Annotated in this window: 45 protein-coding genes and 1 pseudogene (1 of these 46 running past the window's edge); 21 read left to right on the forward strand and 25 right to left on the reverse strand. The window is 73.9% G+C overall.

Features of this window, described 5'->3' with window-relative positions:
- The 4 genes from J7I94_RS02270 to J7I94_RS02285 all read right to left on the reverse strand — a co-directional run.
- A partial coding sequence (locus tag J7I94_RS02270) for a nitrate- and nitrite sensing domain-containing protein (protein WP_215164747.1) occupies positions 1-2,002 on the reverse strand: 2,002 nt, incomplete at its 3' end.
- Between the two features lie 110 nt (positions 2,003-2,112).
- Complete coding sequence (locus tag J7I94_RS02275; protein ID WP_215164748.1) at positions 2,113-3,120, reverse strand: substrate-binding domain-containing protein; 1,008 nt, start codon at positions 3,118-3,120, stop codon at positions 2,113-2,115.
- A 427-nt stretch (positions 3,121-3,547) separates the two neighbouring features.
- Positions 3,548-4,000, reverse strand: a complete 453-nt coding sequence (locus J7I94_RS02280) for a DUF6114 domain-containing protein (RefSeq protein WP_215164749.1) — start codon at positions 3,998-4,000, stop codon at positions 3,548-3,550.
- Complete coding sequence (locus tag J7I94_RS02285) at positions 4,000-4,656, reverse strand: DUF6230 family protein (RefSeq protein WP_215164750.1); 657 nt, start codon at positions 4,654-4,656, stop codon at positions 4,000-4,002. Before J7I94_RS02285 ends, J7I94_RS02280 begins: the two co-directional genes overlap by 1 nt.
- An 830-nt stretch (positions 4,657-5,486) precedes the next feature.
- On the opposite strand from J7I94_RS02285, the gene J7I94_RS02290 reads away from it, so the two are divergent.
- From J7I94_RS02290 to J7I94_RS02325, 8 genes are all read left to right on the forward strand, one after another.
- Entirely contained in the window at positions 5,487-6,161 is a 675-nt protein-coding gene (locus tag J7I94_RS02290) for a Tat pathway signal sequence domain protein (RefSeq protein ID WP_215164751.1), read from the forward strand.
- Positions 6,162-6,352: 191 nt separating this feature from the next.
- Entirely contained in the window at positions 6,353-7,000 is a 648-nt protein-coding gene (locus tag J7I94_RS02295; RefSeq protein WP_215164752.1) for a ScbR family autoregulator-binding transcription factor, read from the forward strand.
- 22 nt (positions 7,001-7,022) lie between these two features.
- Positions 7,023-8,321: a damage-control phosphatase ARMT1 family protein gene (locus J7I94_RS02300; protein WP_215164753.1), complete on the forward strand. Its 1,299-nt coding sequence runs from the start codon at positions 7,023-7,025 to the stop codon at positions 8,319-8,321.
- Positions 8,322-8,399: 78 nt separating this feature from the next.
- Positions 8,400-10,562, forward strand: coding sequence for a germacradienol/geosmin synthase Cyc2 (cyc2, locus tag J7I94_RS02305; RefSeq protein ID WP_215164754.1), 2,163 nt, complete (start codon positions 8,400-8,402; stop codon positions 10,560-10,562).
- A gap of 123 nt (positions 10,563-10,685) precedes the next feature.
- The gene (gene phsA / locus J7I94_RS02310) at positions 10,686-12,551 is read left to right on the forward strand and encodes an O-aminophenol oxidase PhsA (RefSeq protein WP_215164755.1); all 1,866 of its coding nucleotides are present in this window, start codon (positions 10,686-10,688) and stop codon (positions 12,549-12,551) included.
- Positions 12,552-12,661: 110 nt separating this feature from the next.
- Entirely contained in the window at positions 12,662-13,273 is a 612-nt protein-coding gene (locus J7I94_RS02315; RefSeq protein WP_215164756.1) for a PDZ domain-containing protein, read from the forward strand.
- Positions 13,274-13,547: 274 nt separating this feature from the next.
- A complete protein-coding gene (locus J7I94_RS02320; RefSeq protein ID WP_215164757.1) occupies positions 13,548-14,675 on the forward strand; it encodes an aminopeptidase P family protein in 1,128 nt (375 codons plus the stop codon).
- 82 nt (positions 14,676-14,757) lie between these two features.
- On the forward strand, positions 14,758-15,726 hold the full coding sequence (locus J7I94_RS02325) for an aminoglycoside phosphotransferase family protein (protein ID WP_215164758.1): 969 nt from the start codon (positions 14,758-14,760) through the stop codon (positions 15,724-15,726).
- A gap of 136 nt (positions 15,727-15,862) precedes the next feature.
- Here J7I94_RS02325 and treZ read toward each other — a convergent pair whose 3' ends face one another.
- The gene (treZ, locus tag J7I94_RS02330) at positions 15,863-17,608 is read right to left on the reverse strand and encodes a malto-oligosyltrehalose trehalohydrolase (protein WP_215164759.1); all 1,746 of its coding nucleotides are present in this window, start codon (positions 17,606-17,608) and stop codon (positions 15,863-15,865) included.
- 211 nt (positions 17,609-17,819) lie between these two features.
- On the opposite strand from treZ, the gene J7I94_RS02335 reads away from it, so the two are divergent.
- Positions 17,820-18,371: a DUF1707 and FHA domain-containing protein gene (locus J7I94_RS02335; RefSeq protein WP_215164760.1), complete on the forward strand. Its 552-nt coding sequence runs from the start codon at positions 17,820-17,822 to the stop codon at positions 18,369-18,371.
- Positions 18,372-18,596: 225 nt separating this feature from the next.
- Complete coding sequence (locus J7I94_RS02340; protein ID WP_215164795.1) at positions 18,597-19,973, forward strand: M14 family zinc carboxypeptidase; 1,377 nt, start codon at positions 18,597-18,599, stop codon at positions 19,971-19,973.
- Positions 19,974-20,215: 242 nt separating this feature from the next.
- Here J7I94_RS02340 and treY read toward each other — a convergent pair whose 3' ends face one another.
- Together treY and glgX are read right to left on the reverse strand one after the other, a co-directional pair.
- The gene (gene treY, locus J7I94_RS02345; protein ID WP_215164761.1) at positions 20,216-22,630 is read right to left on the reverse strand and encodes a malto-oligosyltrehalose synthase; all 2,415 of its coding nucleotides are present in this window, start codon (positions 22,628-22,630) and stop codon (positions 20,216-20,218) included.
- Positions 22,631-22,696: 66 nt separating this feature from the next.
- Positions 22,697-24,805 (reverse strand): glycogen debranching protein GlgX, encoded by a 2,109-nt coding sequence (gene glgX / locus J7I94_RS02350; RefSeq protein WP_215164762.1) that lies wholly within the window; start codon positions 24,803-24,805, stop codon positions 22,697-22,699.
- Positions 24,806-25,110: 305 nt separating this feature from the next.
- Here glgX and J7I94_RS02355 point away from each other — a divergent pair, with 305 nt between their 5' ends.
- Positions 25,111-26,370: an SAV2148 family HEPN domain-containing protein gene (locus J7I94_RS02355; RefSeq protein ID WP_215164763.1), complete on the forward strand. Its 1,260-nt coding sequence runs from the start codon at positions 25,111-25,113 to the stop codon at positions 26,368-26,370.
- A gap of 101 nt (positions 26,371-26,471) precedes the next feature.
- Positions 26,472-27,194, forward strand: coding sequence for a 3'-5' exonuclease (locus J7I94_RS02360; RefSeq protein WP_215164764.1), 723 nt, complete (start codon positions 26,472-26,474; stop codon positions 27,192-27,194).
- A 22-nt stretch (positions 27,195-27,216) separates the two neighbouring features.
- Here J7I94_RS02360 and J7I94_RS02365 read toward each other — a convergent pair whose 3' ends face one another.
- Positions 27,217-28,080, reverse strand: a complete 864-nt coding sequence (locus J7I94_RS02365; protein ID WP_215164765.1) for a phosphotransferase enzyme family protein — start codon at positions 28,078-28,080, stop codon at positions 27,217-27,219.
- A gap of 148 nt (positions 28,081-28,228) precedes the next feature.
- Between J7I94_RS02365 and J7I94_RS02370 the strand changes: the two genes are divergently transcribed.
- The 8 genes and pseudogenes from J7I94_RS02370 to J7I94_RS02405 all read left to right on the forward strand — a co-directional run bounded on the left by J7I94_RS02370 (position 28,229) and on the right by J7I94_RS02405 (position 36,394).
- Complete coding sequence (locus J7I94_RS02370) at positions 28,229-29,155, forward strand: carbohydrate ABC transporter permease (RefSeq protein WP_374198349.1); 927 nt, start codon at positions 28,229-28,231, stop codon at positions 29,153-29,155.
- Positions 29,152-29,985 (forward strand): carbohydrate ABC transporter permease, encoded by an 834-nt coding sequence (locus J7I94_RS02375; RefSeq protein ID WP_215164766.1) that lies wholly within the window; start codon positions 29,152-29,154, stop codon positions 29,983-29,985. Before J7I94_RS02370 ends, J7I94_RS02375 begins: the two co-directional genes overlap by 4 nt.
- Positions 29,985-31,268 (forward strand): ABC transporter substrate-binding protein, encoded by a 1,284-nt coding sequence (locus tag J7I94_RS02380; RefSeq protein WP_215164767.1) that lies wholly within the window; start codon positions 29,985-29,987, stop codon positions 31,266-31,268. The genes J7I94_RS02375 and J7I94_RS02380 overlap by 1 nt, the downstream gene beginning before the upstream one ends.
- A 354-nt stretch (positions 31,269-31,622) precedes the next feature.
- A complete protein-coding gene (erm(O), locus tag J7I94_RS02385) occupies positions 31,623-32,402 on the forward strand; it encodes a 23S rRNA (adenine(2058)-N(6))-methyltransferase Erm(O) (RefSeq protein ID WP_215164768.1) in 780 nt (259 codons plus the stop codon).
- Positions 32,403-32,447: 45 nt separating this feature from the next.
- A pseudogene (mgt, locus tag J7I94_RS02390) lies at positions 32,448-33,715 on the forward strand (macrolide-inactivating glycosyltransferase).
- A 266-nt stretch (positions 33,716-33,981) separates the two neighbouring features.
- Positions 33,982-34,530, forward strand: a complete 549-nt coding sequence (locus J7I94_RS02395) for a DUF1697 domain-containing protein (protein WP_215164770.1) — start codon at positions 33,982-33,984, stop codon at positions 34,528-34,530.
- Between the two features lie 47 nt (positions 34,531-34,577).
- Entirely contained in the window at positions 34,578-36,074 is a 1,497-nt protein-coding gene (locus tag J7I94_RS02400) for a hypothetical protein (protein WP_308114478.1), read from the forward strand.
- Positions 36,071-36,394: a hypothetical protein gene (locus J7I94_RS02405; protein ID WP_215164771.1), complete on the forward strand. Its 324-nt coding sequence runs from the start codon at positions 36,071-36,073 to the stop codon at positions 36,392-36,394. Before J7I94_RS02400 ends, J7I94_RS02405 begins: the two co-directional genes overlap by 4 nt.
- Before the next feature lie 7 nt (positions 36,395-36,401).
- Here the strand turns inward: J7I94_RS02405 and J7I94_RS02410 are convergent, their stop codons facing one another.
- The 8 genes from J7I94_RS02410 to J7I94_RS02445 all read right to left on the reverse strand — a co-directional run bounded on the left by J7I94_RS02410 (position 36,402) and on the right by J7I94_RS02445 (position 48,349).
- Entirely contained in the window at positions 36,402-37,739 is a 1,338-nt protein-coding gene (locus J7I94_RS02410; RefSeq protein WP_215164772.1) for a serine/threonine-protein kinase, read from the reverse strand.
- Between the two features lie 3 nt (positions 37,740-37,742).
- Positions 37,743-38,621, reverse strand: a complete 879-nt coding sequence (locus tag J7I94_RS02415; RefSeq protein WP_215164773.1) for a protein phosphatase 2C domain-containing protein — start codon at positions 38,619-38,621, stop codon at positions 37,743-37,745.
- Positions 38,615-39,277 carry a tellurium resistance protein gene (locus tag J7I94_RS02420; protein WP_215164798.1) on the reverse strand — a complete coding sequence of 221 codons (663 nt, stop codon included), beginning with the start codon at positions 39,275-39,277 and terminating at the stop codon, positions 38,615-38,617. The genes J7I94_RS02415 and J7I94_RS02420 overlap by 7 nt, the downstream gene beginning before the upstream one ends.
- A 192-nt stretch (positions 39,278-39,469) precedes the next feature.
- Entirely contained in the window at positions 39,470-41,059 is a 1,590-nt protein-coding gene (locus J7I94_RS02425) for a hypothetical protein (protein WP_215164774.1), read from the reverse strand.
- Positions 41,060-41,108: 49 nt separating this feature from the next.
- The gene (locus tag J7I94_RS02430) at positions 41,109-43,901 is read right to left on the reverse strand and encodes a GTPase-associated protein 1-related protein (RefSeq protein WP_308114479.1); all 2,793 of its coding nucleotides are present in this window, start codon (positions 43,899-43,901) and stop codon (positions 41,109-41,111) included.
- On the reverse strand, positions 43,898-45,136 hold the full coding sequence (locus J7I94_RS02435; RefSeq protein WP_215164775.1) for a hypothetical protein: 1,239 nt from the start codon (positions 45,134-45,136) through the stop codon (positions 43,898-43,900). The genes J7I94_RS02430 and J7I94_RS02435 overlap by 4 nt, the downstream gene beginning before the upstream one ends.
- A gap of 3 nt (positions 45,137-45,139) precedes the next feature.
- Positions 45,140-47,416 (reverse strand): hypothetical protein, encoded by a 2,277-nt coding sequence (locus J7I94_RS02440; RefSeq protein ID WP_215164776.1) that lies wholly within the window; start codon positions 47,414-47,416, stop codon positions 45,140-45,142.
- Positions 47,417-47,656: 240 nt separating this feature from the next.
- A complete protein-coding gene (locus J7I94_RS02445) occupies positions 47,657-48,349 on the reverse strand; it encodes a TetR/AcrR family transcriptional regulator (protein ID WP_215164799.1) in 693 nt (230 codons plus the stop codon).
- A 52-nt stretch (positions 48,350-48,401) separates the two neighbouring features.
- Here J7I94_RS02445 and J7I94_RS02450 point away from each other — a divergent pair, with 52 nt between their 5' ends.
- Positions 48,402-49,532 (forward strand): NAD(P)/FAD-dependent oxidoreductase, encoded by a 1,131-nt coding sequence (locus J7I94_RS02450; protein ID WP_215164777.1) that lies wholly within the window; start codon positions 48,402-48,404, stop codon positions 49,530-49,532.
- A gap of 34 nt (positions 49,533-49,566) precedes the next feature.
- On the opposite strand, the gene J7I94_RS02455 is transcribed toward J7I94_RS02450, so the two are convergent.
- The 9 genes from J7I94_RS02455 to J7I94_RS02495 all read right to left on the reverse strand — a co-directional run.
- On the reverse strand, positions 49,567-50,316 hold the full coding sequence (locus J7I94_RS02455; RefSeq protein ID WP_215164778.1) for a sirohydrochlorin chelatase: 750 nt from the start codon (positions 50,314-50,316) through the stop codon (positions 49,567-49,569).
- Between the two features lie 7 nt (positions 50,317-50,323).
- Positions 50,324-51,241 (reverse strand): ABC transporter permease, encoded by a 918-nt coding sequence (locus J7I94_RS02460; RefSeq protein WP_215164779.1) that lies wholly within the window; start codon positions 51,239-51,241, stop codon positions 50,324-50,326.
- Positions 51,228-52,016, reverse strand: coding sequence for an ABC transporter ATP-binding protein (locus tag J7I94_RS02465; protein WP_215164780.1), 789 nt, complete (start codon positions 52,014-52,016; stop codon positions 51,228-51,230). Before J7I94_RS02465 ends, J7I94_RS02460 begins: the two co-directional genes overlap by 14 nt.
- A gap of 45 nt (positions 52,017-52,061) precedes the next feature.
- Entirely contained in the window at positions 52,062-53,159 is a 1,098-nt protein-coding gene (locus J7I94_RS02470) for an aliphatic sulfonate ABC transporter substrate-binding protein (RefSeq protein WP_374198350.1), read from the reverse strand.
- A 2-nt stretch (positions 53,160-53,161) separates the two neighbouring features.
- On the reverse strand, positions 53,162-54,496 hold the full coding sequence (locus J7I94_RS02475) for a sulfate adenylyltransferase subunit 1 (RefSeq protein WP_215164781.1): 1,335 nt from the start codon (positions 54,494-54,496) through the stop codon (positions 53,162-53,164).
- A gap of 2 nt (positions 54,497-54,498) precedes the next feature.
- On the reverse strand, positions 54,499-55,401 hold the full coding sequence (gene cysD, locus J7I94_RS02480) for a sulfate adenylyltransferase subunit CysD (protein ID WP_215164782.1): 903 nt from the start codon (positions 55,399-55,401) through the stop codon (positions 54,499-54,501).
- Positions 55,398-55,949 carry an adenylyl-sulfate kinase gene (gene cysC, locus J7I94_RS02485; protein WP_215164783.1) on the reverse strand — a complete coding sequence of 184 codons (552 nt, stop codon included), beginning with the start codon at positions 55,947-55,949 and terminating at the stop codon, positions 55,398-55,400. Before cysC ends, cysD begins: the two co-directional genes overlap by 4 nt.
- 231 nt (positions 55,950-56,180) lie before the next feature.
- Entirely contained in the window at positions 56,181-56,993 is an 813-nt protein-coding gene (locus J7I94_RS02490) for a PaaX family transcriptional regulator C-terminal domain-containing protein (RefSeq protein ID WP_215164784.1), read from the reverse strand.
- A 15-nt stretch (positions 56,994-57,008) separates the two neighbouring features.
- A protein-coding gene (locus J7I94_RS02495; RefSeq protein WP_215164785.1) for an AMP-binding protein crosses the window boundary here: on the reverse strand, positions 57,009-57,671 show its final stretch. It continues 999 nt past the right edge of the window; only the last 663 of its 1,662 coding nucleotides appear in the window; the start codon falls outside the window, past its right edge; its stop codon occupies positions 57,009-57,011.

Genomic DNA, 57,671 nt, shown 5'->3' on the forward strand with positions numbered 1-57,671 from the left:
TGAGGCCGGCGGGGGTGGCGGACGGGGTGAGGCCGGCGGGGGTGGCGGGCAGTTCCCGCACCACTATCTCGTGCGGCACCAGCACGATCGCCGTCGTGCCGCCGTACGGCGACGGGCGCAGGGTGACCGTGATGCCGTGCCGGTGGGCGAGCCGGGCGACGACGAACATGCCGAGCCGCAGGTCGCCGGCGAGGGCCACCACGTCGAACTGCGGCTCCACCGACAGCTGCTCGTTGAACGAGGCGTAGTCCTCCTCGGACAGCCCCAGCCCCCGGTCCTCGATCTCGACGGCCAGACCCTTGGCCACCATCGACGCCCGCACCCCGACCGGAGCGGGCGCCGGCGAGTAGGCGGTGGCGTTGTCGATCAGCTCGGCCAGCAGATGGATCACGTCGGCGACCGCGGGCGGCGCCAGGTACACCTCCTCGTCGCTCCCCTCGGTGTACTCGGTGGACACCTCCACCCGCTGGTACTCGGCGACCTCGCCGACCGCGCCGCGCAGGATGTCGATCAGCGCGACCGGCTCCCGCCAGCTGCGCCGCGGCTGCTCACCGCTGATGATGACGAGGTTCTCCTCGTAGCGGCGCAACTGACTGGCCACGGAGTCCAGTTCGTACAGTCCCTTGAGGACCTCCGGGTCGGTGTGCCGGCGCTCCAGCGCGTCGAGCTTGCCGAGCTGCATGTTGACCAGGTTCTGGCTCTGCCGGGCGATGCCGAGGATCACCTTCTGGAAGCCGCGCCGGGTGTCGGCGAGTTCCACGGCGGTGTGCACGGCGGTGCGCTGCGCGGCGTTGAACGCCTGGGCGACCTGGCCGAGTTCGTCCCGTCCGTAGTCCAGCGGCGGGGTCGCCGACTCCACGTCGACCGTCTCACCGCGCTCCAGCCGGGCCACCACATCGGGCAGCCGCTCCTCGGCCAGGCTCAGGGTGGCCCGCCGCAGACCGGTGAGCCGCCGGGACAGCGAGCGGGTGATCCGCCAGGAGACCACCACGCACAGCAGCAGGGCGAGCAGCCCGCCCGCGCTCAGCCAGCCCGCCGTGAACAGCAGCCCGCGCGCCTCCTCGGCGCTGCGGTCGAGCAGTCCCGTCGTCTGCCCCTGGATCAGCGCCGCGTACCGCAGGGAGACCTCGTCGAAGGCGGCGGTCCACCGCTCGCGCGCGTCCGGCAGCCGGATCGTGTCCTCGCCGTCGGCGGAACGGGCCGCGAGGACCTGGTCCTCGACCGCCTCCACGGTCTTCCACGCGTCGCCGGCCAGGATGGCCTCGACCTGCGCCTTCGCCGAGCCGCGCAGCGAGGACGTGATCTGGTCCCGGACCAGCCAGCGACGGGTGTGCACCGCCTCGGAGAACGCCGCCCACTCCGCCTCGTCGAGCTGCCCGGAGGGCCAGGCCAGGGTGAGCAGGGCGTCCTCCTGGGAGGTCAGTTCCGCCGCGTGCTCCAGCGCGACCAGCGGGCCGGCCTGGGAGGTGAGGTCGCCGTCGTCGACCTGGGACAGCTCCTGGAAGGCGTGTATCTGCTCGTCGACGATCGAGGAGTACTGGTCGAGCGCCTGCTCGGGGGTGATGTCGGTGGGGTCGTCGACCTGGTCGCGGTAGTACTCCAGGCTGCCCAGCGAGCCGAGCACCGCGTACAGCCGCTCCGAGACACGGGCGGACGCCTGCCGGATGGTGTCGGTCTGCCCGACCAGCTCGGCCACCGCGGCGTCCGTCTCCTTGCGCCGCGCCTCCAGTTCCGCCCGGGAGCCGCCGGGTGTGGCCAGCCAGGCCGCCGAGACGCCGCGCTCGCGCTGGAGGGCGAGGGCGGCCTCGGTGCCCATCGCCCCGGTGGCCTGGCTCAGCCGGGTCTGCGACCGCAGCTCCAGTCCCTCGGAGAGCATCCGGTTCGTCGTCACGCCCCACATCACGGCCAGCGTGACGCTCGGGACGAGCGCCAGGAGGATGAGGGAGAGACGTATGGAGCCGAGGCGGCCGAGGCGGCGCGGGGCACCTGTCCGTGCAGACATCGTCGTCCTAGGCGATCGGGGAGAGCGGGCGGCGGGGAGCGGACGCGAGGGGCGAGGAGCGGACCACAGGGCGGCTCACGCGGTGGCTCACACGGTGGTTCACGGGCGGTTCACCGGGTGCCGTTCGCGGCGAAGCGCCCGACCGCGTCCGCGTTGGCCTTGGTGACGAACGCGGGCCCGGTGAGCACGGGCTCGGTGCCGCCGCCGCTGACGTTGCCGTTGGTGCGGTACAGCCAGAGCGCGTCCACCGCGAGATAGCCCTGGAGGTAGGGCTGCTGGTCGACCGCGAACTGCACGTCCCCGCGCTTGACGGCGGCGACCAGGTCCTTGTCGAGGTCGAAGGTGGAGACCTTGGCGCTGCTGCCCGCGTCGCGGACCGACTTGACGGCGGTCAGGGCGTACCGCGCGCCGTTCATGACGACCTCGTCGATGCGGGTGTCCTGCCGCAGCCGGGCGGCGACGGCGTCCCGCACCGCCTCCATGTCCGTGCCCTCGACGTAGAGCATCTCGGTCAGGCCGCCGAAGGTCTTCTTCACCCCGGCGCAGCGGGCCTCCAGCGCGACGTTGCCCCGTTCGTGGATGACGCACAGGGTGTGCTCGGCCTCGAGGGCGTCGAGCTTGTCGCCGACGGAGCGGCCGGCCACGCCCTCGTCCTGCCCGAAGTACGACAGCACGCCCGCGGAACGCCAGGCGTCCATTCCGGAGTTGAGCCCGACGACGGGTATGCCGGCCTTCCGCGCCTCGGTGACCGGGCCCTTCATCGCCCCCGGCTTGGCCAGGGTCACGGCGATGCCGTCGACCCGGTCGCCGATCGCGTCCCGGACCAGTTCGGCCTGGCCCGCCGTGTCGGCGTCGCCGGCGTACGTCAGGTCGATGCCGTCCTTGGCCGCCGCCGCCTCGGCGCCCTTGCGCACCAGGTCCCAGAAGGCGTCGCCCTCGTCGCCGTGGGTGATCAGGGCGATCCTCGTCCGGCCGATGCCCGTCCCGGCGCTGTGCGAGGCGGTCTCGTCGTCCGCACCGGTGCCGGAGCAGCCCGCCGCGAGCAGGCAGACCGCGGCCGTCAGGGCGGCGAGACGCGCCCGCGCGGACGGAGCGAACGGCGGGGGAGAAGTGTTCATGGGGGTGGGGCACCTCGCTGAGCGGCCGAGCAGGAGGAACAGGGCGAGGGGCCACCGTCGTGGGACGACCTGTGCGCCAACTGGGTGTGTCTCGCTGGCCGGAGCCAATCGCGTGTGACCACCGGTAGTCAAGTGACCAACGATGCGCTGGGGCTTGTCACTACCGCATCGTGACCATTCGGACGCCGACCGGTCGCCGTCTGCTTGCTGCCCGCTCGCCGCCCGCTCGCCGCCCGCTCGTCGGCCGACGGGGCCTGAAGGGGCCGCGTCAGCCGCAACGGTGTGGTCTGAGCGGGCCCCGTCGGCCGGAACGGCGCGGGATTCCGTCGGCGAGGAACGCCTCGGGATCCCGTCGCCGCGGACCGGCTCGGACGGGCTCGGACGGGCTCGGACCGCCGCGGACGGGCTCGGACCGCTGCGGACCGGCTCAGGCCGTCTCGCCCGCCCCCCGCTCGAAGGGGTGCGGGACGGCCTCGGACCGGACGGCCCGCTTCCGGCGGCGCCGGCGGCGCGGTTCCTGGTCGGGCAGCCAGCCGAAGGCGAGACAGCTCCCGACGACTCCGAGCAGCAGCCCGATGACGAACCCGCCGAGGTTCGAGGTGAGCCACGTGCCCAGGGAGACCAGGACGCCGATGATCGAGTAGAAGAGGCGCTGGGCCGGATTGACGAGGAGCAGCAGCCCGCACAGCAGCATCACCGTCGGGAGCAGGTAACCCGCCACGCCCTGCGGGCCGATGTGCAGCACCACCTTCAGCGACGCCTTCATGGTGAACCACACCTCCGCCCCGCCCAGCAGGAGCAGCAGCCCGCCCCAGAAGGGACGCCGGGACCGCCAGCGGCGGAAGGCGGCCCGTGCTCCCGTACGCCGGTCGTCCGTCATCAGCAGCCCGACTCGCTGAACCGCAGCTTCAGGCCGGGCAGCTTGAACACGGCTGCGGTGGTGGCGTAGTTGGTCTGGCGCAGTTTGTCGATGTGCACGGTGTCGGCCTGCTGGCTGAACACGCCGATCGGACCGCGTCCCTTGGGCCCGGCCTTGTCCAGGGTGCTGGCGTCGTTGCCGATCTCGATGTTGTTGAACGAGGCGTCGCCCGACAGGAACGTGGAGTCGGTGGTCAGGTCGCTCGCGGACACCCGGGTGCCGCTGTCGCCCGCCGTGATCAGCAGGTTGGTGCCGCCGAGGTCGACGCTCTGACACAGCTTGGTGAGCTTCGCGTCCCTGATCACGGAGGTGACGACCAGCACCTCACCGCCGGTGTCCCCGGCGTTCGGGCTGCCCTCGGCCATGTGGTCGAGGCCCCCGAACTGGGCGAAGCCGGTGCCGTCCAGCTCCGTGGCGGTGACGGTGAAGGGCATGCCGGAGATGGCGAACTGCACCCCCAGCGCGCCCTGGGCGGTGAGAACGGCCAGCGTGGCGGTGACCGCGGCGGCCGGCACCGCCATCACCGCGGCCCGGCGCAGCCGGACCCGGCCGCGTCTCGGGACCGGACTGTCGGGGGTCTGGTCGGCGGTCGGGGTGGCTTCCGAGGACGGGGCCATGTCTGCTCCAGAGGCATAGTCGATGCGGATCGGGCTGAGACGGCACGTTGTCCTGGCGCGGACAGCGCTGGTGCGAGATCCTCCGCCCAACTCCCGGCGGTCGTGCGGATTTTCGGGTTACGCACCAGTAACCGATCGGGAAGTTACCGGTGGTTACGTCCGGCGGTCAAGCACGTTGTGGGTAAAGAGTGGGGGTTGTGTGCCCGCCAGTGCCGCCGGCCCTCACCGGTTCCGGCCAAACCGCCGTTCCGGACGTCAACTCGTGCACGGTGTATTGACGTTGGCTACTCGTCGGTTCTAGAACTTCCCCTGTTTCCCGGATCCGTGGCGCCGGATCCGTTCCCGCGGCACCCGTCCGCGTTCCCGGGCAGCCCGGCTCATCGCGAGGCACCGCCCCACGCCCCGCCGTGCCGCCGCGGTTGCTCCCGCACGAGCGGCCCGCCCCGCCCCCCGTGGCGCGGCGCGGTCGCCCGCCTCTCGGTCCGTCGCGTACGGAGAAGGCGTCACGGACCGATGACGGCGGCGGGACGCTCCACGCGCGTCCCGCCGTCCCGCTCCACGCGCCCCGGCACGTGCTCGGCACCCGCTCCACCACGCGCACCGGCACACGCACCGGCGCGCTCTCCGGCACGTGCTCTCGCGGACGGTCCCGGCACGACGCACGACGCACCACCGCACGACGCGCCACCGCGCGATGCACCAGCGCCACCGCACCATGCGCCACCGCGCGATGCACCAACGCCACCGCACCATGCGCCACCGCACGACGCACCACCGCACCTCCCCACCCAGGTCACGACGTTCCCCCGATCCGGAGAAGAGGTACCCGCATGCGTACGCGCACCCTCCTGGCCCTCACCGCGGCCGTCGCCGCGCTGTCCGTTCCCACAGCCTTCACCGCCGTCGCCGCCGACACCACCGGCGCGGCCGCGGCCTCCGTGCTCACCACCGGTTCCGTCGGCGGTACGGCCGTCGCGGTGGGGGAGACCCTCACCGCCCCGCTGGCGAGCGGCACCAACGCCACCTTCTACTCCAGCGCCACCGGCACATCCGGCCTCTCCTGCACGTCCTCGCAGTTCGCCGCCACCGTCACCGGCAACCCGGCCGCCCCCGGCACGGCCACCGAGTCGGTCACCGCCCACACCTTCGCCGCCGCCAGCTGCACCACCAACGTCACCGGTGTGCTCGGCGTCAACCAGATCAGCCTCGGCAACCTGCCCTACACCGCCACCGTCGCCTCCGACGGCGCCCTCACCGTGACCCCGCCGAGCGGCTCCACCATCCGGGCCACGGTCGCCCTGCGCACCCTGCTGGGCACCATCAACTGCGTCTACGAGGCACCCTCCCTGTCCGGCACCGCGAGCAACGACGACAACGGCATCCACTTCAACGACCAGCACTTCACCAAGGTCTCCGGCTCGGCGCTCTGCTTCGCCAACGGCTACTTCACGGCCGACTACGCCCCGGTGACGACGTCCGGCGGCGGGACGGTCTTCGTCAACTGACCCGACCCGTCCGAGCACGGTCACGCGGCACGCGCGCGTGCGGGCCGGCCGGCGGCGCCGGGGTCCGTCCCCGGGGCACCGGCCGGCCCGCGACCTCGTCAAACGGGCTGATGACAGGGTGAGTTATTGTCTGCTGCGGGTCAGAACACACGGCATGGCCCGTTCGGTTCCAGCCCAGGAGTGTTCCACCGATGGCGAGGCAGTTACGCGCCGAGCAGACCCGCGCGACGATCATCGCGGCCGCCGCCGACCTGTTCGACCGCCAGGGCTACGAGTCGACCAGCCTGAGCGACATCGTGCAGCACGCGCGCGTGACCAAAGGCGCGCTGTACTTCCACTTCGCGGCCAAGGACGACCTCGCCCAGGCCATCATGGAGTTACAGTCCAGGACCTCGCGCCGGATGGCCCGGGAGATGGACGGCCGGGGCTACTCCTCCCTGGAAGCCCTGATGCGGCTGACCTTCGGCGTCACCCGGCTCTCCGTCGAGGGCCCGGTGCTGCGGGCCGGACTGCGGCTCGCCACCGCGGGCGTGCCGGTGCGCCCGCCCCTGCGGCACCCCTTCACCGAGTGGCTGGAGCTGGCCTCCACCCGGCTGGTCGGCGCGGTCGAGGAGTCCGACCTCCACCCGGACATCGATGTCGAGGCCGTAGCCCACAGCTTCGTCTGCTCCTTCGTCGGCACCCGCGTCGTGGGCCGCACCCTGGAACCCGTCGCACGCCAGCCCCGCCGGGTCGCCGAGATGTGGCGCCTGCTGATCCGGGCGCTGGTGCCGGTGACCCGCCGTCCCCATTACGCCCGCCTCGCGGTACGTCTGGAGCGGGAGCCGAGCCCCCTGTGACCGCCGCGCTACGGTGAGCCGCATGCCCGACACCCCTTCGCCTTCGCCGTCGCCTTCGCCGTCGCCGTCCGGCCCGCAGTCCGCCCCGCCCCCCGTGCTGCTCGCCGACGAACCCGGCTCCTTCCCGCACTCCGTGCTGGCCGAGCGGCACCCCGCGATCATCCGGCAGGTGCGGGAGAACCTCCCCTTCGGCCCCGACCGCCGCCGCGCGCTCGACGCCCTGCTGGACAACTGCCTGCGGGGCGGCATCGAACCCCCGGACACCGGCACCGACGCCGACGACCACGACCGGTGGGCGGCCTGGGGGCTGCGCGAGTACACCGGCCGTTCCTGGTTCCAGGTGCCGTGGCTGTGGTCCGAGAGCTACTTCTACCGCCGGCTCCTCGACGCGACCGGCTGGTTCGGCCCCGGTCCCTGGCGCGGCGTCGACCCCTTCCGCCCGGTCAAGCTGGCCGAACTCGGCGCCCCGGAGACGGACGAGGAACTCGCCGCGCTCGACGGCCTCACCGGGCTCCCGGCACAGCGGCGGGCGGACGCCCTGCTGCACGGCTCCCTCTGGGGCAACCGCGCCGACCTGGGCTTCCGCCTCTCCGCCCCGGCGACCGGGGCCGGCGCCGACGCCCCGCCCCTGGTCGCCGACGACAGCGCGCGCCTGTGGGCCCTGCTGCCGCCCTCCGCCTCCGGAGCGGGCGGTGCCTCCGCAGCGGGCGGCACGGGCACCTTGTGCCTGGTCGCCGACAACGCCGGCCGCGAACTCGTCCCCGACCTGCTCCTCATCGACCACCTCCTCACCCACGGCCATGTCACGCGCGCGGTGCTCCACGTGAAGCCGTACCCGTACTACGTCTCCGACGCCACGCCCGCCGACGTGCTGGCCGCGGTACGGCGGCTGACCGGCGCGCAGGGCGCCGCCGCCGGGTACGGACGCCGGCTGTGGGACGCGCTGACCGACGGCCGCCTCACCGTCCGCGCCCACCCCTTCTCCTGCGCCCCGCTGCCCTACTCCGACATGCCCGACGACCTGCGCGCCGAGTTCGCCGCCGCGACGCTCACCGTCTTCAAGGGCGACCTGAACTACCGGCGGCTGGTCGGCGACCGGCGGTGGCCGCCGACCACGCCGTTCGCCGACGTCACCGCGTACTTCCCCGGCCCGGTGGCCGCGCTGCGCACCCTGAAGTCCGACGTGATCAGCGGCCTGGCCCCCGCGACGGAGGCCGCGCTCGTCGCCGCGGAGGGGCAACGGTGGCGCACGAGCGGGACGCGTGCGCTGATCCAGGTGTCGACCGTCACTACTGGACAGGGACCGGCCGGAGTTCCGTGATCCGCCGTGATTCACGCGATGGTGTGATCATGTGTCACCCCGAGGATGCCCCCGAAAGGCCGTGGGTAGGGCCCGGCCATGACGCAGCAGCCCTTCGAACTCCCGCACTTCTACCTGCCGCATCCCGCACGGCTGAACCGCCACGTCGACGAGGCGCGCGCCCACTCGACGCGGTGGGCGCGCGACATGGGCATGCTGGAAGGCTCCGGAGTCTGGGACCAGGCCGACCTGGAAGCCCATGACTACGGCCTGCTCTGCGCCTACACGCACCCCGACTGCGACGGACCCGCCCTCTCCCTGATCACCGACTGGTACGTGTGGGTGTTCTTCTTCGACGACCACTTCCTGGAGAAGTACAAGCGCACCCAGGACCGCGTCGCCGGCAAGGCACACCTGGACCGGCTCCCGCTGTTCATGCCGCTCGACCTCGCCGCCGAGGTCCCCGAGCCGGAGAACCCGGTCGAGGCCGGCCTCGTCGACCTGTGGCGGCGCACGGTGCCGGCGATGTCGGCCGACTGGCGCCGCCGCTTCGCCGTCGCCACCGAGCACCTGCTGAACGAGTCGCTGTGGGAGCTGTCCAACATCAACGAGGGGCGGATCGCCAACCCCGTCGAGTACATCGAGATGCGCCGCAAGGTGGGCGGCGCCCCCTGGTCGGCCGGGCTGGTGGAGTACGCCACCGCCGAGGTGCCGCCCGCGGTCGCCGGGACCAGGCCGCTCCGGGTGCTGATGGAGACCTTCTCCGACGGCGTCCACCTGCGCAACGACCTCTTCTCCTACCAGCGCGAGGTCGAGGACGAGGGCGAGCTGAGCAACGGCGTCCTGGTCCTGGAGACCTTCTTCGGCTGCACCACCCAGGAGGCCGCCGACATCGTCAACGACGTCCTCACCTCCCGGCTGCACCAGTTCGAGCACACCGCGTTCACGGAAGTCCCGGCGGTGGCCCTGGAACAGGGCCTCACCCCGCCCGAGGTCGCCGCCGTCGCCGCCTACGCCAAGGGACTCCAGGACTGGCAGTCCGGTGGCCACGAGTGGCACATGCGCTCCAGCCGCTACATGAACGAGAACGCCCGGGCCACCACCGCGCCCTGGGAGTCCCCGAGCGGCCCCGGCACCTCAGCCGCCGACGTCGCCGCCCTGCTCGCCTCCGCCGGGGCCGAGCGCATGCGGCCCCACACGCACGTGCCGTTCCAGCGGGTCGGCCCGTCCCGCATCCCCGACATCTACATGCCCTTCCCGCTCACGCTCAGCCCCGCCCTGGACGGCTCCCGGCGCCACCTGTCCGAGTGGACGCTGCGGATGGGCATGCTCAGCGAGGGCGTCTGGGACGAGGACAAGCTGCTGAGCTGCGACCTGCCCCTGTGCGCCGCGGGCCTCGACCCGGACGCCACCCAGGACCAGCTGGACCTGGCCTCCGGCTGGCTGGCGTTCGGCACCTACGGCGACGACTACTACCCGCTGGTCTACGGGCACCGCCGCGACCTGGCCGCCGCCCGGCTGACCACGGCCCGTCTGTCGGCGTGCATGCCGCTGGACGGCGAACCGGTCCCGCCGCCCGCCAACGCCATGGAGCGCTCGCTGATCGACCTGTGGGCCCGCACCACGGCCGGCATGACCCCGCAGCAGCGGCGCCCCCTCAGGGAGGCCATCGACAAGATGACCGCAGCCTGGGTGTGGGAGCTGACCAACCAGATCCACCACCGCGTCCCCGACCCGGTGGACTACCTGGAGATGCGGCGCGACACCTTCGGCTCCGACCTCACGCTCGGCCTGTGCCGGGCCGGCCACGGGCCCGCCGTACCGCCGGAGGTCTACCGCAGCGGCCCGGTCCGCTCCCTGGAGAACGCGGCGATGGACTACGCCTGCCTGCTCAACGACATCTTCTCGTACCAGAAGGAGATCGAGTACGAGGGCGAGCTGCACAACGCCATCCTGGTCGTGCAGAACTTCTTCGGCATCGACTACCCGACCGCGCTCCACGTCGTCCACGACCTGATGACCCAGCGCATGCGCCAGTTCGAGCACGTGGTCGCGCACGAACTGCCCATCGTCTACGACGACTTCCAGCTCTCCGAAGAAGCGCGCGAGATCATGCGCGGCTATGTGACCGACCTGCAGAACTGGATGGCGGGCATCCTCAACTGGCACCAGCAGGTCCCCCGTTACAAGGCCGAGTACCTGGCCGGACGGAGCCACCTCTTCCTCCCGGACCGGGCACCGGCGGTGCCCGTGCTCCACTGATCCACATCTTTTTGTGCAGAACGGGTCTTTCCGGGAACTCCGGGACCGCGTCGGGCGTCTTTCTCAGTGAGGTACACGGGCAACACGAGGTGAACAGAGAGCAGAACACGGGGGTGTTCGACCTTGTCCGAAATCACCGCAACCACGGCAATCGGCGAAAACGCCGAGAGGACCACCGAACTGGCGCCGTACGCGGCGCCGCTGACCGTCCCGCCCGTCCTGCGCCCGGCGTCCGGTGACGTCCTGCGCGAGACCGAGATCGCCCTGCGCCCGGCCTGGGTGCGCCTGCACCCGCAACTGCCGCCGACCCTGATGTGGGGGTACGACGGACAGGTGCCGGGGCCGACCATCGAGGTGCGGCGCGGACAGCGCGTCCGCATCGCGTGGACCAACCGCATTCCGAAGGAGAGCGAGTACCCGGTCACCTCCGTCGAGGTGCCGGTACGCGCCCCGGGCAGGCCGCCCGCCACCACCGAGCCCGGCCGCGAGGGCGTGGAGCCCGACAAGGACGTCGCGGCCCTCCCGGCCTGGTCGGTGACCCATCTGCACGGCGCCCAGACCGGCGGCGGCAACGACGGCTGGGCGGACAACGCCGTGGGCTTCGGCGACGCCCAGCTCTCCGAATACCCGAACGACCACCAGGCGGTGCAGTGGTGGTACCACGACCACGCCATGAACATCACGCGGTGGAACGTGATGACGGGCCTGTACGGCACCTACCTCGTCCGTGACGACGAGGAGGACGCCCTCCGCCTTCCCCGCGGCGAGCGGGAGATCCCGTTGCTGCTGGCCGACCGGAACCTGGACACCGACGAGGACGGCCGTCTCAACGGACGGCTGCTGCACAAGACGGTGATCGTCCAGCAGAGCAACCCGGAGACGGGCAAGCCGGTCTCCATCCCCTTCACCGGCCCGTACACCACGGTCAACGGCCGCATCTGGCCGTACGCCGAGGTGGACGACGGCTGGTACCGGTTCCGGCTGGTCAACGCGTCCAACGCCCGCATCTACGACCTCGTCCTGATCGACGAGGACGACCGTCCGGTGCCGGGCATCGTCCACCAGATCGGCAGCGACGGCGGCTTGCTGCCGCGTCCCGTCCCGGTCTTCGGCGAGGAACTGCCGACGCTGATCGCGGCCCCGGCCGAGCGGTTCGACCTGCTCGTCGACTTCCGCGCGCTGGCCGGCCGCAGGCTCCGCCTGGTCAACAAGGGGCCGAACCAGCCGGCCGGCGTACCCGACCCGGAGGGCGACGTGCGGTACCCGGCGGTCATGGAGTTCCGCGTCGGGAAGGGCGCCGAGCCCGACACCTTCGAGGTACCCGAGGTGCTCTCCGGTTCCTTCCGGCGGCTCACCCACGACATCGGCCACGGCCACCGGCTGGTCGTGCTCACCCCGCCCGGCACCAAGGGATCCGGCGGCCACCCGGAGATGTGGGAGATGACGGAGGTGAAGGACCCGGGCGGCATCCAGGTCCCCACCGAGGGCGTCATCCAGATCATCGGCCCGGACGACACCACGCCCCGCACCTACCGGCGCACGGCCCGGACGTTCAACGACGCCCTCGGCTACACCATCGCCGAGGGCAGCCACGAACAGTGGAGTTTCCTCAACCTGGCGCCGATCGTCCACCCCATGCACATCCACCTGGCCGACTTCCAGCTTCTGGGCCGCGACGCCTACGACGTCTCCGGCTTCGACCCGGCCATCGGCGGCACCCGGACCCCGATCCGGTACGACGCGGGCACGACGATCGTGCCCGCGCCCAACGAACTGGGCCACAAGGACACCTACCGGGTGCCCGGCGACCAGATGCTGCGGATCATGGGCAGGTTCGACGGCGCCTACGGCCGGTTCATGTACCACTGCCATCTGCTGGAGCACGAGGACATGGGCATGATGCGGCCCTTCGTCGTGATGCCGTCCGAGGCGCTGAAGTTCGACCACGGCGGCGCCCACGGCGGTCATGGAGAGGGGGCCACGGGCTGACCCCGGCCCCGGACGACGGGGCCTACCGCTTCTGACCGCCGGTCAGTCTCACTCGTTCGTGGCTCGTCGCCCGACGGGGGCCCGGGTAGGGCTCCTGTCGGAGGCGATCGATGGAACAGACAGTGTTGCGTCCCAAGCCGATGCCGGGCCGGGACCCCGGAGCCGGTGCCGAGCAGGCCCCTGCCCGGCCCCCGCAGCCGACGCGCCGGCGTCGGCGTCGGCTGGTCACCGTGGTGTGCGGTGCGCTGACCGGGGCGGTGCTGGTGCTGGCCGGGGCGGGGATCGGGGCGATGGGCACCACGGTGGCGGGCATGAGCAAGTTCGCCGAGCTGCGGCAGCGGGGCGGGAGCCCGGACGCGGCGACCCTCCAGGGCGGCCCGTCCTCGGTCCACCCCCGGTCCGCCGCGCCATCCACCTCGGCGTCCGCCACCTCGCCGTCCGCCGCCCCGCCGACCGCCGGTGCGACGCTCGGCGTGGCCGCGGTGGACGCCGACGGGCCCGGCGCCCTGGTCGTCGACGTCCAGGAACCCGGCCCGGGACACGCGGCCGGCCTGGTCCGCGGCGACCTCCTGCTGGTCTTCGGCACGACCCGGGTCGACTCCGCCGCCGACCTCGCCCGCGCCGTCGCCCACGCCCGGCCCGGAGTACAGGTGAAGCTGACGGTGCGTCGGGTGAGCGGCGGCTATCAGCAGCTGACCGTGGTGCCGGGCGTCGTGACCTGACCGCCGGGCCGGTTGCCCGGCAGGGGACGGCCGGGCCGATGAGGACCGTTGCGGGTCCGCAAGGGCAGTGTGTGGGAGGGCGGTCCGTGGATCCCGTGGTGGTCTCGCCGCCGGGTCGGCTGTCCGGGCAGGGGGAGAGGCGCTGGGAGTTGTTGCCGGCCCGCAGCGGCAGCGTGCGGGAGGAACGGTCCGCGGACCCCGTAACCGGCTCGCGTCGCCCTTCCGCTCCGGGCAGGATGCTGCCGTGGCCCCTTCACCCGCTCAGGGAGGTCGGATGACCGGCAGTACGCCCGTTCCGTTCACCGCCGGCGACTACCGGGTGCGCCTGGAGCGCGCCGCGCGGGCAGCGGCCGACGCCGGTCTGGCGGGGCTGCTGGTGGCGCCGGGACCGGACCTCGTCTGGCTCACCGGCTACACGCCCACCGCGATCACCGAGCGGCTCACGCTGCTGGTGCTCGCCCCCGGGCAGGACCCCGTCCTCGTCGTCCCGACGCTGGAGGCCGCCGACGCGCGGAAGGCACCCGGCGCGCCCGCCCTGACGCTGCGCGACTGGACCGACGGCACGGACCCCTACGCCGTCACCGCCGCCCTCCTGGACGGTTCGGGACGGTTCGGCGTCAGCGACAACGCCTGGGCGATGCACCTCCTGGGGCTCCAGCGCACCCTGCCCGGCACCTCCTACGCCGCCCTCACCGAGGCGCTGCCGATGCTGCGCGCCGTCAAGGACGCGGCGGAACTGGAGCTGCTCGCCGCCGCCGGCGCGGCGGCCGACGCCACGTTCGAGGAGATCCGGAACGTCCCCTTCAGAGGCCGCCGGGAGGCGGACGTGGCCGCGGACCTCGACAGGCTGCTCCGCGAGCACGGGCACACGGTGGTGGACTTCACCATCGTCGCCTCCGGGCCGAACGGCGCCGACCCGCACCACGAGGCCGGCGAGCGGATCATCGAGGACGGCGACATGGTCGTCCTCGACTTCGGCGGCCTGCTGGGCGGCTACGGCTCAGACACCTCCCGCACGGTCCACGTCGGCCCGCCCACGGACGAGGAACGCCGGGTCCACGACACCGTGCGCGAGGCGCAGGAGGCGGGGTTCCGCGCGGTGCGGCCCGGGGTCGCCTGCCAGGAGGTCGACCGGGCCGCCCGCGCGGTGATCGAGAAGGCCGGTTACGGCGCGTACTTCATCCACCGCACCGGGCACGGTATCGGCGTCACCACGCACGAACCGCCGTACATGATCGAAGGCGAACGGCAGCACCTCGTGCCCGGGATGTGCTTCTCCGTCGAACCGGGCATCTATCTCCCCGGCCGTTTCGGGGTACGCATCGAGGACATCGTGACGGTGACGGAGGAGGGCGGCCGGCGCCTGAACGACACCGAGCGGGGGCTGATCATCGTGGACTGACCGGCCCCACTGGCCCCACCGGCCCCACCGGCCCCACCGTCCCCACCGTCCCCGCACGTCTCCGGAAGACAACGGCGCGACCATGACCCAGGCACCCACTCCCACCGCGGAGACCGTCCGACCACTGGCCCGTTCCCTGCTCGGTGAGGGCCGGGCCGGGCCGGCGGACGGGCCCGACGTCCGGCCGGTCGACGCGAGCACCGGCGCGGGAACCGCCTGGTGGGTCGGCACCCGCCATGTGCTGCGGCTCGCGCCCGACCGCGAGGCCGCCGTCCGCCGGCGCCGTGAGCTGCGGCTGCGGGACCTGGTCCGGCCGCACGTCCCCGTGGCCGTACCGGTGAGCGTGGCGCGGGGTGACTGGGCGCCGGGACTGCCCTGCACGCTGGACACCAGGGTGCCCGGCGGCACGGCCGACGAGCACGAGGTGTCCGCGGTCGGTGAGACCGACCTGGCGGGGCTGCTCGGCGGGCTGCGCGAGGTGCCCGTCCGCCAGGCGGAGAGCCTCGGCGTGCCGCGCACCTCCCCGCGCTCGCTGGAGGCGCTGCGCCGGGCGGCCGAGCGGGCCGCCGCCCGCCTGGCCGAGGCCGGCGAGTTCGACGCCGCCCGCCTGGCCCAGCTCACCCCGGCGGCCACCGCGCAGCTCGCCGCCCAGTCCGGTGCCGCGGTCCTGGTCCACCGCCGGCTCACCGCCGATCACCTCGTGGTCGGCGCCGACGGCCGGGTGCGCGGTGTGCTGGGCTGGACCGGCGTGGCCGTCGGCGACCCCGCCGAGGACATCGCCTCGCTCGCGCTCGCCGTGGGTTCCCCCGCCGCCGTCCGCGCCGCCACCCTGGCCGGCTACGGCGCCCGTCCCTGCCTGCGCGGCCTGTGGCTGGCCCGCTGCGACGGCGTCCTGCACTGCGCCGAGGCCCTCACCGGCCCCGCCGCCGAGCCACCGCTGCTCCTCACCGACCGCCTGCACCGCGCCTGGGAGCCGATCCTCCTGGAACGCGTCACGGAACTCCGCGAGGACACCACCGACGGCCCGGACGCGGACGCCACCGGGCTCTGAGTCTTTCCGGACGCGGACGCCACCGCGCCCTGACGCCCCGGACACGGACGCCACCAGCCCCTGAGGCCCCGGACACCGGCCGCACGCGGCACCACGCGCAACCACCCACCACCCACCCCGAGAGCCGGTCGCCCCCCTACTCCTGCACCAGCACCACCGCCGACTCCCCGGGCACCCGGAGCACCCCGTCCGCCCCGGGCGCCTCGACCGGCTCCCACGCGGCCAGCACTCGCGCCGGACGGCCGCCCAGCGGGATCGCCGCCTCCTCGGCGCCGAGGTTGACGGCGACCCGGATGTCCCCGCGCCGGAACGCGAGCCAGCGCGCGTCACCGTCGTAGGCGACCTTCGTGCCGGTGAGGGCGGGGTCGGTGAGGTCGGGGCGTTCACGGCGCAGGGCGATGAGCCGGCGGTACCAGTCCAGTACGCGCGCGTGGGGCTCACGTTCCGGCTCCGACCAGTCGAGGCAGGAGCGGTCGTGGGTGGCCGGGTCCTGCGGATCCGGAACGTCCTCCTCCTTCCAGCCGTGCGCGGCGAACTCCCGGCGCCTGCCCCGCCGTACCGCCTCCGCCAGTTCAGGATCGGTGTGGTCGGTGAAGTACTGCCAGGGCGTCCCCGCAGCCCACTCCTCGCCCATGAACAGCATCGGGGTGAACGGCCCGGTCAGCGTCAGCGTCGCCGCGCAGGCCAGCAGCCCGGGGGAGACGAGGGCGGCGAGGCGGTCGCCCTGGGCGCGGTTGCCGACCTGGTCGTGGGTCTGGGCGTAGGCCAGCAGCCGGTGCGCGGCGATCCGGGAGCGGTCCAGCCGGCGCCCGTGGTGCCGGCCCCGGAAGCTGGAGTACGTGCCGTCGTGGAAGTAGCCGCCGGTCAGCGTCTTGGTGACGGCGGCGAGGGGGGCGCGCGCGAAGTCGGCGTAGTACCCCTGCGACTCGCCGGTCAGCGCCGTGTGCAGGGCGTGGTGGAAGTCGTCGTTCCACTGGGCGTGCACACCCAGACCGCCCGCCGCGCGCGGGGTGACGATCCGCGGGTCGTTGAGGTCGGTCTCGGCGATCAGGAACAGCGGCCGGCCGGTCTCCTCGGCCAGCGCGTCCACAGCCGTCGACAACTCCTCCAGGAAGTGGCACGCGCGCGTGTCGACCAGCGCGTGCACCGCGTCCAGGCGCAGCCCGTCGATCCGGTAGTCGCGCAGCCACGCCAGCGCGCTCCGCACGAAATAGTCCCGGACCTCGTCCGAGCCGGGCGCGTCCAGGTTCACGGCGACGCCCCAAGGAGTGTGGTGGCGGTCGGTGAAGTACGGGCCGAAGGCGGGGAGGTGGTTGCCGGAGGGACCCAGGTGGTTGTGGACCACGTCCAGGACGACGCCGAGACCCAGCCCGTGGGCCCGGTCGACAAACCGTTTCAGCGCCTCGGGTCCGCCGTACGGCTCGTGCACCGCCCACGGCGCGACACCGTCGTACCCCCAGCCGCGCCGCCCCGGGAAGGGGCACAGCGGCATCAGCTCCACGTGGGTGACCCCGAGCCGCACCAAGTGGTCCAGCCGCTCGGCGGCGGCGTCGAGCGTGCCCTCGCGCGTGTACGTGCCCACGTGCAGCTCGTACAGGACGGCACCGGGCAGCGCGCGCCCGGGCCAGTCGGCACGCCACGCGTACCGCGCGTGGTCGACGACCGCGCTCAGCCCGTCCGGGCCGTCCGGCTGGCGCCGGGAGCGCGGGTCGGGGAGCACGGGTCCGTCGTCCAGCGCGAAGCCGTACCGCGAGCCGTCCCGTGCCCGCGCCTCCCCCCGCCACCACCCCGCGCGCTCCGGGTCGCGCTCCATCGCTCGCGCGACCCCGTCGCAGTGGAGCGTCACACGGTCGGCCTCAGGTGCCCACACCTCGAACTGCACGGACGGTTCCCCTTCGTCTGCTCACAGTGACGTAGCCCGTCCATGGTCCTGCAAAGACGGCCGATCCGCCGTCGAACAGGCCGTTTCCACCGCAACCGCCGCCCGCTGTCGCCCCCCTGCGGTCCGTCGTCGTCCGTCGGAACCGGTCGCGCGCGGACGGCGCACCGCCATTTCCTGGACACCCCGTGCGCGCTGACCGACAATCAGCTTCGTGACGTCGTCCTTCGAGTTCCCCACGCACCCCGCGCGGTTGTCCGACGCGGAGCGCGACAAGGCACTGCGGTTGCTCCGCGACGGGGTCGCGATGGGGCGGCTGTCGCACGACACGTTCGTCCACCGCATGGAGCTCGCGCTCGCCGCCCGCCGCTCCGAGGAACTGGCCGCGCTCACCGCCGACCTGCACACGGAGGGCCGGGTGGCGCGCCTGGTGTTCGGCTCGGTGGAGGCGGTCTCCGGCTTCGGCGTACGGCTGCGCCGGGCCTGGCGGGCGGAGCGGCTGCCCAAGCTGCTGCTGCCCCACCCGGTCACCGGTCATCCGCTGCGCATAGGCCGCGACCCGGGCAGCGGGCTGCGCCTGAACCACGAGACGGTCTCCCGGGTGCACGCCGAACTGAGCCGCCAGGGCGGCATGTGGGTGCTGCGCGACCTCGGTTCGACCAACGGCACGACCGTGAACGGGCGGCGGGTCGTCGGCGCCGCCGTTGTCCGCGAGGGCGACCAGGTCGAGTTCGGCAGGATGGTGTTCCGCCTTTCCGTGAACTGAGCCGGAGCGCGCCCCCCGGCCTGCGTTACACGCCGTGCGCCACATGCCGTACGTCACGCCGTACGCGTACGTCACGCCGTACGCCGTACGACATGCCGTACATCACGCCGTGCGGCGGGCGCGCACGGCGCCGTTCCCCGCGCCCGAGGCGGTGTTGACGTACCCCGCGACTCGTGACTGACTGTGCGTACGCCGCACACGCCCGTGAACCGGCGGCACCCCATCGTGGAGGTGTGTGCCCTGCCGCCCCTCCCGCGCTACCCGACCGTCGACGAGCTGCGCGTCGGGGCCGCGGCGCTCGCCGCCCGGCACCCCGACCGGGCCCGGCTGCGCCGCGTCGGCACCTCCCGCGCGGGGCAGCCGCTGTGGCTGCTGTCCCTCGGTCACGGCGACCGCCAGGCCCTCGTCGTCGCCGGACCGCACGCCAACGAGCCCATCGGCGGCGCCACCGTCCTGCGCCTGGCCACCCGGATACTCGGCGACGCCCGGCTCACCGAGGGCGCCGACGCCACCTGGAACCTGCTGCTCTGCCTCGACCCCGACGGTCTGCGCCGCAACGAGGGCTGGCTGTCCGGGCCGTACACCCTCGGCCGCTACGTGCGGCACTTCTTCCGGCCGTCCTTCATGGAACAGCCCGAGTGGCTGCCCGACGGCGCGGACCGCGCCGCGCTCCCCGAGACCCGCGCCCTGCTCGCCCTCCAGGACGAACTGCGGCCCTTCCTCCAGTGCTCCCTGCACGGCGCCGACGTCGGCGGCGGCTTCGCCGAGCTGACCCACGACCTGCCCGGCCTCGCCCGCCGCCTGGCCCACGCCGCGGTCCGCCTCGGCATACCCCGCGAACTGGGCTCCTACGACGCCCTGTACTGGCCGGTGCTGGGCCCGGCCGTCTACCGGATACCGCCGCCGCGCCGGGGCAGTCTGACCGCGGCGATCACCGAGGCCGCCGTCGACTCGACCTGGACGCACCCGCGGCGGTACGGCACCGTCACGGCCGTCGTCGAGGCACCCATGTGGGCGGTGGACGCCGTGGCCGACGGCTCGCCGCCCGCCGACCGGGACGCGGTGCTGCGCGCCGTCAGCGGCACCCTGCGCCGCGACACCCGGCTCCTGCACCGCCTGGTCGCCCGGCTCCGCCCGCACCTGCCCGCCACCGCGGACACCGCCCGCCTGCTGGCGCCGGTCGACGACTACCTCCTGGTCTGTCCCCGGCTCGCCGACGCCTGGGACCCCCAGGCGGACGACGGTTCGGGACGTGAGCTGCCGCCGCTGAGCACCGCGCACCTGGCCGCCCTGCGCATCGCCGGCCGGCGGCTCGCCCTGCGCACGGCCGGGCTGCTGCACCAGGCGGTGACGGTGTCCGGGCGTGACCCGGCCGATGTGCTGCCGGAGCTGGAACGGCTCGTCGACCGGTGGAGCGACGACTACCGGGACTGCTGCGCGGCGCGCTGGGTGCCGGTCGCGCGGCAGGCGGAATTCCAGTCCCGGGTGGTGCTCGCCGCGTTCGACCTGGCGGGACGGCACCCGTCCCCCGCCTCCCGTCCGGACCGTCCGGACGAGCCGGGCAGGGGGTCGCAGGCCGCCCTGCCGATGCACCGGGAATGACACGGATCACGACAGGATCCGCAGCGACGCCCCGCCCCCACGGAACCGGACGCGGCACGTGGCGGGGACGGCCGGTGCGGTACGCGGAAACCTTCCCGACGCCTGCGTGACGATCTCCCGGACTGTCCCCCTCTGCATGTAGGCGGACGCGTGGGCGTGAGCCGGTCACCGCGCCCGGGTCACCGGTCACCGCGCCCGGGTCACCGGTCACCGCGCCCGGGCCACCGGTCACCGCGCCCGGGTCAGTCGCCGGCCGCCCCCACCCGCTCCAGCAGCGCCACCGGCAGCCGCTCGAAAAGGTCCGCCACGCGCGCGTGCCCGCTGAACTCCCGCCCGGCGGTCAGCACGTCCGCCCACCGGCCGGGCGGCAGCGGCAGGCTCGTGTCCCGCCAGCCGCCCGCCTCGGCCAGCCGCAGGGACAGCCGGGTCACCGCGGTCAGCACCTCGCCGGAGCGGACGAACGCGGTGCAGTGGGCCGCCGCCGGCCCCTCGGCGGTGAGCGGCTCGTACGTCGCCGTGCCGCCGAAGGCACCGGGCCGCCGGACCCGCAGCGCCAGCGCGGCCCGGGTCACCGCCTCCTTCGCACCGGAGTCCCCGGAGTCCCCGGAGTCCCCGGAGTCCCCGGAGTCCCCGGAGTCCCCGGAGCCCCCGCCCGGAAAGGCGACCGGGCGGCGGTTGTCCGGGTCCACCAGGGCCCGGTACTCGCGCTCGGTGCCCTGGTAGAGGTCCGGCACGCCGGGCATGGTCAGGTGCACCAGGGCGGTGCCGAGGACGTTGGCCAGGACGTGCGGTTCCAGCGCGTCGCGGAAGGCGGCGACCCGTTCGCCGGGCGCCCCGCACGGCCCGGCCGTGACGAACCGCGCCACCGCCTCCTCGTACGGCGGCTCCTGCTCGGTCCAGCTGGTGTACATGCCCGCCTCGCGCACGTGCTTCAGCAGCGCCTCCCGGACCCGCTCCCCGTCCGCCGGGCCGCCCAGCCCGAACACCGTCTGCCAGGCCGCCCACGCGAGCTGCCCGTCCGGCACCTCCTCGACGCCGCGCGCGGCCTGCGCCAGCACCTCCGCCCACCGCCCGGGACACTCGGTCAGCACGGCCAGTGCCGCCCGTACGTCGGCGCTGCGCTTGGTGTCGTGGGTGGAGACCACCGTGCCGGTCAGCGGCCAGTCGCGCTGCACGCGCGCGCAGTACGCGTGGAACTCCCCGGGCGGCACCGCCGGCTGCCCGGGGTCACCGCCGACCTCGTTCGCCGACAGCAGCGGCACGTAGCGGTAGAACGCCGTGTCCTCCACCGACTTGGCCCGCAGCGCCGAGGCGGTCTGCGCGAACCGCGTCCGCAGCTCCACCGCGTCCGGTCCGTCGCCCGCCCGGCCGAGCAGCAGGTCCCGTACGACGTCGACCGCGCCGGCCTCCTCGGGCACCGCGAACGCCGCCCGGGCCTCGGCCGCCGCCTCCTCGGTGACGACCCGCGCCGGGGCGGTCGAAGTGTAGGGGCGGTAGACCTCCATGCGGACCAGCAGTTCCTGGAGGGCCAGCCGCAGCGCCCAGGGCGCGCGGTCGCGCAGCGCGGGGTCGGGCGACGCCTCGCACAACCGGTGCGCCACGCGCGTGAGCCGGTTCATCTCGGTGGCCAGTTCGTGCGTGAGCACCTTGTACGCCGCCCGCCGCACGGTCGCCGCCCACTCACCGCCCCGGTCGGTCTGCGGGGCCGCGAACCTCCGGTACTCGGCGACGAGTTCCCCGTGCCCCGCCGGGTCGGTGAACAGCCCGTCCACGTGCCGCAGGGCGTCGTACCCGGTCGTCCCCGCCACCGGCCAGGCGTCCGGCAGGGGTTCCCCGTCGGCCAGGATCTTCTCCACGACCGTCCACCGGCCGCCGGTCGCCTCGTGCAGCCGCTCCAGGTAGGCGTCGGGGTCGGCGAGCCCGTCGGGGTGGTCGACGCGCAGCCCGTCCACCACGCCCTCGTGCAGCAGCCGCAGCACCGTGGCGTGCGTGGCCTCGAAGACCTCCGGGTCCTCCACGCGTACGCCGATCAGCTCGGAGATGCTGAAGAAGCGCCGGTAGTTCAGCTCGGTCCGGGCCAGCCGCCACCACACCGGGCGGTACCACTGGGCGTCCAGCAGTTGCGGCAGCGGCAGGCGGGCGGTGCCCTCCCGCAGCGGGAAGGCGTGGTCGTGGTAGCGCAGCACGTCACCGTCGACCCGCAACTGGTCCAGGACCTCGCCGACCGGGCCGCCCAGCACCGGGACCAGCACCTGTCCCCCCTGCGCCTCCCAGTCGATGTCGAACCACCGCGCGTACGGCGAACTCGGCCCCTGGCGCAGCACCTCCCACAGGGCGCGGTTGTGCCGAGGGGACATCGCCATGTGGTTCGGCACGACGTCCGCCACCAGGCCCAGACCGTGCTCCCGCGCGGTACGCGAAAGCTCCCGCAGTCCCTGTTCGCCGCCGAGTTCCTCGCGCACGCGCGCGTGGTCGACCACGTCGTAGCCGTGCGCCGACCCCGGTACGGCCTCCAGGACCGGGGACAGGTGCAGATGGGATACGCCGAGCGAGGCCAGGTACGGCACGGCCGCCGCCGCGGCCCCGAACGGGAACGAGGGCTGGAGCTGGAGCCGGTACGTGGCCGTGGGGGCCCGGTCGGGTCGCTCAGGTGTCATGCAGAGCTACGTACCCGCCCCGCCGCCTTTCGTGTCACCGGCCCCCCACACAGGCGTACGCGTCCCTCACACGGGCCTCCTCAGCACCGCCAGGCTCCGGTCCACCAGGGAGAGCCGGTCCCCGGCCTGCACTTTGCGGGCCTCGTCCGCGGGCACCCCGTCCGGCAGGGCGGTGTCGACCACCACCTCCCACTGCCGGCCGTGGTCCACCGGAACGACGAAGTCCAGCCGCTTCGGCGAGGCGTTGAACATCAGCAGGAACGAGTCGTCCCCGATGCGCTCCCCGCGGGCCCCCGGCTCCGAGATCGCGTTGCCGTTCAGGAACACCGTCAGCGCCGAGGCCTGCGCCGAGTTCCAGTCCCGCTGGGTCATCTCCCGGCCCTCGGGAGTGAACCAGGCGATGTCCGACAGGTCGTCGTGGGTGCCCTCCACCGGCCGGCCGTGGAAGAAGCGGCGGCGCCGGAAGACCGGGTGGTCCTTGCGCAGCCACACCATCGCGCGCGTGAAGCGCAGCAGATCGGGGTCCTCGTCGGGCCAGTCCACCCAGGCCAGCTCGTTGTCCTGGCAGTAGGCGTTGTTGTTGCCCCGCTGCGTACGGGCGAACTCGTCGCCGTGGCTGATCATGGGTACGCCCTGGGAGAGCAGCAGCGTGGCGATGAAGTTCCGCATCTGCCGCTGCCGCAGCTCCCGCACCGCCGGGTCGTCGGTCTCGCCCTCGGCGCCGCAGTTCCAGGACCGGTTGTGGCTCTCGCCGTCCCGGTTGTCCTCGCCGTTGGCGTGGTTGTGCTTCTCGTTGTAGGCGACCAGGTCGTGCAGGGTGAAACCGTCGTGGCAGGTCACGAAGTTGATCGAGGCGAGGGGGCGGCGGCCGTCGTCCTGGTAGAGATCGGAGGAACCGGTCAGCCGGGACGCGAACTCCGCCAGGGTGCGCGGCTCGCCGCGCCACAGGTCGCGCACGGTGTCCCGGTACTTGCCGTTCCACTCGGTCCACAGCGGCGGGAAGTTGCCCACCTGGTAGCCGCCCTCGCCCACGTCCCACGGCTCGGCGATCAGCTTCACCTGGGAGACCACCGGGTCCTGCTGCACCAGGTCGAAGAAGGACGACAGCCGGTCCACCTCGTGGAACTGCCGCGCCAGGGTGGCCGCCAGGTCGAAGCGGAACCCGTCGACGTGCATCTCGGTGACCCAGTACCGCAGCGAGTCCATGATCATCTGGAGGACGTGCGGGGACCGCATGAGCAGGGAGTTCCCGGTGCCCGTGGTGTCCATGTAGTAGCGGGGATCGTCGGTCAGCCGGTAGTACGACGGGTTGTCGATGCCCTTGAAGGAGAGCGTCGGACCCAGGTGGTTGCCCTCGGCGGTGTGGTTGTAGACGACGTCCAGGATCACCTCGATCCCGGCCTCGTGCAGCGCCTTGACCGCCGACTTGAACTCCAGCACCTGCTGGCCCCGGTCGCCCCAGGAGGCGTAGGCGTTGTGCGGGGCGAAGAAGCCGATCGTGTTGTAGCCCCAGTAGTTGTTCAGCCCCATGTCGACCAGGCGGTGGTCGTTGACGAACTGGTGCACCGGCATCAGCTCCAGCGCCGTCACGCCCAGTCCGGTGAGGTGTTCGATGATCGCCGGGTGCGCCAGGGCCGCGTAGGTGCCGCGCAGTTCCTCGGGCAGCCCCGGGTGGCGCATCGTCAGGCCCTTGACATGGGCCTCGTAGATCACCGTGTGGTGGTACTCCGTGCGCGGACGCCGGTCGTCGCCCCAGTCGAAGTACGGGTTGACCACGACCGACGTCATCGTGTGCGGCGCCGAGTCCAGGTCGTTGCGCCGGTCCGGTTCGTCGAAGTGGTAGCCGTACACCTCCTCGCCCCACCGGACCGCGCCGCTGATCGCACGCGCGTACGGGTCGAGGAGCAGTTTCGCGGAGTTGCAGCGCAGCCCGCGCTCCGGGGCGTACGGGCCGTGCACGCGGTAGCCGTACCGCTGCCCGGGCATCACGCCCGGCAGGTACGCGTGCCGCACGAACGCGTCGCTCTCCCGCAGTTCGACCGCCGTCTCCGAACCGTCGTCGTGCAGCAGACACAGCTCTACTCGGTCGGCGGCCTCCGAGAAGACCGCGAAGTTGGTGCCCGCGCCGTCGTACGTGGCACCGAGTGGATACGCCTCTCCAGGCCAGACCTGCATGGACACGACTCTTTCAGGTGTACGGCGCCGGTGGGGGCGCCTTGGCTCCGAGTCTCCCCGAAAGTGAGGAAAGCACTCAGGATCCGCGGCCGACTTTCCCTGGACCACAGGGGTTCCCTGGTCCGGCCGCCTGTCACGGCTATGAATCCGCTCACTCGGGCACCGCCGGACGCGCGGAACGAGCGGGGACGGGCGTCCAGTTGGTGAACGAGCCTGTGCATCAGGCTGCACCGCGCACCGCTCGCGGAGTACCCTTCCTTGATCGTTGAGACGGGCAGGTCGGGGGAGCGGAAGGCGGTGCGCGGGTGGGCTCGGGAGGGCTGGAGCTGCCCCCTGGTGACGAGGGTCACGAGGGTCACGAGGGGAGCTCCACGGACGTCCCGGCCGGTGCGGTGTCCCTGGCGCGGCCGATGAACGCGGGCGCGATCGGTCCGGAACTGGAGTGGGACGCCGACGCCTGGCACGAGGTGCGCACCCGCGCCCAGCGGGCCGGCCGCGCCTACATCTGGCTGAACCTCGTCGAACAGCGGCTGAGGTCCGTCGTGGCCGCCGTACTGCGGCCGGTCTACGAACCGGTCCACGGCGGCGACGAATGGGTGGTCGCCGCCGCCGGACCGGCCGGCCAGGAGTGGGTGCAGCGCGCGGTCGCCGTCCGCGAGGTCAGCCGCCGCAAGGGCTATCTGCTCGACCCGGCCGACGACAACGTGCTCAGCTTCCTCACCCTGCCCCAGCTGCGCGAGCTGATGGTCCAGCACTGGCCCTGCTTCGAGCCGTACCTGGACGACCGCCGGGACGTGGAGCTGGCCCTGGACGAGCTGGAGGTCACCCGCAACGTCGTCTCCCGCAACCGGGCGCTGTCCGAGGCGGTCCTGAACCAGGCCGAGCGGGCCGCGGCCCGGCTGCTGGAGATGCTCGGCGCGGGCGGCGACGTGCCCTCCGCCCGCCGCATGCCGGTGGACGCGGTGGAGGACCTGGTCGGCGACCGGTACGCCGACGTGGTCGCCGTGCACCCGGACCGGGTCCGGCTGCTGCGCCAGTTCCCGGCGGAGGACTTCTTCGGCGGCGCCCGCCGCCTCGACGCCATCGGCATCGGCCTCAACCTGCTCGTGCAGAACTTCTCCGGCCGCCGGCTGGTCCGCCTGGCCGAGGCGGGCGGCCGGGTGCGGCTGCTGTTCCTCAACCCGGCCTCCAGCGCCCTCAAGCGGCGCGAGCGCGAACTGGGCGTCAAACGCGGCGAGCTGGGCCGGGCCGTGGAGACCAACATCCTGCACATGCGCCGGGTCCGCTCCCGGCTGCGCGACCCGGGGGCCTTCGAGATCCAGGTCTTCGACGAGACGCCCCGCTTCACCGCCTACCTCGTCGACGGCGACGGCGCCGACGGCGTCGCCGTCGTGCAGTCCTATCTGCGTCGCACCCGGGGGATGGAAGCGCCGGTCCTGGTCCTGCGGAACGGGCGGAACGGCAGCAAAGTCGTCAAGTCGGACCATGCGGAAGAAGGTGGGCTTTTCCCCACCTACCGCGAGGAGTTCGAGCTGATGTGGGCGGATTCGCGGCCGGTTTCCTGACCGTCCGCGGCCGCCGTCCCGGGCGGTGGCCGCCGGATTGTCAGTGGCCCGTGCGAAGGTGGAGGCCACTGGGGGAACGCACCGAGAAGGGGGGGCCACCCATGGGCTGGCACCAGGAGTTGCTGGTCGGTTTCGACCTGGAGACGACCGGCACCGATCCGCGCGAGGCACGCATCGTCACGGGCGCCGTGATCGAGGTCAGAGCCGGAGAGCCGCTGGGGCACCGGGAATGGCTGGCCGATCCCGGCATCGAGATCCCGGCGGGCGCGGTGGCCGTGCACGGCATCAGCACCGAGCGCGCCGCCGCCGAGGGCCGGCCCGCCGACCAGGTCGCGGACGCCATCGCGGACGTCCTCGTCGCCTACTGGAAGACGGGCGTCCCGGTCGTCGCCTACAACGCGGCCTTCGACCTCACCCTGCTCACCGCCGAACTGCGGCGCCACGCCCTGCCGTCCCTGCGCGACCGCCTCGGCGGCCCGGACCCCGCCCCCGTCGTCGACCCGTACACCATCGACCGGTCCGTCGACCGCTACCGCCGCGGCAAGCGCAACCTGGAGGCGGTCTGCGCCGAGTACGGCGTTCCGCTCGACACCGCCCACGACGCCTCGGCCGACGCCCTCGCCGCGGCCCGCCTCGCCCGCGCGATAGCCGGCCGCCACCCCAAGGTCGCGGCCCTGACACCGGCCGAGCTGCACCGCCGGCAGATCGAGTGGTACGCCGAATGGGCGGCGGACTTCCAGAGCTTCCTGCGCCGCAAGGGTGACGCCACGGCCGTCATAGACGGCATGTGGCCGGTACGGGAGCCGGTGGACGAGCGGGTCTGAGCGCCGCACGCCGGAAAGGGCCTCAGAAGGGATACCACCGCACCGTCGGATCCCCGTCCCGCAGCGACGCCACCCGGCGTTCGAACTCGGCCAGCGCCTTCGGATTGCTCGGCGCGTGCTGCGCCACCCAGGCGCAACTGGCCGTCTCCCGGGCACCGCGCAGCACCGCACAGCCGTCCCAGTCGCGCACGTCCCAGCCGTAGGCGCCGGTGAACGCGTCGTACGCCTCGGCGGGCAGGCCGTAGCGGTCGCGGCTGAGGGCGAGCACCACCAGGTCGTGCTCGCGCAGGTCGCTGGAGAAGGTCTCCAGATCGACCAGGACGGGACCGTCCGGGCCGACGTGCACATTGCGGGGCAGCGCGTCACCGTGGATCGGGCCCGGCTCCAGCGCCGGGACGAGCGCGGCGGCGGCCGCCGCGAAGCCGTCGCGGCGCGCGCGCAGGAACTCCGCGTCGGCGGGGTCGATCGTGTCGCCCGCCAGCCGCAGCCAGCGTTCCACACCGTCCAGCAGCTCGCGGGGCGGCAGTCCGAAGGAGGGGGAAGGCAGTGCGTGCACGACCCGCAGCAGCGGAGCCAGGTCCCGGGGTTCGGCCGGCCGCACCGGCTCGGGCAGCCGGTGCCACACGGTCACCGGATGGCCCTCGACCGACAGCGCCTCGGGCACGGCGGCCCGGACCGCCGGCACCCCGGCCTCGGCCAGCCACAGCGCGACGGCCAGCTCCCGGCGCGCCCGGTCGAGCAGCCCGGCGTCGCGGCCCACCTTGACCACCAGAGGGCCGGCGGCGAACACGGCGTTCTCGCCCAGCGTGAGCAGCCGCGCGCCGGCCACCGCGCCCGGCAGCACTCCCGCCGCGTCCAGTACCTCCCGCGCCCGTGCCTCGTCCATCGTCCGCCTCCGTGCTCCGAATCCCGCCCCAGTGTCGCATTCGCACAGGTCGGGGCGGTGTGCGAGGTCCCTTGACGGGGCGCGTCGCCTTCACGACCATGACCAGGCCCGCACAGGGCGCACAAAACGGCAGATCGGGGTGGAAATCGTGACGAGAACGGCCGTGACCAGGACGGCCGGGGCGGTGACCGGACCCGCGCGCCGTGCACCCGGCCCCGGCGCCTGGTTCCTGGTGCTGCCCGCCCTGATCCCCATCCTGGTGTTCAGCGTCGGCCCCCTGCTCCACGGCGTCCTGCTGGCCTTCACCGACGCCCAGTCGGGCCGCACCGAGCCCACCCAGTGGATCGGTGCCCTCAACTTCCAGGACCTGCTGCACGACACGCTGTTCTGGGAGTCGTTCCGCATCGGCCTGCTGTGGGCGCTCGGTGTGACCGTGCCGCAGTTCCTGCTCGCCCTCGGCCTCGCCCTGCTGCTCTCCCAGGACCTGAAGCTCCGCTGGCTGGCCCGCGCCCTGGCGATCATCCCCTGGGCCATGCCCGAGGTCGTCGTCGGTATCATGTGGCGCCTCGTCTACAACACGGACGCCGGCATCCTCAACGAGACCCTGCGCGACCTCGGCCTCGGCGACGGCCGGGACTGGCTCAGCGGCCTGGGCACCGCGCTGCCCGCCGTCATCGTCGTCGGCGTCTGGGCGGGCATGCCGCAGACCACGGTCACCCTGCTCGCCGGGCTCCAGAACACCCCGCGCGAACTGCACGAGGCCGCCGCGGTCGACGGCGCGGGCGCCTGGCGCCGGTTCCGCACGGTGACCTGGCCGGCCCTCAGACCGGTCGCCCTCGCCATCACCGCGCTCAACCTGATCTGGAACTTCAACTCCTTCGCCCTGGTCTACGTACTGACCGGCGGAGGCCCCGGCGGACGCACCCGGCTGCCGATGCTCTTCGCCTACGAAGAGGCGTTCCGCTACGGGCAGTTCGGCTACGCGGCGGCGATGGGCTGTGTGATGGTCGCCGTGATCTCGGTCCTGCTGGCCGTCTTCCTCGTCGGCCGGCTGAAGGGAGGCGAGGACGCGTGAGGACCTCGAACCGGGCCCGCGCGGGCCAGTACACCGCACTCCTCGCCTATCTGGTCTTCCTTGCCTTCCCGTTGCTCTGGCTGCTCTCCACCGCGTTCAAGCCCCCGCGCGAGCTGGCGAGCCTGCACCCCACCTGGATCCCGCACGACCCCACCCTCGCCAACTTCCGCCAGGCCTTCGACGAACAGCCGCTGCTGCGCGCAGGGCTCAACTCCCTGCTGGCCGCGCTCGCCGCCGCGCTGATCGCCGTACTGATCGCGACCCCCATGGCCTACGTCATGGCCCGGCACCGCACCCGGCTCACCAAGGCGGCCACGGGGTGGGTGGTGGTCAGCCAGGCGTTCCCGTTCGTGCTGCTGATCATCCCGCTGTTCCTGGTGCTGAAGAACCTGCGGCTGATCGACTCGGTGATGGGACTGGTGCTGGTGTACGTGGTGTGGTCGCTGCCGTTCGCGCTGTGGATGCTGGCCGGGTACGCGCGCGCCGTGCCGGCCGAGCTGGAGGAGGCGGCGGCGGTCGACGGGGCCGGGCGGCTGCGCACCCTGGTGTCGGTGACCGCGCCGCTGCTCGCGCCCGGGATCGTGGCGACGGCGCTGTTCGCGTTCATCACGGCCTGGAACGAGTTCTTCTTCGCGCTGGTGCTGCTGAAGACCCCGGAGAAACAGACCCTGCCGGTCGTCCTCACCCACTTCCTCGGCGCCGAGGGCGTGGCCGACCTCGGCCCGCTCGCGGCGGCGGCCTTCCTGGCGACGCTGCCCTCGCTGGTGGTCTTCGCCCTCATCCAACGACGGATCACGGGCGGCATGCTCGCCGGGGCGGTGAAGAGCTGATGCGTACGAGGATCACCGCCCTGACCGCCGTTCTGTTGCTGCTCCTCGCGGGCTGCGCCGGAGGCGGGGACGGCGCGGACGACGGCCGGATCACCCTCCGCTTCCAGTCGCTGGCCTGGCAGCAGGAGTCGGTGGCCGCCAACGAGGAGCTGGTGGCGGAGTGGAACGCCGCCCATCCGGACATCCACGTCGAGTACGTCCAGGGCAGCTGGGACAGCGTCCACGACCAGCTCCTCACCTCCTTCGAGGGCGGCGAGGCGCCGGACATCATCCACGACGCCTCCGACGACCTCGCCGACTTCGCCTACGGCGGCTACCTGGCCGACCTCGGCGGCCTGCTGCCCGAGCGGCTGCGCTCGGACATCCCGGCGAGCAGCTGGGAGACGGTCACCTTCGGCGACGGGGTCTACGGGGTGCCGTTCCTCCAGGAGCCACGGGTGCTGATCGCCGACGCGGAGCGGCTGGCGGAGGCGGACGTCCGGACACCGACGGTCGAACGGCCGTGGAGCTGGGCGGAGTTCCGGGAGGTGACCAAGGTGCTGAGCGGACCCGGGCGGTACGGGGTGGCCTGGCCGCTGAAGGAGCCCGTGTCGGCCTCGCTCAACCTCTCCCTCTCGGCGGGCGGGCAGCTCTTCCACCGCGGGGCGGACGGCAAGGTGACCGTCCGCGTCGAGGCGGGCGACGAGGTGGTGCCGCGCACCATCCACGACCAGGTCAACACCGACCGCAGCGCCTCGCCGACGACCCTGGGCAGCGGCGGTTCCGACACGCTGCCCGGGTTCTTCGGCGGCACGTACGCGATGGTGCCGCTCGGCTTCTCCTACCGCCAGCAGATCGAACAGCAGGCGCCCGAGGGCTTCGAGTGGCGCGTGCTGCCCGCGCCGGCCGGGGCGGAGGGGCTCACCCAGGGGGTCAGTCCGCAGACGCTGTCCGTCGCGCAGGACAGCGCGCACAAGGAGGAGGCGGTGGCCTTCCTCGCCTTCCTGCTCCAGCCCCGGAACATGGTGCGGCTCGCCCTCGGCGACTGGATGCTGCCGACGGGGCGCACGGCGCTGCGGGACCCCGCGCTGCGTACGGAGGAGGACGGGTGGGCCGTCGGGACGGCGCTGGCGGGACATCTGCGGTCGGCGCCCGCGCAGTCGGTGCGGGGGTATGCCGAGTGGAAGGACAAGGTGGCCACGCCCGCTTTCCAGGAGTACTACAGCGGGGCCATCGGGGCGGGGGAGTTGCGGGAGCGGCTGGAGGAGGACGGGAACCTGGTGCTTGCCCGGTACCAGCGGTGAGCCCTTCCGGCGCGGACGCGTCGTGGCGTGTCGCGCCCACGCGGCGGAACCGCACACGTCACAGCCCCGCACCCCTTACGGGGCGCTGCGGAAACCCGTTGCCCGGGAAGTGGCCGTCGCCTAACGTCGTCCCCGTGGCAGCGTTCAACGCGATCTTCGACTCCGGTCTCGGCCGGGGCTGCACGTACTCCATCCGGATGCGTGGCGGCCTCGGTGCCCTGACCGGCCCGGGCCGCGTGCCCGTAGCTCTGTAGCGCCGCGCGCTCTCTTCGCAGCGCTCTCCACGCCTTCGTCTTCCGGTCAGGGCCTTCGGCTGCCCTTTCCCGCCTTCACGGAAGACAAGGACCGCTGGCCATGGCCCGCCCCTCTTCGCGTGCCCGCACGCTCTCGCAGAACTTCCTCGCCGACCGCGCCGCCGCCGAACGCCTCGCGCGGCTCGCCGTCCCCGACCCCCGCACCGCACCCCTCGTCCTCGAAGCCGGCGCGGGCAAGGGCGCGCTGACCGAACCGCTCGCCCGCCGCGCCCGGGAACTGACCGCCTACGAGATCGACCCCCGGCTCGTCCCCGGGCTGCGCGCCCGTTTCGCCCGCGCGCCGCACGTCCGCGTCGTCGGCGGTGACTTCCTGACCGCACGCCCCCCGCGCACGCCGTACTCCGTCGCCGGCAACGTGCCCTTTTCCCGTACCGCGGACATCGTCGACTGGTGCCTCACCGCACCCGGCCTCACCGACGCCACCCTCCTCACCCAACTGGAATACGCCCGCAAACGCACCGGCGACTACGGCCGCTGGACCCTGCTGACGGTCACGACCTGGCCGCGTCACGAGTGGCGTCTGGTGGGGCGGGTGAGCCGGTACGGCTTCCGGCCCGCGCCGCGCGTCGACGCCGGGATCATCCGCATCGAACGCCGGCCCGCCCCGCTCCTGGACGCCCGCGCGTACCGCGGCTGGCGGCGCCTGGTCGAGCTGGGCTTCTCCGGCGTCGGCGGCAGTCTGCACGCCTCCCTGCGGCGGGAGCACCCCCGGCACCGGGTGGACGCGGCCTTCCGCGCCGCACGCCTGGACCCGGGCGTGCTCGTCGGCGAGGTGGCGCCGGAGCGCTGGCTGCGGCTGTACGAGGTGCTGGCACGGTGAGGGCGACCGTGACCGGTGCCCCCGACGGCAACCGTGACAGTAACCATGACGGCACCTCCGACAGTAATCCGCTTGCACGAGACGTCTCGTCTCGTTACGGTCTTCGTATGACCAGTCGCGCTCACATCGCCATGTTCTCCATCGCCGCCCACGGCCACGTGAATCCCAGCCTGGAGGTGATCCGCGAGCTGGTGGCGCGGGGGCACCGGGTGACGTACGCGATCCCGCCCGCCCTGGCGGAGAAGGCCGCCGGGACCGGCGCCGAACCCAAGCTGTGGCACAGCACGCTCCCCGGCCCCGACGCCGACCCGGCGGACTGGGGCAGCACCCTGCTGGACAACGTGGAGCCGTTCCTGGACGACGCGATCCAGGCGCTTCCGCAGCTCATCGAGGCGTACGAGGGCGACGAGCCGGACCTCGTCCTGCACGACGTCACCTCGTACCCGGCCCGGGTCCTCGCCCACCGCTGGGGCGTGCCCGCGATCTCCCTCTCGCCGAACCTCGTCGCCTGGGACGGGTACGAGCAGGAGGTCGGCGAGCCGATGTGGGAGGAGCCGCTGAAGACCGAGCGCGGTCAGGCGTACTACGCCCGGTTCCACGCCTGGCTGGAGGAGAACGGGATCACCGAGCACCCGGACCCGTTCGTCGGCCGTCCCGCCCGTTCCCTGGTGCTGATCCCCAAGGCGCTCCAGCCCAACGCCGACCGGGTCGACGAGTCGGTCCACCGTTTCGTCGGCGCCTGCCAGGGCGACCGGGGCGCCGAGGGCGGCTGGGAGCGGCCGGCCGGTGCCGAGAAGGTCGTGCTCGTGTCGCTCGGCTCCTCCTTCACCAAGCAGCCGGCCTTCTACCGGGAGTGCGTGCGGGCGTTCGGCGGGCTGCCGGGCTGGCACCTGGTGCTCCAGGTCGGCCGGCGCGTCGACCCGGCCGAGCTGGGGGACCTCCCCGGGAACGTGGAGGTGCGGTCCTGGGTCCCGCAGCTGGCGATCCTCAGGCAGGCGGACCTGTTCGTCACGCACGCCGGGGCCGGCGGCAGCCAGGAGGGGCTGGCCACGGCCACCCCGATGATCGCCGTACCGCAGGCCGTGGACCAGTTCGGGAACGCGGACATGCTCCAGGCGCTCGGTGTCGCCCGCAAGCTGCTCACCGAGGAGGCCACCGCCGAGGCGCTGCGCACGGCCGCGCTCGACCTGGTCGACGACCCGGAGGTGGCCCGGCGGCTGACGAAGATCCAGGCGGAGATGGCCGAGGAGGGCGGTACGCGGCGGGCGGCCGACCTGATCGAGGCCGAACTGGCCGCCGTCCGGGGAGAGTAGCGACGAGGGCCCGTCGGCCGTGCGCACGGCCGACGGGCCCTCACCGCTTCAACGGCCCCTCACCCCCCGACCCGTTCGCCCTCGCCGTCCCGGGCCGGCGGCGTGACCGCCGCGGGCGTCTCGTCGTGGGTGAGGCCGCCGGGACGCGGGAGGCCGACCGTCGCGGGAGCGGCGGGCAACGGCTACAGTTCGCGGAGTCCGCCGGTGCGGACCGCGGCCGTCGCGCCCACCCCCACGGGGCACGACGGCCGCTTTATCGTGTGCGCATGACGACGACGTACGCGGCGCTGCTGCGCGGGATCAACGTGGGCGGCAAGAAGAAGGTCCCGATGGCCGACCTGCGGGCCCTCATGGCGGACCTGGGCCACACCGCCGTACGCACCCATCTGCAGAGCGGTCAGGCCGTGTTCACCGCGGAGCACGGCACCGAGGAGGAGCTCGCGGCCGGGCTGGCGGAGGCGATCGAGGGGCGGTTCGGGTTCGCCGTGGACGTGATCGTGCGCGACCACGCCTATCTGCGGGCGGTCGTGGAGCAGTGCCCCTTCCCGGCCGCCGACCTGGCGCCCAAGCAGCTCCACGTCACCTACTTCTCCGAGCCGGCCGGCGCCGAACGGTTCGCGGAGATCGACCGGGCGGCCTGTCTCCCCGAGGAGTTCCGCCTCGGCGACCGCGCCCTGTACCTCTACGCGCCGGACGGCCTGGGCCGCTCCAGGCTCGCCGAACTCCTGTCCAGGCCCCGCGTCACCAAGGGCCTCGTCGCCACCACCCGCAACTGGAACACCGTCGTCAAGCTGGTGGAGCTGACGGCGCCCTGACTCCCTGGCTAAGGTGGGCCGGGAGTACGGGGGAAGGGCGTGTCACCGTGGGGGGAAGGGCGCTGCCGGCGTTGCCGCAGTACCGCAAGGACGGGGTCACCCGGCGGCTGTGCGCCTCGGTCCACCTCGACGAGGACCTCGCCCGCCGGCTCGACCGGGGACTCACCGGCGACCGGCTGACCTCGCCCGGCCTGACCCTCGGCATCAACTTCGTCGCCCTCGCCCGGCACGCCCGCGCCGCCGTCCTGCGCCGCGACGCGCTGGAGAAGCAGCTCAGCCGGCTCGCCGCCGCCCTGGTCACCGCAGTCCTGGTGGGCCTGTGGGGGCTGACCGGCGGACACGGCACGGTCGCCGTGGTCGGGTTCTACGGACCGCTCGCCGTCCTCGGCGCCTCCTGGTGGCTGATCCACCGCGCCGAGTCGCAGGCCCGCGACGCGGCCCGCGCGGTGTTCGTGGGCACCGAGAGGGCCGAGAAGCTCGCCCCGCCCGTGGAACCCGAGGCGGAGGCGTGGCTGCACGAACTCAAGCGGGCCAACGTGCTGCCCTACGCCGACGCGGCGGCCCTGACCACCCCCTTCGTCGGCAGCGGCACGAAGATCAAGGAGGTGGTCTGGCAGCCCATCGACGTCAGCCGGCCGGCCGAGGCACCCGGCGGCGGCACGCTCCCGCTGCTCCCCTTCGACGCCGTCGACCTGCACACCTACGTGGCCCGGCGGATGGAGTCCATCGCCGGCCTGGAGGGCCTGCGCGCCAGGAACCGGCTCTACGTCCTCGGCAGCCACGCCCACCTGCTGCCCGAGCTGGTCCCCGACCGCACCGCACGCCCCCGCGCCCAGGTCCCCAAACAGCTCGTGCAGGCGGGCCTGCACACCCCCGGGGCGGGCATGCGCACCCACCTGTGCCTGGAACGGGTCGGCGAGGGCGGCCGGGTCGTCGTCTGCATGTATCTGCGGGCGATCCTGCACCGGCCCAACCTGACCTGGGAGGTGGCCGCCTATGTGATCCCGCCGCTCGGCGCGCGCTTCGACCGGGTGGACCGGCTGCCGGTGGCCCCGTTCGACCGGTGGTGGAGCCTGGTCGCGTACACCGGCTCGCACCTCTTTCCCGACCTGCGCCGGGCGCCGGGACGCCGGCGCGCACGCCGGCGCCGGGCGCGGCAGGAGGCGCGGGCGCTGGCCAGAAGGCGGCGGGAGATCACCGACCAGCACCTGCTCGTCGACCACGGCGCCGACGACAGCGTGCGGGCCCGGCTGAGCGACTGGGCGGAGGCGGGGTACGCCGAGCGGATCGACGCGCAGGACTACCTCTTCCGGCTCCAGCAGGGCGTGCTGGTGGCCACCGAGCGCTTCCTGAAGGACCACAACGTCGACACCAGTTCCTTCGACCGGGCGCAGCAGGTCATCAGCACCCAGACCTACCACATCTCCGGTGACATCACCGGACCCAGCAACATCGGCACCGGCGGGCAGATCACCGTCAACGGCGGGCCGCAGGGCCAGGGGGGTCCGGCGGCGCCGGGTCATCAGGGAGGACCCACACCATGAGCACGTACAACTTCCACGGGAACATCAGCGGGCCGTCCCACTTCGGCGACCACGGACACATCGAGATCCACAACGGGGCGGACCCGGCCGCGGTGCTGGCGCTCGCGGACCGGCTGGTCGAGCGGCTGCGCGGCGAACACCCCGCGCTGGCGCCCGAGGCCGAGGCCGTCCAGGGCGAGCTGGTGCGCGCCGGGCAGGAGGGGCGGGCCGTCGACCGGGGCCGGATCCGGGCCGCCCTGGAGACCATCGGCATCGGCGTCGCGGCGGGCAGCGGCAGCCTCGCCCTGGCTCAGGAGATCCAGCGGGTACTGGGGCTGTGACGGGCCGTCACCTGGCGTGCACCACCGCCCGCGCACCCTCCCCGAGGTCCAGTTCCAGACCGGCCCGCAGCGGCACCGTCTGACCGGGCGCGATCCGCTGGAGGGTGCCGTCGGAGCGGTTGCCCGTCCAGGTCCGCTCGGACCGGTTGGCGATGCCGAACCGGCCCGGCTTCGAGGGGTGTTCCACCAGCTCCGCGACGAGCGCCGCGTCCGAGCAGTCGTGCCGCTCCGGCTCCGGCGCCAGATGGTGGGCCTGCACCCGGGCCGCCCGCCCCAGCCGGATGTGGTGCCCGGCGCGCGGCGGCGGCGTGGTCACCACCAGCCGGGGCGGCAGCACCACCTGGGCCCCGCACCCCCAGCAGTTCCTGGGCGGCGGGTTCTCGCCCGGCTCCGTCATGTTCTGCCGACCGCACGAGGCGCACTCCACCACCGAGTCCAGCACCGCCCGCAGCGCGTCCCGCCACTCGGACTCGCGCACCCGCGCCGCCGGATCGCGCAGGCCCGTCGTGAAGACCCGGCGGAACAGCTCCCGCAGCCGCTCCGCCGTCGCCTCCCAGGTGGCCAGCACCGTGGTGTGCTCCATGGGGTCGGGGGCGTTGGCGTCGTCGGCCGGATCGAAGACGAACAGCGGGTCACGGCCGTACAGCTTGCGCTCGGCCGCGTCGTCCAGGCAGTGGATGCCCAGCTCGCGGCGGCCCTCGAAGGGGTGGTGGTTCATCAGCAGCATGAACAGCAGCACGGCCAGGGAGTGCAGGTCGGACTGGGTACCGGGCCGGGCGCCCGGGTCGCCGCGCACCAGCTCCGGGGCCATGAACTTCATGGTGCCGGAGATGCCGCTGACGTCGCCCTCCACCACCGCGTTGTCGTTGTCGCAGACCAGCACCTCACCGGTGGCCGGGTCGAAGAAGATGTTGCCCCAGGAGATGTCCCGGTAGGCGACGCCCCGCATGTGCAGCGCCTGGTAGGCCTCCACCGTGTAGAGACAGGCCCGCAGCAGGGCCCGGGTGTTGGTGCGCAGCCGGCGGCGGAACAGCTCGGGCAGCCCCTTGAACCGTTCGGGACGCAGGTCCATCAGGTAGCCGAAGGAGCCGCGGTACGGACCCACGTGGGCCTCGGGCCACAGGAAGCGGTCGTCGTGGAAGTCGCGGTGCACCAGTTCCCGGACGATCGCCTCCTGCTGGGGCGTCGCCGAGGTCGGGTAGTACCACTTCAGGGCCTTCTCCCCGGTCCAGGTCGCGACCCGGTACACCTCTCCCTGCCCGCCGGCCCCCAGCAGGGCGAGGATCTCGACCTCGTCCCCGTTCTCGGTGGCCAGCCGCGTGCCGCCGTCCAGCATGCCGCTCATCTCTCAGCTCTCCGTCTTCCGTTCCAGTTCCGCCCCGACGCCCGGGTCCGGGGGCCGCAGCGCCGCGGTGAGGGTCGTGTCGTCCCCCGAGTGGCGGGCGGCGTGCGCCAGCCACTCGGGGAGCAGGTGCCGCACCCCCGCGCTGCCGTCCGCGGCCAGCCGGCCCTGGAGGTCCTCGACGAACGCCCGGTACCCGTCGGCCGACGCGAAGCTCTTGGACAGCCCGTCCGTCGACAGCACCACCAGCCGCGGCAGCCGGGCCTGTTCGAACACCGGCGCCCAGTGCGTACGCACCTGACGCCAGGCCCGCGGCCCGCACAGCGAGTCCGTCTCGTCCCCGAGCGCCTCCTCGTCCGGCGCCAACGGCCGCTCCAGCGTGCCGTCGTGGGCCACCACCGCGAGGTCACCGTCCCCGATCTGCCAGGCCACCAGCAGCCAGGGCGTGAGCACCGCGCCGATCAGCGTGGTGCCGTACAGCCGCAGCTTCTCGTCGTCCCCCGGCTCCGGCGCCCCGTCGTCGGCGACCGGCCGGTGCCGGTCCCAGTGCCCGAGCGCCGCCGCCCGCCACTCCCGCACCAGGGCGCGCGGGAAGTCGTCGCGGGCGTACGTCATCAGCCGGGCCGGCCGCCCCGGCCCGTGCGGGTCGCGGGCCGCGCGGCCGAACTGGGCGGCCAGCACCGTGAAACGGTCCACGGCGAACCGCGCGCCCAGCTCGCTGCGGGCGTACGCCGGCGAGCCGTGCCCGTCCGCCACCGCCAGCACCAGCGGGTCGTCCGCGCTGCCCGTCCCCTGGCAGACGTACCAGTCCTGGTTGCACCGCTTGCCGACGCCCCGCACGCTCTCGCCGAGCGTCTCCCAGGGCCGTACCCGTAGCGTCACCACACGTCGTCGTCATCGTCGTCGTCGAGGACCGGCGGGGCGAACGGCTGCTTGACCGTCGGGTCCTCCTGGCCCGCCATCGGCTGCGAGGCCGCCTTCACCGCGGCCGTCGACGCCCACCGGATGGCGGCGGCCAGCTGCTTGCCGTTGTGCGCCTCCAGCGGTTTGAACTCGGGGTTGCCGATGAACTCCTGGAGTACGCCCTTGTCCGCGTCGTGGCCGATGGCGATGGCGATCCGGACCGCCTTGCGGCCCCAGGGCGTCGCGTCGACCGCGGCCAGCCCCGCCCGCCAGTCGTCGGTGGGCACACCGTCCGACACCAGCGCCAGGACCGGCTTCAGCGCGCGCTGCGGCATCGGCGGGGTCTGCAGTTCGCGGGCGGCCAGGGTCAGCGCCTCGCCCAGGTTGGTCATGCCGTCCACCTCGACGTCCTGCCAGGTGAAGTCGTCGACCGGGACCGGCGTCTGCTGCAGCCACTGGGCCGTGGTGGAGAAGGTGATGGTGCGCAGCAGCAACTGGGCCGCCGGGTTGTCGGCCGCCACCGCCCGCATCTCCGGGAGGGCCTCCCGGATCGCGTAGTTCAGCCTGGCGATCTTGTCGCCCTGCATGGAGTACGAGCAGTCCAGCAGCCAGATGAAGTGGACCGGCCGGTTCGCCATGGGCCCGCCGGGGATGTCGCTCACGTGGTTGTCGCCTTTCCGGTAGTCGCGTGGAGGGGGAGGGGTGCGCGCGGGTCCGTCACAGCAGCCACCACACCAGCGCGGCCACCGCTACGGGGGTCAGCGCCAGGGAGGCGATGAACAGCGCCGCCACCAGCCGCCGTCCGCGTCCGATGGAGGGGGTCACCCGGGTCATGCCGTCGTGTACGTCCTCTCCGCTGCGGCTCGGGTGCGCAGTCCCGAGGCGGCGAGCAGCCACAGCACGGGTTCGGCCGCCCTCAGCTGCTCGCTCTCCAACGGGCCCGCGCAGGTGGCGGCGTGGGCGCTCACCGTCCAGTAGCGCGCCGACCGGAAGTCGTGCCCGAGGGCGCGTACCAGGGGGCCGAGCCCGATCTCGGTGAGCCACTCGTCGATCCGCGCGCCGGGCACCGGCAGCGAGGTGAGCCCGTCGATGACGTCCCGCTTGGTGACCACCGCGGCCACCGGCAGCCGGGACCGCCGCCCGGTCAGCGCCGCCAGCTCCCCGGTCAGCCGCTGGTACGTCTCCCAGGGCCCCTGCGCCGAGGGACGGGCGTCCGTCACCAGGCGGGCGTCCTCGGGCGAGAGCAGGCCGCGCACCTTGGGATCGGCCAGGACGTCGGCGACCAGTACGACACCGTCCGCGTGCGCCAAGTACCCCTGTCCGCGCACCCGTTCCGCCTCGCTCACCGACTCGCCCATCGGGTCGTACAGGTACAGCAGCCGGCGCCGCCGGCCCCGGCGGACCAGCAGCATCAGGGCGCGCGGCTGCCCGCCGGTCGTGGCGTGCGCCCAGCCGGTGCGCCGTACCTCCTGGGCCAGACCGGTGGCGGTGCGCCGGTCGTCCTCCGAGGCGTACTCCACCGACAGCCCGCCGCGTCGCGCCCACGCCTGGAGTCCCTCCGTCATGGCCGTCATCAGCATCGTCTTGCCGGACGAGGTGCCGCCGATCAGCGGCGCGTGCACGACGCGGGTGGTGGTGGCGGCCTCGGGCAGCCAACGCTCGCAGTACGGGCAGTGCGCCGTGAGCCCGCCGCCGCCCGCGAGCCGGGTGGCGGGCAGCCGGTGCCCGCAGTCGCAGACGTGCCACAGGGCGCCGTACCGGCCGGGCCGCAGCGCGCGGTGCTCGGCGCGGCAGTTGGGGCAGTGGTGCAGGGCCAGCGGCACGGGGCGGTAGCAGCCGGGGTGCGGGCACTTGACGCGGATGCCGCGCAGCAGCCGCCGGCCGCGCTCCAGCCCGCGCAGCGCCGGTACGGACGCCGCCCAGCCCAGCCAGACCAGTCCGAGCAGCAGGGCGAACACCGTGAGTACGGCGGTCAGGGCGGCACAGGCCAGCACGGCGCCGAGGGCCGCGCCGGCGGCGGTGCCGGGGGCGACGAACACCGCCAGCAGGAACCGGTTGACCGGGATGTCCACCCGGCGCCCGTCCGGCCGCCGCCCCGTGAACAGGTTGCGGGCGGTCCGCCGCAGCCACCGGTCGACGAGGTTCCGCCAGACGGTCCGCAGGCCGTGCCGGGCGGCGGTCGACGCGTCCACCCACATCTGCCGCCACCAGTAGGCGAGCTGCGCGGGCTCGGGCTGCCTCGCCGTCCGCAGCCGCCCGTCGCCGTCCCCCGTCCGCCACGGCCCGAGCCGCCGCCAGACGGCACCCAGCCCGGCCGCCGCCAGCTCCCACACCGCCCGGCCGGCGCACACGCCCACGGCGATCAGGGCGGTCCAGCCGCCGAGGAGGAGGAGCGGGAGCGGGACGAGGCCGGAGGTCATGGGGTTCCTCCGTCGCCGCACGTCGGGGGTGTCACGGGCGTCGGGGGCGTCACGGGCGGCCCTCCTCGGCCGGCGGCTCGATGTCGCCGTGCCGCACGGGAGGGCGTTCGGCGCGGCGGTTGCGGCCGGAGAAGCGGCCCGCCAGGCGGCCGAGGGTGCCCGGCCGGTTCCAGGAGCGGAACGCGTCGAGCCTGCCGCCGCCCGCCCGGCCGAGGGTGTCCTCGATCCCGGCCAGGTCCGCCGCGGGCAGCGCCCGCACCACCGGGCGCAGCACCTTGGTCAGCAGGGCGGTGCGCGTCTCGTCCCAGGCCGGATGGGTGCCGGGGCAGGCGCTCCAGGCGCAGAAGCAGGCGGCGGCGTACGCCGGTGACGTCCGCAGCCGGTCCCGTACCCGCTCCGAGCGCCCCGCCCGTTCGTACGCCGCCAGCAGCCGGGGCTCGCCCGACCGGGCCAGCCCGTACAGCTCGCTGTCCGGCGCCGGGCCGTCCACCAGCCGTCGGGCCAGCGCGGCACAGACCCGCTCCGTCACGGTGTCCGGCACCGGCTCGGCGGCACCGTCGCGCAGCCCGAGCGCCCGGCCGACCCACTCCTCGCCCTCGCCCTCGGTGCCCAGCAGCCCCGTGAACTCCAGCAGGAGCAGCGCCGCCCGCTGTCCCGGCCGCAGCTCCGTCGGGAAACAGCGCAGCAGGTCGGCGGCGAGGACGGGGACGTCCAGGTCGTCCGGGGGCGCGGCGAGGGCGGCGTCGACCAGGACGTCGCGGGTGCCGGCCGCGCGGTGGATGTCCGAGCCCAGCTGGTTCAGCAGCAGGCTGGCCTCCTGGGCGGTCGGCAGCTCACCCGGCCACACCAGGTGCAGGGCGGTGCCCAGGACGGCCGGTTCGGCGTGCGGCGAGACCGCGGCGGCGCGCAGCACCCCGTGGAACCGGGTGAGCCGGTCGCCCGGCTCCCGCGCCTCGGGCGACAGCACGCACATCCGCAGGTGCGGGAAGCCCGGCTGCAACGCGACGGGCAGCCGCGATCCGGCGAGCCGCCGGGAGACGGCCACCGGATCGGCGGCGGCCAGCGCGTCCAGGGCACCGAACAGGGCGATGCGCAGGGCGGGATGCCCCTCGACGGCGTCGAGCAGGGCGGGCGGACAGCCGTCGGACTCCCCGGCGGGGTCGGCGGCGTCGCGCGCGGCGCCGGGTTGCCGGAGGTCGTCGGGGGCGGGGTCCGTGGTTCCGTACGCGGTGCCGTACGTCGTGCCGTGCGGGGCACCACGCCGGGCACCTTCCGCGCCGGTTCCGGCGGTGCCGTACGCGGCGTTACCTGCGGTGCCGTACGCCGCGCCGCGCGAGGCATCACGCCGGGCACCTTCCGCGCCGGTCCCGGCGGTGCCGTACACGCCGGACCCCGCGCCGCCCTCCCCGCCGGCACCCGCGGCGTTCTCCCTGCCGCCCTCCCCGCCACCCGCGGAGCCCCCCGGCCCCGCCACCAGTGCCCGCGACAGCCGCCCCGCCAGCTCCGGCAGCAGGTCCTGGCAGTCGACGTCGAGGAGGTCGGCCGTGCCCAGCAGGAGCAGGGGCCGGCCGACGGCGGGCTCGTGCGGGTCCGCGATGCCGGACCGCAGCGGCGCGGCCAGCGTCCGGGCCAGCTCGTCCCGGACCACCGGCGTCAGCGACCCGGCGCGCAGCGCGGGCACCGGCCCGCCGCCGAACACCGCCGAGGTCAGCACCCGCCCGGCCAGCGGTGCCGTCACGGCGGTCGGCAGCCGTCCCTCGACCCGGTCCAGCAGCGCGGCCAGCGCGGCCCGTTCGGCACCGGCGTCCTGCGAGGACGTACCGGACGTACCCCCTTCGTCGCCGCCGGACGCGCTCAGCACGCCGATCAGCGCCGTCAGCGTCGCCTCGGGCAGCGACCCGACCCGCTCCCCGGCCCAGCGGGCGGCGGCGGCCCGGGCGTCGGCGCGCAGCGCGACCCCGGCGGCCAGCGCCGACGCGGCGAGGCACCCGAGGTCCAGCGAGGCGTCCCGGAACAGCTCCGGACGCGCCGCGCACCACACCCGCGCGCAGGTGTCGGCCCACGCGTCCGGGACCGTACCGGCCGAACCGCTCGCGGGTCGCCCGGTGCAGTCGTGGACCCGCAGCCGGTGCCCCGGCGCGCACGGCTCGGACGACGGCAGCGCGCCGACGATCTGCTGGCGGGCCTGCTGCGGCCGGCGCGTGTACGTCGTGAAGGTCAGCCGGTGCGCCACCTCCCGGGGCAGCACCGCGCAGGCCAGCGCGATCCACTGGGCCACCGCCGCGCTGTCGTGCTCCACCAGCACCACCTGGCAGGCGTCCGGGTCCTCGGCCAGCACCCGCAGGTCGGCGAAGAACGCGGCGAGCCGGTCCGCGCGGGACGCGGCGAAGGCGACCAGCGCGTCCCGGCGCAGCAGCCCCGACGGCTCCAGCCGGTCCACCGGCGCGGGCCGCCGGTCGGCGGGCGTGGCGTCGGCCCAGCGCGGCGACTCCCACGCCGTGATGGGCAGCGCCCCGTCCGGCAGCCGCGTCCCCGGCGGCAGATACAGGGCGTGCGCGTGGAAGTTGCCCCAGCGCCCGCTGTAGTCCGCGCCGGTGTAGACGGTACGGCTCAGCAGCCGTCCCCCGTCGGAGAGTTCGTGGAAGCCCAGCGCCTTCGGGAAGTCCCGCAGCTGCGCGGCGTCCGGCCGGGCCGGCAGGTCGCGCGGCGGCTCGTACCCGATGAGCTGCTCGGCCTCCCGCAGCAGCCCCTGCGGTACGCCGGGGCTGACCGCGGTGAACCGGAACCCCGAGCCGTCAGGTCCGGGCGGCGCGGACGTGTAGTGCAGCTGGGCGAGGCTCACGTGGTCCGTCCCTTCCCGGCGCCGCGCACCCGCAACAGCCCCCGGCGGCTCAGCAGCCACAGCAGCGGGTCCTCCACCCGTACCGGCCGCGGCCCCGACTTCGGGGCGTCCGCCGGGGCGTCCGCCGGGGGCGGGGCGCCCAGCGCCGACAGGCCGAACAGGGACACCTCGGCGAAGTCCAGCTCCAGCCGCCGCAGCAGCGTCCCCGAGTCCCAGTCCGCCAGCAGCGACCGCATCTCCTCGTGCACGGCCAGCCGGTCCACGTCGTCGTACACGCCGCCTTGGTGCGGGGCGTTGGCCAGCAGCGGCGAGTGCGGGTCGAGCAGCGCCCCGAGCATGTCCGTCTTGGTGACGGCCACCGCGATCGGCGTGCTGACCCGGCCCCGGGCCCCGCGCCGGCCGTGCGCGCGCAACTGGGTCGCCAGGTCGGCGGCGATCTGCTCCGGCGGGGCCTCCACCGCGGGCAGCGGCGGACCGTCGTGCACCGGCAACCGGTCCCGTACGGAGCCCAGTTGCAGCGGGTCGACCAGCATGATGATGCCGTCCGCGGCGCTGAGGTAGCGGGTGTAGCGGTCCATCGCCTCCGCGTCCGCGAGGTCCTCGCCCGCCGCGTCGAAGAAGACCAGCGTGGTGTGCCGGGTGCCGCCGCCCGGCCGGCCGCGCCGGGGCAGACTCAGCCGGTACAGCAGCGGGTCGCTGAAGCCGAGCGCCGCCGGGCGGGTGGCGTCCGGCAGCCGCAGCCGCTCGTACAGGTCCTCGGCCATCTCCTTGTCACGCCGCTGGGTGCTCGCGCCCATCGCGGCCAGCGAGGCGTGGTACGCCTGCCCGACGCGCTGGTTCAACTCGTTGACCAGGACGGAGACGTACGTGCTCTTGCCCGACGCCTTCGCGCCGACCAGCGCGATGATGCGGCTGTCCTGGTCGCAGTAGTCGCTGGGCAGGTCGTTGTGGCAGGTCCCGCAGACCCGGACCGGGGTGCCGACCCCGCACTTGGGGCAGGGCACGCTGCCGGCCGAGGTGCCGAGCACCCGGCCCACGCTGCGCGGGGCGTTGAAGACGGGGCCGCGCATCCGGGCCGCCGGGGGAGCGGCGGGCCCGGTGAACCCCGCCCACACGTCGTCGCGCACCGGACCGCACGGCGCGCCCCGTACGCCGCTCGGCATCATCTGGCAGCGGTAGGGCAGCCGGGCCGCCGAGGCGCGGGTGAAGCAGTAGGGACAGGTGACGGTCGTCATGGCTCAGCGCACCACCAGGCTCGTGGGGGAGGGTTCTTCGAGGCGTACGGCCGTGGCGTGCTCGCCGAGCAGGAAGCCGCGCAGGGTGTAGGGGGCGGGGACGGGCGCGTCCGGCAGTTCCTGCTCGACCGTGCCGCCGTGCCGGGTGAGGTCGCGGCCGGCGATCCGCAGCACGGTGGTGCCGTCGCCGGCGTCCCGGGGGCGCAGGGTGCCGCCGCGCACCACGCACACGAACTCGGGCAGGTCGGCGCCGGCCGGGTCCGGGCCCAGCAGAGTGACCCGCAGCAGGGTCCGGCGGCGGCTCCGGGACAGGAACCGGCCCGGCGGGCGCACCAGTTGGTAGCCGATGGCGGTGTCCGCGGCGAGCAGGACCTCGGCGGTCGCGGCGGGCAGCACCACCGCGTCCGGTATCTGGGAGGCGACCGAGGCGCGCAGGCGCACCGCGTGCGGGCCGACGGGCAGCCGCAGGCCGCCGCGCCGGTACGCGTGCGCGGTGACCGTCCGCTCATCGCCGGCGCCGGCGTCGGCGGTCTCCGGGCCCGGCAGGGGCTCCCAGGCGACGGTGACCTGTCCGGTGCCCTCCGGCCAGTCCAGGGTGACGGCGGCCTCCCCGTCCGGGAGCCGGCGGGCGGCGAGGGCGGTGACCGGACGCAGCGCCTCGACGTCGACGACGGGCCCGGCCAGCGCCCGGTCGCCCAGTACGGCCACGGCGGCGACGCGCAGGTGCCCGCCCCGGCGGGGACGTACGGTCCTGGAGGATTCGGGTGCGGGTCCGCCCGGGTCCGGGCGCGCCGTCCCGGACGGTTCGGGCCCGGGTTCGTCCAGGCGGGGCGGCAGTTCGTCGGTGCGCAGTTCGGTGCCGGGCGCCGGCGCGTCGCCGGGCCACTCGATCAGCCGGACGTCGGCGCCCGACGCCCCGGTCCACCCGAACCGCAGCGCGTCGCCCTCGGGTTCGGCGGTGAGCGTGCCGACCGGCTCCGGCCAGGGGTGGACGGTACGGGTGAGCAGGCGGCCCGGCGAGGCGACGGACGTGCCGTCGGGGGCCCGGTAGTGGCAGCTGACGTGGAACGCGTGGGCGCCGACCGCCAGTCCCGTCGCGGTGAGCCCGTCGGGACGGGCGTCCAGCCGCTCGGCCGTGCTCTGCGGCCCCGTGTGCTCCACCGTCACGCTGGTGGCGCCGGGCGGGCACGTCCACGCGCAGGTCACCCGCCCCGGCCCGTCGGTCACGGCCGGGTCGCCCACCTCCGGGGTGACCGCCAGCCGGTGCGACACCAGCGGCGGCCCGGCCACCTGGCCGTCGCGCAGCGGCAGGGCGGCGTAGCGGACCGTGGTGCCGGGCACGACGTCCGTGTCCCGGGCGGTGCCGGCCAGGGCGGGCACCTCGCGGTGTCCGGTGGCGCCCCGCTCGTCCTTCAGCAGACACAGCAGCCGCCATGAACCGGCGCCCGCGTCGTCCTCGACGGGCCACGTCAACGCGACGTGTCCGAGGGCGAGTTCGGTACGCAGGGGGGCGGGGCGGCCGGGTCCGGGCCGGTGGACGCGGATCAGCCCGTGCAGCGCCCGCCGGTCGTCCGCGGCCTGGCCCAGCGCCCGCAGATACTGCTCCGTGGCCGCCTCGGTGTCCCCGCGCCGTACGGCCCGCCGGGCCGCCTCCAGCGCCGACTCCAGGGCGGCGAGCCGGCCGGCCAGCTCCGTCCGCAGCGCCCGCAGCGCCGGGTCGTCGCCCTGCGGCAGCCGCTCCAGCAGCATGCGGGCCCGGTACAGGCGGCGCTCCTCCCAGGCGTCGGCGAGCGACTCGGCGGCGGCACGCTGCTCCTGGTCGAGGACCGGTCGTACCCGGGCCGCCGCCAGCAGCCCGGCCGCCTCACCGGCGTGGATGCCCGACTCGGCGATGGCCTGCTGCCACTGGTCCGGCGCGCGGTCCTGCACCAGGCCGATCAGTTGGTAGAGCACGATCCGGCGCAGCGCCAGCGGGTCGCGCCGGTGCGCCACGGCCAGCAGCCGCGCCAGCTCCGCCGCCGGACCCGCGCCGCGGGCGACGCGGTCCAGCAGCGCGCCGTCCACCCGCCGGTGGCCGCGCGGACCGGACGGCACGGCCAGCCCGTCCAGGACCCGCAGTCCGCCCCCGGACGGTAAGAGGATCTCGGCCGCGTGCCGGGCGCCCGCCGCGTGCTGGGCGGCGGCGAGTCCGGCGTAACCGGGGACGAGCGGACTCAGCGGCAGCCCCGACAGCGCACCCGGCAGCCCCAGATGATGTCCGAATACCCGACCTGCCCCCACCTGTGCCTTTTCCCCCTGCGCTCGTTCTCCGAGGGACCATCCCAGCAGATCGGCGACCGGGGAGGGAAGGCTTTTCCGTAACCCGCGCACGCCGGACCCGAGACCCGCGCATCCGCACTCCCCGCACGCCGCCCCCGCGCCCCGCGCACACCCTCTCACGCACGCCGGCCCGGGATTCCGCGCGCGCCGGCTCCGCCGCCCGTCGGCCACGGCGCCGTGGCTCCCGTCGGGAGCCGAGCGTCACGCCGGCGGCCGGGTGAGCCTGGCGGCGACGGCGTCGAGGACCCACTCCAGGCCGGTGGCGAAGGAGGTCTCGGCGTCCACGTGCGTGCCGTCGTGCACGGCCTTGGACAGTGCCGGGAAGCGGCCGGTGGCCAGCATCCTCGTCACGTGCGGGCCACGGGCGCGCTGCCAGTCGCCCTTGGACAGGCCCGTGTCACGCTCGGCCCGCAGGTCGGCGGCCTCGCGCCGGATCGCGCCGGTGAAGTAGGCGCTGACGGTCTCCACGGCACGCAGGACGGTGTCGATGTCGGCGAGGCCGTCGAGCGCGGACAGCGTGGCCTCGGACACGGCGAGGCCGTTCGGCCCCAGGGCCGGGCGCCCGCCGAGCAGGTCGGCCAGCCATACGTGACGCAGAGCGGCCCGCCTGGTGCGGTGGGCGAGGGAACCCAGAGCCTCCCGCCAGTCACCGGTCCGCTCCTCGGGGAGGATCTCGGCGTACACCTCGTCCACCATCAGGTCCAGCAGCTCCTGCTTGGTGGAGATGTAGCCGTACAGCCGCATCGGGCCCGCGTTCAGCCGGGCGGCGACCTTGCGCAGCGACACCGCCTCCAGCCCGCCCTCGTCGGCCAGGGCGACGGCGGCGGCGACGATCCGCGCCCGGTCGAGCGGCACGGGGCGGGGCGGCGGCTCCGGCCGGTCCCAGACAGTCATGGTCACGCCGTTCTGTTGTGAGCGTCACAATCCAGCAATACAGTGTATCGGCATGAGACACCGTACAGCCGTGGTCGGAGGCGGACCCGCCGGCCTCACCTTCGCGCGCGTCCTGCACCGCCACGGCCACCCCGTCACCGTTCTCGAACGCGATCCCGCCCCCGACGCCCGCCCCCCGGGCGGCACCCTCGACCTGCGCGAAGGGCAGGGCCAGCGCGCGCTGGAAATGGCGGGGCTGCTCGCGGAGTTCCAGGCGCTGTCCCGTCCCGAGGGGCAGGCCATGCGCATCCTGGACCCGGACGGGACCGTCCTGCGCGACTGGCGGCCGGCTCCGGGCGAGCGGGCCAACCCCGAGATCGACCGCGGCCAACTCCGTGACCTGCTGCTCGGCCCCCTCGATGTCCAGTGGGGCCGGGGCGTGGCGAAGGTGGTGCCCGGGGGCCCGGACGGCGTGCGGGTCCATTTCGAGGACGGGCGACAGGAGACGTACGACCTGGTGGTCGGCGCGGACGGTGCCTGGTCCCGGGTCCGCCCGGCCGTCTCGTCGGTGACGCCGCACTACACCGGCGTCACCCTGGTCGAGACCTCCCTGGACGACATCGACACCCGCCACCCCGATCTCGCCCGGCTGATCGGCGACGGTTCCGTGGCCGTCTACGGCGTGAACCGCGCCGTCGTCGCCCAGCGCAACAGCGGCGGCCACGTCAAGGTGTACGCCCAGTACCGCGCCCCGCTGGACCGGCGCCCGGACCCGGAGCGGGACCCGGACCCGGCCGACGCCGAGGCCGTGCGGGCGGGCCTGCTGGCCCTGTTCGACGGCTGGGCCGCCCCCGTCCTCGACCTTCTCCGCCACGGCACCGCCTTCGCCCGCCGTCCCCTGCACGCCCTGCCCGTCTCCCACACCTGGACCCACGTCCCCGGGGTGACGCTGCTGGGCGACGCCGCCCATCTGATGCCGCCGCTGGGGGCGGGCGCCAACCTCGCGATGCTGGACGGCGCCGAACTCGCCGAGTCCCTCGCCGCCGGCCTGGACGATCCGGACGAGACCGTCCGCGCCTTCGAGGAACGGATGTGGGCACGGGCCGCCCGGTGGGCGGAGATCACCACGGCCGGTCTGGAACGCCTGGTGAGCCCGGATCCCGCCGAAGCCCTCGCCCTCTTCGACCAGGTCCAGCAGAGCTGACGGCCGGGCCCGGCAGCAGCGGCGAAGGCCGGCGTCACGCCCCGACGGCCACCCGCGCGGACGCCCCCACGGCCACCCGCGCCGCCTCGTACCGCTCCACCAGCAGCCGGGCCACCTCGGGCGCCGGACCGAGCACGTCCGCCAGCACGTCGGCCTCGGCCGCGCCGCGCGCGATGCGGTCCGGCAGGCGGCCGGGGGCCAGGACGTACGGGGCGACGGCGATCCGCGCGCAGCCGAGGTCCCGCAGTTCGCGCACCGCCTGTTCGGTGCGCGGCAGGGATGCGGAGGCGAACGCGGGCCGCACGGCGCACCAACCGGTGTGCCGCCACTCCCGCGCGATTTCTGCGATCACCGCGATCGCCTCCGGGTCGGTGGACCCCGCCGAGGCCAGCACGACCCCGGTCGAGGACTTGTCGGCGGGCGTCAGGCCCGCCTCGTACAGCCGCCGCTCCAGCGCGGCCAGCAGCAGCGGGGACGGCCCCAGCACCTCGGCCTGCCGGATCCGCAGCCGGGGCGGCGCGTCCGCGAGGACCGCCGGGATGTCCGCCTTGGCGTGGAAGGCGCGGGTCAGCAGCAGCGGAAGGGCCACGACGTCCCGGACGCCCTCCGTCGCCAGGGACTCCAGCACCCCCGGCACCGAGGGCACGTTGAAGTCCAGGAACCCGGTCTCCACCCGGACGTCCGGGCGCAGCGAACGGACCCGGCGGACCAGGGCGTGCACGGTCGCGGCGTGCCGCGGATCGCGGCTGCCGTGGGCGATGACGAGCAGGACGGGTCGGGACATGACGCGTTCAGCTCCTCACCAGCAGGCCGCGGCCGCGCAGCACCCACCGCTCCAGCGGGCTGAAGACCAGCAGGTCGACGGCGATGCCGACGACCAGGATCAGCCCGATCGCCTCGAACACCATGGCCATGTCGCTGGCGTTGCGGCCGTTCTCCAGCAACTGCCCGAGCCCGACGCCCAGGTCGGGGAAGGACGCGATGATCTCGGCGGCCATCAGCGACCGCCAGGAGAACGCCCACCCCTGCTTCAGACCGGCCACGTAGCCGGGCAGCGCGGCCGGCAGCGTGATGTGCCAGGTGCCCTTCAGCCCCGTCGCGCCCAGCGTGCGCCCGGCCCGCAGGAAGACCGGGGGGACCTGGTCGACGCCGGAGACCAGCCCGTTGGCGATGGACGGGACCGCGCCGAGCAGGATCACGGCGTACATCATCGAGTTGTTCAGCCCCAGCCAGATCACGGCCGGCGGCACCCAGGCCACCGACGGCAGCGACTGGAGGCCGGACAGGATCGGCCCGATCGCCGCCCGTACCCACCGCACCCGCGCCACCAGCAGCCCCAGCGGCGTGCCGATCAGCAGCGCCAGCAGGAAGCCGGACAGACCGCGCGAGACGCTGGTCCAGATGTAGCCGAGCAGCGTGCCTTCGAGCCAGGCCTGGTGCACCACGTGCCACACGTCGGCGGGCGCGGGCAGCTTGGTCGGGTCGTCGACGATCCCGAAGGAGATCAGCGCCTGCCACCCGGCCAGCACCAGCAGCACGGCGACGACCGGCGGCAGCACCTTCTGCGTGAGCGTCTGCCGGAACGAAGCGGTACGCCCCGGCTGCCGGGTCTCCAGCGCGTCGAGGCCCGCCTCCAGACCGGCGAGGTCGCCCGTGTCCTGCTTCACCGGCGCCGTGCCGGTGCCCGGTGTCGTGTCAGTGCCGGCCATGACGACGGATCTCTCCCCGCAGTTCTTCGGTGATCTCGACGGACAGTTCCGCCACCGCCGCGTCCTCGATGCGGCGCGGGTGCGGGAGGTCCACCGTCCACTCCCGGGCGACCCGGCCGGGGCGGGAGGACAGCAGCACGACCCGCTCGGCGAGGCGGACGGCCTCGCGCACGTTGTGCGTGACGAACAGGACGGACAGCTTCGTCTCGCGCCAGATCCGGGTCAGTTCGTCGTGCAGCACGTCACGGGTGATCGCGTCCAGCGCGGCGAACGGCTCGTCCATCAGCAGCAGCCGGCTCTCCTGGGCGAGCGCGCGGGCCATGGCGACCCGCTGGCGCATCCCGCCGGACAGCTCGTGCACCCGCTTGCCGTACGCGCCGCCGAGCCGGACCAGCGTGAGCAGTTCCTCCGCCTTGTCCCGGCGCTCGGACTTCGGTACGCCGCGCAGCTTCAGGGCGAGTTCGATGTTCTTGCCCGCGGTCAGCCACGGGAACAGGGCGTGCTCCTGGAACATCAGCGCCGGGCGCCCGTCCGTGTCGATCGTCCCGGCGCTGGGCCGGTCCAGGCCCGCCACCAGGTTCAGCAGCGTGGACTTGCCGCAGCCCGAGGCGCCGAGGAGGGTGACGAACTCGCCGGGCGCGACGTCGAGGCTGACGTCGTCCAGGACGAGCTGCTGCCCGGCCGGGCCCGCGAAGGACTTCGAGACGTGCGTGATCCGGGCGGCGTGGGTGGCCGCCTCGGTGCCGTCGGCGGCCTTGGCGAGGGTCGTGGCCATGGTCGTCACCTCCTGGGACGGGTAGGGGAAGGGGCGGGAACGGAGCTACTCGACGCCGAGCCCGGCGTCGTCGACCGCGGGCTCGCCCTCGGCCGCCAGGACCTTGTCGAGCAGCGTGAGGTCGTAGATGCCCTTGAGGTCGGTGTCCTCCAGCAGCCCGGCCCGTACGGCGTGCCGGGCCTGGACGGCGAGGGTGGCGGCCAGCGGGTCGTCGGTCACCTCCAGCGACTCCCAGGCCGGGTCGAGGACGCCGGCGGGCAGCGCCTTGCCGGAGTCGGCCGCCAACTGCTCGTTGGCCGCGGCCTTCGCCGCCTCGGGGTGGGCCTCGATCCAGCGGTTGGTCTCCACCGAAGCCCTCAGCACCGTCTCGACGGCCTGCGGATGCTCCTTCAGGAACTCCTGCGACACCACGATGTTGGTGATCACGAACTTCTTGTCCGGCCACAGGTCGGCCTCGTCGACCAGCACCTCGCCGCCCTCGGCGACCAGCCGGGACGCGGTCGGCTCCGGCACCCAGGCGCCGTCCACCGAACCGGTCCGGAAGGCGTCCGGGGTGACCTTGTTGTCGCTGCGTACGACGGTGACGTCACCCCGGCCGCTCTGCGCGTCGACCTTCCAGCCCTGCTCGGCGGCCCAGTCGAGGAACGCCACGTCCTGGGTGTTGCCGAGCTGCGGGGTGGCGATCCGCTTGCCCTCGACGTCCGCGACCGACGTGATCTTCTCGGGGTTCACCACCAGTTTCACCCCGCCGGAGGCCGAACCGCCGATGATCCGCAGGTTCTTCCCGCCCGACCGGACATAGCCGTTGACCGCCGGGGACGGTCCGATCCAGCCGATGTCGATCGACCCCGAGTTCAGCGCCTCGATCTCGGAGGGACCCGCGTTGAAGACCGCGTACTTGGCCTCCGTGCCGCCCAGCGCCTTCTGGAAGAAGCCCTTGCGGTTGCCGACCAGGGCGGTGGCGTGGGTGACGTTGCCGAAGTAGCCGATCCGGACCGCGTCCAGACCGTCGGTCTTCGGCGCCCCCGCGACCACCTTGACGGTGTCGTCCACCTTGGCCTGCGACCCGTAGCCGCAGGCGGCCAGGGCGAGCAGGGGCAGGACGGCGACGACCGTCAGAGCGCGACGCGCGGCGGAGGCCATGCTCAGAAATCCCACCCGTCGTCGTCCGCCTCGGCCGTGACCGGCTCCGGGGACGCGAAGGACTCGCCGACCATGCCCGCGGTGAGCGTGGTGCCGTCGGCCGGGTCGATCAGGATGAACGAGCCCGTGCGCCGGGAGTCGGCGTAGGAGTCGGTGGGCAGCGGCTCGGCGGTGCGGATCTTCACCCGGCCGATGTCGTTGGCGACGAGCTGCCCCGGGTGCGGGTGCAGGGACAGGTCGTCGAGGGTGAGCCGGGCCGGGATGTCCTTGACGATCGCCTTCACCGTGCGCGTGCCGTGCTTGAGCAGCACCCGGTGGCCGACGGTCAGCGGCTGGTCGGCGACGTGGCAGACGGTCGCCTCGACGTCCTGCGTGGTGGCCGGCGCGTCCTGGGCGGGCACGATCAGGTCGCCCCGCGAGACGTCGATGTCGTCCTCCAGGAGCAGCGTCACCGACTGCGGCGTCCACGCCACGTCGACCGGCTCGCCGAGCAGGTCGATCCCGCTGACCTTGGTCGTCCGCCCCGACGGCAGCACGGTGACCGGGTCGCCGACGCGGAAGGAACCGGCGGCGATCTGACCGGCGTACCCCCGGTAGTCGGGGTGCTCGGCGGTCTGCGGCCGGATCACGTACTGCACGGGCAGCCGGGCGTGGCAGTGCGCCAGGTCGTGGCTGACCGGCACGGTCTCCAGGTGCTCCAGGACGGTCGGGCCGCCGTACCAGTCCATGTGCGCGGACGGCTCCACCACGTTGTCCCCGACCAGCGCCGAGATCGGGATCGCGGTGACCTCGGGGACGCCCAGCTCGGTCGCGTACGCCGTGAACTCCTCGGCGATGGCGGCGAACACGGACTCCTCGTAGCCGACCAGGTCCATCTTGTTGACGGCGAGGACGGCGTGCGGGACGCGCAGCAGGGCGGCGATGGCGGCGTGCCGGCGGGTCTGCTCGACGACGCCGTTGCGGGCGTCGACGAGGATGACCGTCAGCTCGGCGGTGGAGGCGCCGGTGACCATGTTGCGGGTGTACTGCACGTGCCCGGGGGTGTCGGCGAGGATGAACCGGCGCCGGGGCGTGGCGAAGTACCGGTAGGCGACGTCGATGGTGATGCCCTGCTCCCGCTCGGCGCGCAGGCCGTCGGTCAGCAGCGCCAGGTCCGGGGTCTCCTGCCCGCGCGACGCCGAGGCGCGCTCGACGGCCTCCAGCTGGTCGGCGAGGACCGACTTGGAGTCGTGCAGCAGCCGTCCGACGAGGGTGGACTTGCCGTCGTCGACCGACCCGGCGGTGGCGAACCGCAGCAGGGTGGTCCCCGAGAGGATCTCGGTGGTGGTGGTGCTCATGTCTAGAAGTACCCCTCGCGCTTGCGGTCTTCCATCGCGGCCTCGGAGAGCTTGTCGTCGGCGCGGGTGGCGCCGCGTTCGGTGAGCCGGGAGGCGGCGATCTCGGCGATCACCTTCTCGATGGTGTCGGCGTCGGAGTCGACGGCGCCGGTGCAGGACATGTCGCCGACGGTGCGGTAGCGGACCTGCCGTTTCTCGACGGTCTCGCCGTCCTTGGGGCCGCCCCAGTCGCCGGCGGTGAGCCACATGCCGGCCCGGGCGAAGACCTCGCGTTCGTGGGCGTAGTAGATCTGGGGGAGTTCGATGTTCTCGCGGGCGATGTACTGCCACACGTCCAGCTCGGTCCAGTTGGAGAGCGGGAAGACGCGGACGTGTTCGCCGGGGGCGTGGCGGCCGTTGTAGAGGTTCCACAGTTCGGGCCGCTGGCGGCGGGGGTCCCACTGGGAGAACTCGTCGCGCAGCGAGAACACCCGTTCCTTCGCGCGTGCCTTCTCCTCGTCGCGGCGTCCGCCGCCGAAGACGGCGTCGAACTTCTCGCTCTGGATCTTCTCGGTGAGCGGGACGGTCTGGAGCGGGTTGCGGGTGCCGTCGGGGCGTTCCTTGAGGACGCCGCGGTCGATGTAGTCCTGGACGGAGGCGACGTGCAGTCGCAGTCCGTGCTTCTCGACGGTCCGGTCGCGGTATTCGAGGACCTCGGGGAAGTTGTGTCCGGTGTCGACGTGGAGGAGGGAGAAGGGGACCGGTGCGGGGGTGAAGGCTTTCAGCGCCAGGTGGAGCATGACGATGGAGTCCTTGCCGCCGGAGAAGAGGATCACCGGCCGTTCGAACTCGCCCGCGACCTCGCGGAAGATGTGCACCGCCTCGGACTCCAGCGCGTCCAGGTGCGAGAGGGCGAAGTCGTTCACACCAGCCCCCGCTCCGCCAGCACCGCGTACACGGTGCCGGCCGACTCCGCCGGAGTCTGCTCTTGCGTCCGCAGCACCAGCGCCGGGTCGGCCGGCGGCTCGTAGGGGTCGTCGACCCCGGTCAGCCCGGTCAGCTCACCCGCGGCCTGCTGGGCGTACAACCCCTTCACATCGCGCTCGCTGCACACGTCGACCGGCGTGGCGACATGCACCTCGATGTACGGCGTCCCGCTCGCCTCGTGGCGCTTGCGGACCGCCTCCCGGCTGTCGGCGTACGGCGCGATCACGGGGACGACGGAGAGCACGCCGTTGCGGGCGAGGACCTCGGAGACCAGACCGATGCGCTGCACATTGGTGTTGCGGTCCTCCCGGGAGAAGCCGAGGCCCGCCGAGAGGAAGCGGCGGATCTCGTCGCCGTCGAGCACCTCCACCCGGCGTCCCTCCGCCTTCAGCCGGTCACCGAGCAGCCGGGCGATGGTCGTCTTGCCCGCGCTCGGCAGCCCGGTGAGCCAGACGGTGGCTCCCAGCGGTCTTGCCGTGGTGGTCATGCGCAACAGTCCTCTTCTCGTTCCTTGCCCCCGTGGACGACCTCACGGACGGTAGGTAAGAAACTTGAGAAGAGGCACAGAGAAACCTGAGGGTTGCGTGAGTGACGCGCGTTGTGCGTGAGGTCACAGGGCCATGTGGCCGGGTCACGGAGCCATGTGGTCAGGCTGACGGGGCCATGTCGTCAGGTCGACAGGACCATGGGGCCGGGTCGACAGGGCCATGTGGCCAGGTCACAGGTCCGCGAATACCGCCCCCGCGTCCCGCAGCCGCTCGTGCAGGGCCCGGAACACAGCGGCCGAGCGGGCGCCCGGCCAGTCGTCCGGCAGCAGGCGGGCGGGCAGGCCGGGGTCGGCGTAGGGCAGGCGGCGCCAGGAGTCCAGGGCGAGCAGGTAGTCGCGGTAGGCGTCCTGGGGCGGGGTGTCAGGGCGCTGCTCCCAGTCGCGCAGCACGCGCGCGTGGCGGTCGAGGAACGCGTCGTGCTCCTTGGCGATCGCGGCCAGGTCCCACCAGCGGGCCACCGCCTCGGCGGTCGGCGCGAACCCGAGGTGCTCGCCGCGGAAGAAGTCCACATAGGTGGCCAGCCGCAGCCGGCCGAGGACGTGCCGGGTCTCCTCGTACAGCCGGGCCGGGGCGATCCACACCCCGGGGGCGGCGGTGCCGAAGCCGAGGGCGGCGAGGCGCGAGCGCAGTATGTGCCGCTTCTGCCGTTCCGACTCCGGCACCGAGAACACGGCGAGCACCCAGCCGTCGTCGGCCGGGGGATCGGTGGCGTAAATACGCCGGTCGCCGTCTTCGAGCAACTGCCGGGCCTCGTCGGACAGTTCGTAGCCGGCCGCGCCCCGGGCGGTGCGGGCGGGCAGCAGCAGGCCGCGCCGTTTGAGACGGGACACCGACGAGCGCACGGACGGCGCGTCCACCCCCACCGCCGCCAGGAGCCGGATCAGCTCGGCGACGGGGACCGGGCCCGGCGCGTAGCGGCCGTACGCGCCGTAGAGCGTGACGATCAGGGACCGTGGTGCATGCTGGTCGGACACGTTGATCATCTTAGGTCGTCGGCATCACTGCCGGTCACCCCCTGTTTCCCTGCCGGTCGGCGACCCCGCGTCCTCGCGGGCCGATGACTCCGCGTACCCGTCGCCCGGCAACCGGAACCGCTGGAGTTTGCCGGTCGCCGTGCGCGGCAGCGCGGTGCGGAACACGATCTCGCGCGGGCACTTGTAGGGCGCCAGCTCCGCCCGTACGAAGGCGCGCAGCGCCTCGGCGTCCCGCTCGGCGCCCTCCTTCAGTACCGCGAAGGCGACCACGACCTGCCCGCGCCGCGCGTCCGGCCGCCCCACCACCGCCGCCTCGACCACGTCCGGGTGGCGCAAAAGCGCCTCCTCCACCTCCGGCCCGGCGATGTTGTACCCGGCCGAGACGATCATGTCGTCGGCGCGGGCGACGTACCGGAACCAGCCGTCGGGGTCGCGGACGTAGAGGTCCCCGGTGATGTTCCAGCCGCCGCGCACGTACTCCCGCTGCCGCGGATCGTCGAGGTAACGGCACCCGACCGGCCCGCGCACCGCGAGCAGCCCGGGCTCCCCGTCGGGCACGGGGCGGCCGTGCGCGTCCTGCACCTCGGCCTGCCACCCCGGCACCGGGACGCCGGTCGTGCCGGGCCGGATCTGCTCGTCGGCGGCGGAGACGAAGATGTGCAGCAGTTCGGTGGCGCCGATGCCGTT

Source organism: Streptomyces sp. ISL-12 (assembly GCF_018614415.1).
Taxonomy (GTDB): Bacteria; Actinomycetota; Actinomycetes; order Streptomycetales; family Streptomycetaceae; genus Streptomyces.

What these genes read in the sequence shown, in the direction of transcription:
- cyc2 (WP_215164754.1), top strand. Translation starts at nt 8,400, where the DNA reads ATGACGCAGCAGCCCTTCGAACTCCCGCACTTCTACCTGCCGCATCCC.
- J7I94_RS02325 (WP_215164758.1), top strand. Translation starts at nt 14,758, where the DNA reads ATGACCCAGGCACCCACTCCCACCGCGGAGACCGTCCGACCACTGGCC.
- J7I94_RS02465 (WP_215164780.1), bottom strand. Translation starts at nt 52,016, where the DNA reads ATGGCCACGACCCTCGCCAAGGCCGCCGACGGCACCGAGGCGGCCACC.
- J7I94_RS02380 (WP_215164767.1), top strand. Translation starts at nt 29,985, where the DNA reads ATGCGTACGAGGATCACCGCCCTGACCGCCGTTCTGTTGCTGCTCCTC.
- cysC (WP_215164783.1), bottom strand. Translation starts at nt 55,949, where the DNA reads ATGACCACCACGGCAAGACCGCTGGGAGCCACCGTCTGGCTCACCGGG.
- J7I94_RS02295 (WP_215164752.1), top strand. Translation starts at nt 6,353, where the DNA reads ATGGCGAGGCAGTTACGCGCCGAGCAGACCCGCGCGACGATCATCGCG.
- J7I94_RS02285 (WP_215164750.1), bottom strand. Translation starts at nt 4,656, where the DNA reads ATGGCCCCGTCCTCGGAAGCCACCCCGACCGCCGACCAGACCCCCGAC.
- J7I94_RS02315 (WP_215164756.1), top strand. Translation starts at nt 12,662, where the DNA reads ATGGAACAGACAGTGTTGCGTCCCAAGCCGATGCCGGGCCGGGACCCC.
- J7I94_RS02425 (WP_215164774.1), bottom strand. Translation starts at nt 41,059, where the DNA reads ATGACCTCCGGCCTCGTCCCGCTCCCGCTCCTCCTCCTCGGCGGCTGG.
- J7I94_RS02300 (WP_215164753.1), top strand. Translation starts at nt 7,023, where the DNA reads ATGCCCGACACCCCTTCGCCTTCGCCGTCGCCTTCGCCGTCGCCGTCC.
- J7I94_RS02435 (WP_215164775.1), bottom strand. Translation starts at nt 45,136, where the DNA reads ATGACGACCGTCACCTGTCCCTACTGCTTCACCCGCGCCTCGGCGGCC.
- J7I94_RS02460 (WP_215164779.1), bottom strand. Translation starts at nt 51,241, where the DNA reads ATGGCCGGCACTGACACGACACCGGGCACCGGCACGGCGCCGGTGAAG.
- J7I94_RS02470 (WP_374198350.1), bottom strand. Translation starts at nt 53,159, where the DNA reads ATGGCCTCCGCCGCGCGTCGCGCTCTGACGGTCGTCGCCGTCCTGCCC.
- J7I94_RS02365 (WP_215164765.1), bottom strand. Translation starts at nt 28,080, where the DNA reads ATGGACGAGGCACGGGCGCGGGAGGTACTGGACGCGGCGGGAGTGCTG.
- J7I94_RS02360 (WP_215164764.1), top strand. Translation starts at nt 26,472, where the DNA reads ATGGGCTGGCACCAGGAGTTGCTGGTCGGTTTCGACCTGGAGACGACC.
- J7I94_RS02455 (WP_215164778.1), bottom strand. Translation starts at nt 50,316, where the DNA reads ATGTCCCGACCCGTCCTGCTCGTCATCGCCCACGGCAGCCGCGATCCG.
- J7I94_RS02410 (WP_215164772.1), bottom strand. Translation starts at nt 37,739, where the DNA reads ATGAGCGGCATGCTGGACGGCGGCACGCGGCTGGCCACCGAGAACGGG.
- J7I94_RS02475 (WP_215164781.1), bottom strand. Translation starts at nt 54,496, where the DNA reads ATGAGCACCACCACCACCGAGATCCTCTCGGGGACCACCCTGCTGCGG.
- J7I94_RS02490 (WP_215164784.1), bottom strand. Translation starts at nt 56,993, where the DNA reads ATGATCAACGTGTCCGACCAGCATGCACCACGGTCCCTGATCGTCACG.
- J7I94_RS02290 (WP_215164751.1), top strand. Translation starts at nt 5,487, where the DNA reads ATGCGTACGCGCACCCTCCTGGCCCTCACCGCGGCCGTCGCCGCGCTG.
- J7I94_RS02275 (WP_215164748.1), bottom strand. Translation starts at nt 3,120, where the DNA reads ATGAACACTTCTCCCCCGCCGTTCGCTCCGTCCGCGCGGGCGCGTCTC.
- J7I94_RS02280 (WP_215164749.1), bottom strand. Translation starts at nt 4,000, where the DNA reads ATGACGGACGACCGGCGTACGGGAGCACGGGCCGCCTTCCGCCGCTGG.
- glgX (WP_215164762.1), bottom strand. Translation starts at nt 24,805, where the DNA reads ATGCAGGTCTGGCCTGGAGAGGCGTATCCACTCGGTGCCACGTACGAC.
- J7I94_RS02445 (WP_215164799.1), bottom strand. Translation starts at nt 48,349, where the DNA reads ATGACTGTCTGGGACCGGCCGGAGCCGCCGCCCCGCCCCGTGCCGCTC.
- J7I94_RS02420 (WP_215164798.1), bottom strand. Translation starts at nt 39,277, where the DNA reads ATGGCGAACCGGCCGGTCCACTTCATCTGGCTGCTGGACTGCTCGTAC.
- J7I94_RS02395 (WP_215164770.1), top strand. Translation starts at nt 33,982, where the DNA reads ATGACGACGACGTACGCGGCGCTGCTGCGCGGGATCAACGTGGGCGGC.
- J7I94_RS02450 (WP_215164777.1), top strand. Translation starts at nt 48,402, where the DNA reads ATGAGACACCGTACAGCCGTGGTCGGAGGCGGACCCGCCGGCCTCACC.
- J7I94_RS02405 (WP_215164771.1), top strand. Translation starts at nt 36,071, where the DNA reads ATGAGCACGTACAACTTCCACGGGAACATCAGCGGGCCGTCCCACTTC.
- J7I94_RS02320 (WP_215164757.1), top strand. Translation starts at nt 13,548, where the DNA reads ATGACCGGCAGTACGCCCGTTCCGTTCACCGCCGGCGACTACCGGGTG.
- treY (WP_215164761.1), bottom strand. Translation starts at nt 22,630, where the DNA reads ATGACACCTGAGCGACCCGACCGGGCCCCCACGGCCACGTACCGGCTC.